Genomic DNA, 57223 nt, shown 5'->3' with positions numbered 1-57223 from the left:
CGCCCGGCGGGCGCGGCTGGTCGAGCTGCTCTCCGCGATGGCGGCCACCGGCCTCACCGGTGCGCACGTCATGGACGCCGGGGACGCGGAGCTCGTCGCGGCGGTGGCCCGGGAGACCGTCCTGCCGCTCCGGCTGCGCTTCGCGCCCTGGTGCATGCCGGGGGTCGACGAGGCCGGCCTCGCGCAGCTCGTCGCCCGGCAGGGGCGGGGCGGGCGGCACTGGGTGGTCGACGGGGTCAAGTTCTTCATGGACGGGACGGTGGAGGGCGGCACCGCCTGGCTGGAGCACGCGGACTGCCACGGACAGGGAACGGCGGCGTTCTGGCCGGACCCCGACGCCTACGCCGCCGCCGTACGGCACCTGCACACGGCCGGTGTGCGGACCGCCACCCACGCCATCGGGGACGCGGCCGTCCGGCATGTGCTCGACGTGGTGGCCGGGCTCGGGGAGGGCGGCCGGGGACGGCACCGGATCGAGCACGTCGAGACCGTGCCGGACGCCCAGTTGCCGAGGTTCGCCGAGCTGGGCGTGGCGGCGTCGATGCAGCCGCCGCACACCGCGTACACCCGGGCCGACGGCACCGACGAGTGGTCCCGGCGGCTGGGCGCGGGCCGGGCGGGGCGGGCCTGGCGGCTGCGGGACCTGCGGGACGCCGGGGCGACGGTCGCCCTGGGTTCGGACTGGCCCATCGCCGCGTACGACGTGCGGGGCGTGCTGGCCGACGCCCGCGCGCCCCGGGGCGCGGCCTCGGCGCGGGCCGGGCTCACCGGGATCGAGGCGTTGGAGGGCTGCACCACGCATGCGGCCCGGGCCGCGGGCGAGAGCGGGTCCGCGGGCCGGATCGCCGTGGGCCTGCGGGCCGACCTCACCGCATTCGGTCTCGACCCGGTCGCGGCTCCGGCGGACGAGCTGACCGGGGCCCCGGTGCGGCTCACGGTGACAGGGGGACACGTGGTGCACAGGGGAGAGCCCTGAGCGCCGGGCGATGGGGCCGCCGGGGTCCGGGTCGGTGATGCCGTGAGGCCGTCGAGGGCCGGTCTCCCCGATGACGGTCGCCGGAGATCAGAAACACGCACCCGAGAGCGCCCTCTTACGGTCGTGCCCGCGTCGGCAGGGTGAGGATTTCGGCTCCGTCGTCGGTGATGGCGATGGTGTGCTCGCTGTGCGCGGTCCGGCAGCCTGTCGCGCTGCGCAGGGTCCAGCCGTCGGCGTCGGTGACGAGTGCGGCGGTGTCGTCCATGACCCAGGGCTCCAGGGCGAGCAGCAGTCCGGGGCGCAGCGTGTATCCGCGGCCCGGCCGTCCGGTGTTCGCGATGTGGGGGTCCTGGTGCATGGTCGAGCCGATGCCGTGGCCGCCGAACTCGGTGTTGATCGGGTAGCCCGCCTCGCTGAGAACCGTGCCGATGGCGTGGGAGAGGTCGCCGATGCGCGCGCCGGGCCTGGCGGCGGCGATGCCGGCGGCGAGTGCGCGTTCGGTCGTCTCGATCATCGCGACGCTCTCCGCGGGCCTGGCTCCGCCCACCAGAAAGCTGATCGCGGCGTCCGCGGCCACCCCGCCCCTGGCGACGGCGAGGTCGAGGGTCAGCAGATCCCCGTCCGCCAGCGTGTAGTGGTGAGGCCGCCCGTGCAGCACCGCGTCGTTGACGGCGGTGCAGATGTAGTGCCCGAACGGGCCGCGCCCGAAGGACGGCGCGTAGTCGACGTAGCAGGACTGCGCTCCCGCCTCGGTGATCATCTCCTTGGCCCACTGGTCGATGTCCAGCAGGTTCGTCCCGACCGTGCTGCGCTGCCTCAGCGTGTGCAGGATGTCTCCGACCAGGGCGCCGGTGTCCCTCGCTCGTTCGAGCCGCGCGGAGTTCAGGATCTCGATCATGGGGGACCTCTCATGTGCTTCCAATAATCATCCCGGTCAAACTGTACCGGTATTAGAATGGGGTCATGGTCAGGTTGCCGCTCACCCCCGCCGAGGTAGAACGCGGACAGCGCCTCGGCGCTCTGCTCCGCCGAGCCCGGGGCCACCGCTCGATGCCGGACGTGGCGCTCGCTTCCCGCATCTCGCCGGAAACCCTGCGGAAGATCGAATCCGGCCGTGTGGCCACCCCCGCCTTCCCGACCATCGCGGCGATCGCCGACACCCTCGGCCTGTCCCTCGACGCCGTCTGTGCCGAGATCGAGACCGATCGGGCGGAGCGGACCGCCGAGGACCGGTCGGCCCTGCCGGTCGCCCGGCGTCCCTCGCTGGTCTCGTGACACCCGCTCCGCATCCGGTACGCACGAGCCGGCGGACTCGGCCGTCGGTGATGCCGGTGGTCAGGCCTTCGTGGGGAGCAGGGGACCGCGCTGCCCCTTCGGCGGCACGCGCCTCGGCAGGGCGTACGGCAGGGTCCCGTACCAGACACGGGCCACCGCGAAGCCGAAGGCCAGGCAGATGACGCCGCCCACGGCGTCCAGCCAGAAGTGGTTGGCCGTCGCGACGATCACCACCAGGGTCGCCGTCGGGTAGAGCAGGCCGAGGATGCGCACCCAGGGCAGCTTGGCCAGCGCGAACACCGTCAGGCCGCACCACAGGGACCAGCCGATGTGCATGGACGGCATCGCCGCGTACTGGTTCGACATGTGTTTGAGGTCGCCGGACGCCATCGACCCCCAGGTCTGGTGGACCATCACCGTGTCGACGAAGTCACCGCCCGGCATCAGCCGCGGTGGCGCCAGCGGATACAGGTAGTAGCCGACCAGGGCCACGGCCGTGGTGGCGAAGAGCACCAGGCGCGTCGCCGCGTAGCGCCCCGGGTGACTGCGGTAGAGCCACACCAGGACGGCCAGCGTGACGATGAAGTGCAGCGTCGCGTAGTAGTAGTTCATGCTCACGATGAGCCAGGTCACCGAGTTGACCCCGTGGTTGACCGACTCCTCCACGGCGAGGCCGAGGCTGTGCTCCAGGCGCCAGATCCAGTCGGCGTTGCGCAGCGCCTCGGCGCGCTGCTCGGGGACCGCGTTGCGCACCAGCGAGTACGTCCAGTAACTCACCGCGACGAGCAGGATCTCGAACCAGAGGCGGGGGCGACGGGGGCTGCGCAGCCGGTCGAGGCGGCGTCGGCGGGGCGCGGCCGTGACGGGGTCTGGAAGGGCCTGGTCACGGCCTTCCAGCGGCGTCACAGTCGGTTCACCCATGGACATGAAGTCTGCCAGAAAAGGCTTCTTGGCCCGATCATCCCTCGGGCGGGTTCGGCTCGCACTTCGTACGACGGCCGGACCGCGACGCCTACTGCCGTCGTACCGGGCGGAGCCCGGACGCCTCCGCCCTACGGACGATTCCGGTCCCCGGGAGCCGAAGCGGTCGAACCGCGCACCACCAGTTCCGGCATGAACACGAACTCGCTGTGCGGTGCCGGGGTCCCGCCGATCTCCTCCAGGAGGGTGCGGACGGCGGCCTGGCCCATCGCGGGGACCGGCTTGCGGACGGTGGTCAGGGGCGGGTCCGTGAAGGCGATCAGCGGGGAGTCGTCGAAACCGACCACCGAGATGTCCTGCGGCACCGCGAGACCGCGCTGCCTGGCCGCGCGTATCGCGCCCAGCGCCATCATGTCGCTGGCGCAGACGATCGCCGTACAGCCCCGGTCGATCAGGGCCGTGGTCGCCGCCTGGCCGCCCTCGAGGGTGTAGAGGGAGTGCTGGACCAGCTCGGTCTCGATCGTCTCGGGGTCGAGGCCCAGTTGCTCCTGGATCGTCCGGACGAAGCCCTCGATCTTGCGCTGGACCGGCACGAACCGCTTGGGGCCGAGCGCCAGCCCCACCCGGGTGTGGCCGAGCGACACGAGGTGGGTGACCGCCAGGTTCATCGCCGCCCGGTCGTCGGGCGAGATGAACGGTGCCTGGACCTTCGGGGAGAAGCCGTCCACCAGCACGAAGGGGACGCCCTGCGCCCGCAGCTGCTCGTAGCGCTGCATGTCGGCCGTGGTGTCCGCGTGCAGGCCCGAGACGTAGATGATGCCGGCGACCCCGCGGTCGACCAGCATCTCGGTCAGTTCGTCCTCCGTGGAGCCGCCCGGGGTCTGGGTGGCGAGGACGGGGGTGTACCCCTGGCGGGTCAGCGCCTGGCCGATGACCTGGGCCAGGGCCGGGAATATCGGGTTCTCCAGCTCCGGGGTGATGAGGCCGACCAGACCGGCGCTGCGCTGGCGCAGCCGGACAGGGCGCTCGTAGCCCAGGACGTCCAGAGCGGCGAGCACGGACTGACGGGTGGTGGCGGCGACACCGGGCTTGCCGTTGAGAACGCGGCTGACGGTCGCTTCGCTCACCCCCGCCTGCGCAGCGATGTCGGCAAGCCGTGTGGTCACAGGGGTGGACTGTACCGGTCGGGTGCTGACTTGCACACCGATCGGACGCCGTGGGCGACCTGGTGAACGGCCCGCGGGCTGCTGCGTCATCGCGCTCCCTCATGAAAGTGATGGCAAGAGCTTGCAGAGTCTTGCACAGCGGCGCCGTGCCTCGCTGCGAGGCCCCTCAACCGCGACAACTACGGTCTCACAGCGGTCGAGGGGAGGTCACGCAGGGATCACGCGCGGATAACTTCGGTGATGTCTTGCACTTTTTTTCTGCAAGGTCTTTCGTGCCGCTTACATCGCTGTTACGTTCACGTCGCCCGACGGCAGCAACGGCGCGGTCGGAGTCGGCAGGACAGCGGACGGGACCGCTTCCTGTAGCTAAACGGGCTCTCACCCTCAAGGAGAAACTCATGCGGCGTGGCATAGCGGCCACCGCGCTGGTGGCGTCCTTCGCCCTCGCGGCGACGGCCTGCGGCGGGGACGACAGCGGCAGCGACAACTCGTCCGGGCCGGTCACCATCACCTGGTGGGACACCTCCAACGCCACCAATGAGGCGCCGACGTACCAGGCCCTGGTCAAGCAGTTCGAGGCCGCCAACAAGGACGTCAAGGTCAAGTACGTCAACGTGCCCTTCGACCAGGCGCAGAACAAGTTCGACACGGCCGCCGGCGCCTCCGGTGCCCCGGACGTGCTGCGCTCCGAGGTCGGCTGGACCCCCGCCTTCGCCAAGAAGGGCTTCTTCCTGCCGCTGGACGGCACCGAGGCCCTCAAGGACCAGGCCAAGTTCAAGTCGAACCTGATCGAGCAGGCCAAGTACGAGGGCAAGACGTACGGCGTGCCGATCGTCACGGACACGCTCGCGCTGGTCTACAACAAGGCGCTCTTCACGAAGGCCGGCATCACCGAGGCCCCCAAGACCTGGGACGACCTCAAGACCGCCGCCGCCACGATCAAGGCCAAGACCGGCGTCGACGGCTACTGGGGCTCCACCCAGGCCTACTACGCCCAGTCCTTCCTGTACGGCGAGGGCACCGACACCGTCGACGCCGACGCCAAGAAGATCACCGTCAACTCCCCGGCCGCCCAGAAGGCGTACGGCGCCTGGCTGGGCCTCTTCGACGGCAAGGGCCTGCACAAGGCCGACACCACCGCCGACGCGTACGCCCACATCCAGGACGCCTTCGTCAACGGCAAGGTCGCCGCGATCGTCCAGGGCCCGTGGGAGATCACGAACTTCTACAAGGGCACCGCCTTCACGGACAAGAACAACCTCGGCATCGCCACCGTCCCGGCCGGTTCCACCGGCAAGGCGGGCGCCCCGACCGGCGGCCACAACCTGTCGGTCTACGCCGGTTCGGACAAGGCCCACCAGGCCGCCGCGCTGAAGTTCGTCAACTTCATGACCTCCGCGTCGAGCCAGGCGACCATCGCCCAGAAGAACTCCACGCTGCCGACGCGCGACGACGCCTACACCGCCGCCGTCAAGGCCGACCCGGGCATCGCCGGCTACCAGACGGTCCTGTCGGCCGCCCAGCCGCGCCCGGCGCTGCCGGAGTACAGCTCCCTGTGGGGCCCGCTCGACACCGAACTGCCCAAGATCGCGGGCGGCAAGGAGACCCTCGACAAGGGCCTGAGCACCGCTGAGACCGCCATCGCCAAGCTGGTGCCGGACTTCAGCAAGTGAGCCCGAGTGGCCGCCGGATCTCCCGTACACCTGGGGGGAGAGATCCGGCGGCCACCGGCCGGTGAGCCGTACCACCCCCCTCGACGATCCAGCGTGAAGATCCAGAAGGTGTCGAACCCATGACAGTCGCCATCGACCGCGCGACCGGCAAGCGCCGCGGTGACCGTGAGCCGAAGCCCGGGCCGGCCGGGCGCCTGAGGCGCGGCTACCAGAAGCACTGGTACGCGTACGCCATGATCGCCCCGGTGGCGGTCGTCCTCGGTGTGCTCGTGCTGTACCCCCTGGTGTACGGCCTGTACCTGACGCTGACCGACGCCAACAGCCTGAACACCGCGCGCACGATCGGCGTCAACCACATCGACGCCACCTACAAGTTCATCGGCCTCGACAACTACGCCGACATCCTCTGGGGACCGACGGCCTACGACCGCTTCTGGTCGCACTTCATCTGGACGATCGTCTGGACGGCGGCCTGTGTCGCCCTGCACTACGGCATCGGACTGGGCCTCGCGCTCCTGCTCAACCAGAAGCTGCGCGGGCGGACCCTGTACCGGCTGATCCTGGTGCTGCCGTGGGCCGTGCCCACCTTCGTCACCGTCTTCGGCTGGCGGTTCATGCTCGCCGACGGCGGCATCATCAACTCCGCGCTCGACGCCCTGCATCTGCCCTCGCCGCTGTGGCTCGAGGACACCTTCTGGCAGCGCTTCGCCGCGATCATGGTCAACACCTGGTGCGGCGTGCCGTTCATGATGATCTCGCTGCTCGGCGGTCTCCAGGCGATCGACGCCTCTCTCTACGAGGCCGCCGAGATGGACGGCGCCAGCGCCTGGCAGCGCTTCCGGTACGTCACCCTGCCGGGCCTGCGGTCCGTCAGCTCCACCGTGGTCCTGCTGGGCATCATCTGGACCTTCAACCAGTTCGCGGTGATCTTCCTGCTGTTCGGCAACACGGCGCCCGACGCGCAGATCCTCGTCACCTGGGCGTACTACCTCGGCTTCGGACAGCAGCCGCGTGACTTCGCCCAGTCCGCCGCCTACGGCATCCTGCTGCTGGCCATCCTGATCGTCTTCACCTCGTTCTACCGCCGCTGGCTGAACCGCAACGAGCAGCAGCTCGCGATCTGAGGCAGGAGTTCCCATGAGTAGCACCACCGCCGAGACCTCCGCCCCCGTGAGCGAGCAGCGTTCCAGGACCCCGCGCGTCCGGCGCCGGGGCGAGAACACCCTCGCCGGCTCCCTCGCCTCGCACGGCGTCCTGATCGTCGCGAGCGTCATCGCGCTCTTCCCGATCGCCTGGCTGGTCTATCTGTCCCTCGGCCCGGACACGGACGACTATCTGCACCCGGGCGGCATCTGGGACAAGATGACGTTCGACAACTACACGTTCGTCCTCCAGCACACCCAGTTCTTCGACTGGCTGAAGAGCTCCCTCGTCGTCACCCTGGGCACCACGGCCATCGGTGTGCTCATCGCGGCGACCACCGGCTACGCCGTCTCCCGGATGCGCTTCCCCGGCTACAAGAAGTTCATGTGGGTCCTGCTGGTCACCCAGATGTTCCCGGTCGCCGTGCTGATGGTGCCGATGTACCAGATCCTCTCGGACCTCCAGCTCATCGACAACTACTTCGGTCTGATCCTCGTCTACTGCACGACGGTCATCCCGTACAGCGCCTGGCTGCTCAAGGGGTACTTCGACACCATCCCCTTCGAGATCGACGAGGCGGGACGCGTGGACGGGCTCACCCCGTTCGGCACCTTCTTCCGGCTGATCCTGCCGCTCGCCAAGCCGGGTCTCGCGGTGGCCGCCTTCTACAACTTCCTCACCGCGTTCAGTGAGGTCGCCTTCGCGTCGACGTTCATGCTCAGCGACGACAAGTACACCCTCGCCGTAGGTCTCCAGTCCTTCGTCAGCGAGCACGACGCCCAGCGCAACCTCATGGCCGCCACGGCCGTGCTGATCGCGATACCCGCCGCCGTGTTCTTCTACCTCGTGCAGAAGAACCTGGTGACCGGTCTCACCGCGGGCGGCACGAAGGGCTGAGCCCGTACGAGACTCCCGCGCCCCGCAAGGAGCGCGGGTGGCGGCCGCGGTGTCCATCCGACCCCGCCGGCACCGCGGCCGCCTCATCCGACCGTCTCATCGACTCGCCTCGACCAGTCGCCCTCGAAACCGAAGCGAGCCCCAACACCCCATGTCAACAGCACCGTTACGTACCAAGGACGCCATGAGCCAGCAGCCCGCAGCCCCGGCCCCCACCCCCACCTCGGCTGTCGCCACCGTCGCCAAGCGTCGTGACTGGTGGCGGGACGCGGTGATCTACCAGGTGTACCCGCGCAGCTTCGCCGACAGCAACGGCGACGGCATGGGCGACCTGGAAGGCGTACGCTCCCGTCTCCCGTACCTGCGTGACCTCGGCGTGGACGCCGTGTGGCTCAGCCCCTTCTACGCCTCCCCGCAGGCCGACGCCGGGTATGACGTCGCCGACTACCGCGCGGTCGACCCGATGTTCGGCAACCTCCTGGACGCCGACGCGCTCATCCGGGACGCCCGTGAGGTGGGTCTGCGGATCATCGTCGACCTGGTCCCGAACCACTCCTCCGACCAGCACGAGTGGTTCAAGCGCGCGCTCAGGGAGGGCCCCGGCTCCTCCCTCCGGGACCGCTACCACTTCCGGCCCGGCAAGGGCGCGAACGGTGAACTCCCGCCCAACGACTGGGAGTCGATCTTCGGCGGCCCCGCCTGGACCCGGGTCACCGAGCCGGACGGCACCCCCGGCGAGTGGTACCTGCACCTCTTCGCCCCCGAGCAGCCCGACTTCAACTGGGAACACCCGGCGGTCGGGGACGAGTTCCGCTCCGTCCTGCGCTTCTGGCTGGACATGGGCGTCGACGGCTTCCGCATCGACGTGGCCCACGGCCTGGTCAAGGCCGCGGGTCTGCCGGACCTGGGCTCCCACGACCAACTCAAGCTGCTGGGCAACGATGTCATGCCGTTCTTCGACCAGGACGGCGTGCACGAGATCTACCGCCAGTGGCGGCTCATCCTCGACGAGTACTCGGGCGAGCGCATCTTCGTCGCCGAGGCGTGGACCCCGACCGTCGAGCGCACCGCGAACTACGTCCGCCCCGACGAACTCCACCAGGCCTTCAACTTCCAGTACCTGGCCACCGAGTGGGACGCGGAGCAGCTGCGCGAGGTCGTCGACCGCACCCTGGAGGCGATGCGCCCGGTCGGCGCCCCCGCCACCTGGGTGCTGTCCAACCACGACGTGACGCGGCACGCCACCCGCTTCGCCAACCCGCCCGGCCTCGGCACCCAGATCCGCACGGCCGGCGACCGCGAGGCCGGTCTGCGCCGGGCCCGGGCGGCCACGCTGCTGATGCTGGCGCTCCCCGGCTCGGCCTACGTCTACCAGGGCGAGGAGCTCGGGCTGCCGGACGTCGTCGACCTGCCCGACGAGGTGCGCCAGGACCCGGCGTACTTCCGCGGCGCCGGCCAGGACGGCTTCCGGGACGGCTGCCGCGTCCCGATCCCGTGGACGCGCGAGGGTTCGTCGTACGGCTTCGGCGACGGCGGCAGCTGGCTCCCGCAGCCGTCCGGCTGGGGCGAGCTGAGCGTGGAGGCACAGCAGGGGGTGCCCGGTTCGACGCTGGAGCTGTACCGCTCGGCACTCGGCATCCGCCGGGCGCGGCCCGACCTGGGCGCGGGCGACGCGGTGGAGTGGCTGAAGGCCCCGGCGGGCGTACTGGCCTTCCGCCGCGGGGAGTTCGTGTGCGTGGCGAACACCACGGGGGAGTCGGTGACGACCCCGGCCTACGGGCGGGTGCTGCTCGCGAGCGAAGAGGTGACCGAGACGGACGCCGGCGAGGCCAAGCTCCCGGCGGACACGACGGCGTGGTTCACGACCGCCTGACGGCGTCCTGGGAAGTTCTTGCATCAACTTCGCACGGCCCGCTGCCTTTTCAGGCAGCGGGCCTTTAACATCTCCGTCACCGCAAGATTGCTGACGTGTTTCAGCAAGAGCCTTCAACGGAGAAGGACTTCCCCACATGGCAACCAGCAGACCCCTCACGGGCGTCCTCGCCCTGGCCGCCGCGGCCGCCGTCATGACCCCCACCGCCGCGTCCGCCACCCCGCCCGGCACCAAGGACGTCACCGCCGTCCTCTTCGAGTGGAACTTCGCCTCGGTCGCGAAGGAGTGCACGAACACCCTCGGCCCGGCCGGTTACGGATACGTCCAGGTCTCCCCGCCCGCCGAGCACATACAGGGCTCGCAGTGGTGGACCTCGTACCAGCCGGTCAGTTACCGGATCGCGGGCCGGCTCGGCGACCGCGCCGCGTTCCAGAGCATGGTGAACACCTGCCACGCGGCCGGTGTGAAGGTCGTCGTCGACACGGTCGTCAACCACATGTCCGCGGGCAGCGGCACCGGCACCGGCGGCTCGTCGTACACGAAGTACGCCTATCCCGGCCTGTACTCCTCGTACGACTTCGACGACTGCACCGCGCAGGTGAGCAACTACAGCGACCGCTGGAACGTGCAGCACTGCGAGCTGGTCGGCCTGGCCGACCTGGACACCGGCGAGGAGTATGTCCGCAAGACCGTCGCCGGGTACATGAACGACCTGCTCACCCTCGGGGTCGACGGATTCCGCATCGACGCGGCCAAGCACATCGACACCGCGGACCTCGCCAACATCAAGTCGCGGCTGACGAACCCGGGCGTGTACTGGAAGCAGGAGGTCATCTACGGCAGCGGAGAGGCCGTCCAGCCGACCGAGTACACCGGTAACGGGGACGTCCAGGAGTTCCGTTACGCCTACGACCTCAAGCGGGTCTTCAACAACGAGAACCTCGCCTACCTGAAGAACTACGGCGAGGGCTGGGGCTACCTGAACAACTCCGTCGCGGGTGTCTTCGTCGACAACCACGACACCGAGCGCAACGGATCGACCCTCACCTACAAGGACGGGGCGAACTACACGCTCGCCAACGTCTTCATGCTCGCGTACCCCTACGGCGCCCCGGACATCAACTCCGGGTACGAGTGGTCGGACGCGGACGCCGGGCCGCCCTCCGGCGGCGCGGTGAGCGCCTGCTGGCAGAACGGATGGAAGTGCCAGCACGCCTGGCCGGAGATCCTGCGCATGGTCGGCTTCCGCAACGCCACGCGGGGTGCGGCGATGAGCGACTGGTGGGACAACGGGGGCGACGCGATCGCCTTCGGGCGGGGCAGCAAGGGCTATGTGGCCATCAACCACGAGTCGGGCTCGCTGACCCGGACGTACCAGACGTCCCTCGCCGCCGGCACCTACTGCAACGTGCAGAACAACACGACCGTGACCGTGAACGGCTCGGGCCAGCTCACGGCGACCCTCGCCGCCAACACGGCGCTGGCGGTCTACGCGGGCAAGTCGAGCTGCTGACCCTTCGCCCGTTCGCCGGTCGGGCCGTCCGCCGGTCCACGCGGCCGCGCACTGTCGTCTCCGACAGTGCGTGGTACGCGAGGGGGGCGGGGGGAGGTGGTCCTACTTCCAGGTGTCGCTCGTGGAGTACCCGGCCGAACTGCCGGTGGTGTAGGCGTGGTTCGTGCCGGACTCCCAGGTCACGTCCCACGACCCGGACGTTCGTACCGCTGGTCGTCGGCGCGTACGTGTTGAAGGTCGCGGTCACCGTGGACGTCGACCCGCCGTCGCCGGGCTCGCAGGGGGTGCACGGGGTGAACGCGCCGTCGTAGAAGGCGACCGCGCAAGGGGTGAGCGTGGGGTAGTTGAGAAGGGCACGTCAAGGTCCAGGTGAAAGTTCTTGCTGTGAGTTGCAAGCCTCTTGCTGCAACCCTTGCGGCAGCGATACGGTCACGCGGGCGCCCGGCGACGAAGCCGTCCCGCGGCGTCGGGGTCGGACCCAAGAGAGCCGTAATCGCAAGGAGTTCCCGCCTGTGATACCGAGATGGCCGGCGCCCCCGACGCGCCGCACCGCGCCACCTGTCCGACGGGTCGCGGCCGTCGCCGTGGCCGCGCTGGCCGCCGCCCTCGTGCAGCCCCTCGCGGCGCACGCGGACAGCCCGCCCGCACCGCCGTCCGACGCGAAGCTGGCCGCCGCGCCGGCCCGCCACGACGACACCCGTGAGCAGTTCTACTTCGTCCTGCCGGACCGCTTCGCCAACGGCAGCACCGCCAACGACGAGGGCGGACTGACCGGTTCACGCCTCACCACCGGCTACGACCCCACCGACAAGGGCTTCTACCAGGGCGGCGACCTCAAGGGCCTGACCCAGCGGCTCGACTACATCAAGGGCCTCGGCACCACCTCCATCTGGATGGCGCCGATCTTCAAGAACCGGCCCGTGCAGGGCACCGGCAGCAACGCCTCCGCGGGCTACCACGGCTACTGGATCACCGACTTCACGCAGGTCGACCCGCACTTCGGCACCAACAAGGACCTGGAGACCCTCATCTCCAAGGCGCACGCCAAGGGCATGAAGGTCTTCTTCGACGTCATCACCAACCACACGGCCGATGTCGTCGACTACGAGGAGAAGTCCTACGACTACCTCTCCAAGGGCGCCTTCCCGTACCTGACGAAGGACGGCGAGCCCTTCGACGACGCCGACTACGCGGACGGCGGCACGAGGTTCCCGGCCGTCGACGCCGACTCCTTCCCGCGCACCCCGACGGTCACCACCGCGCAGAAGAACGCGAAGGTCCCGTCCTGGCTCAACGACCCGACGATGTACCACAACCGCGGCGACTCGACCTACGCCGGTGAGTCGACCACGTACGGGGACTTCTCCGGGCTCGACGACCTGTGGACCGAGCGTCCCGAGGTCGTCAGCGGGATGGAGAAGATCTACCAGCGCTGGGTGCGGGACTTCCGGATCGACGGCTTCCGGATCGACACCGTGAAGCACGTCGACATGGAGTTCTGGACCCAGTGGGCGACGGCCCTCGACGCCTACGCGGCCAAGCAGGGCAGGGACGACTTCTTCATGTTCGGCGAGGTCTACTCCGCCGACACGTCGATCACGTCCCCGTACGTCACCCAGGGCCGCCTGGACGCCACGCTCGACTTCCCCTTCCAGGAGGCGGCCCGCCAGTACGCCTCCCAGGGCGGCAGCGCGCGCAAGCTCTCCTCGGTCTTCGCCGACGACTACAAGTACACGACCGACAAGGCCAACGCCTACGAGCAGGTCACCTTCCTCGGCAACCACGACATGGGCCGCATCGGGTACTTCCTGAACCAGGACAACCCCGGGGCCACCGACGCCGAACTGCTCGCCAAGGACGAACTCGCCAACGAGCTGATGTTCCTCAGCCGGGGCAACCCGGTCGTCTACTACGGCGACGAGCAGGGCTTCACCGGCTCCGGCGGCGACAAGGACGCCCGCCAGACGATGTTCGCGTCGAAGACCGCCGACTACCTCGACGACGACGAGATCGGCACCGGCCGCACCCACGCGAGCGACGCCTACGACACCGGCGCTCCCCTGTACCGGCAGATCGCCGCGCTGGCCGAGCTCCGCCGGGCGAACCCCGCCCTCACCGACGGCGTCCAGACGGAGCGCTACGCGGCCGACGGCGCCGGCGTCTACGCCTTCTCCCGCAACGGCACCGGCAAGGACACCACCGAGTACGTCGTCGCCTTCAACAACGCCGGCACGGCACAGGAGGCGACCTTCGCGACCGGTTCGGCGAACACCGCGTTCCACGGCATCTACGGCACCGGGAAGACGGTGACCGCCGGCGCCGACAAGAAGATCACCGTGACCGTTCCCGCGGGCTCGGCCGTCGTCCTCAAGGCCGCCCGCAAGCCGCCCGCCCCGGCGACCCGGCCGACCGTCGCCCTGCACGCCCCCGCCGCCGGCGCCACCGGCACCGTCGAACTGAGCGCCGACGTGGCCGGCGGACAGCTCAACCGGGTCGTCTTCGCCGCCCAGACCGGCAACGGCAGGTGGCAGACCCTCGGTTCCGCCGACCACGCCCCCTACCGGGTCACGCAGACCCTGGACACGGACCTCCCCGCGGGCACGGCCCTGCGCTACAAGGCGGTCGTCGTCGACTCGGCCGGGCGCACCGCGAGCGCCACCGCGGCCTCCGTCACCGGCACCCCGCCCGCCGAGGAGATCCCCACCGCCTCCTCCCGTGACTACGCGATCGTCCACTACCAGCGCCCCGACGGCGACTACGCCGACTGGGGCCTGTACGCCTGGGGCGACCTGGCCGACGGCGAGGCGACCACCTGGCCGGACAGCCACCCCTTCGTCGGGCGGGACGCGTACGGCGCCTTCGCCTACGTCAAGCTGAAGCCGGGGGCCTCGTCCGTCGGGTTCCTCGTCATCGACAAGGACGGCGACAAGGACGTCTCCGCCGACCGCACGATCGACGTGACGAAGACCGGTGAGGTCTGGATCGAGCAGGGCAAGGAGGGCCTCCTCACGGAGAAGCCCGAGTACCCGGCCGAGGACACCGGCAAGGCCGTCCTGCACTACCACCGCGCCGACGGCGACTACACCGGCTGGGGGCTGCACACCTGGACCGGCGCCGCGAACCCCACCGAGTGGTCGAACCCGCTGAAGCCGAGCAGGACCGACGCGTACGGTGCGGTCTACGAGGTGCCGCTCACCGCCGGCGCCACCAGCCTCAGCTACATCCTCCACAAGGGCGACGAGAAGGACCTCCCGACCGATCGGTCGCTGGACCTCACGAGCGACGGGCACGAGGTGTGGCTGCTGGCCGGGCAGGAGAAGTACCTGCTCCCGCAGCCGGCCGGCTCCGCTGCGGCCCTCGACCTGACCACGTCCAAGGCGGTCTGGATCGACCGGAACACCGTCGCCTGGAACGGCTCCGAGGCCACTGCCTCGACCCAGCTGCTGTACAGCCGCAAGGGCTCGATCGCGGCCGCGAACGGCACCCTCACCGGGGACGCCCGGTGGCTGCGGCTGACGAAGACCACCCTCACCGACGCCCAGAAGGCCGCGTACCCGCACCTCAAGGCGTACACCGCCTGGTCCGTGGACCCGCGCGACCGCGACCGGGTGCGCGAGGCGCTGAGCGGACAGGTCGTCGCCTCCCAACGGGCCGTGAATGGCGCGGTCCTGGCGGCGACGGGCGTACAGACCGCCGGCGTGCTGGACGACCTGTACAGCGGTGCGACCGAGGCCCGTCTCGGGCCGACGTTCCACCACGGCCGCCCCACGCTGGCCGTCTGGGCCCCGACGGCCCAGCAGGTCTCCCTGGAGATCGACGGCTCCACCGTGAGGATGCGGCGCGACGGCACCACCGGCGTCTGGTCCGTGACCGGGCCCGCGTCGTGGAAGAACAAGCCCTACCGGTACGCCGTGACGGTATGGGCGCCCAGCGTCGGCAAGGTCGTCACCAACAAGGTCACCGACCCCTACTCGGTGGCCCTGACCACCGACTCCGCGCGCAGTCTCGTCGTCGACCTCGACGACAAGGCCCTCGCCCCCGGCGGCTGGTCCACGCTCGCCAAGCCGAAGGCCGTCCCGCTGAAGGACGCCCAGATCCAGGAGCTGCACGTCCGGGACTTCTCCGTCGCGGACACGACGGTCCCCGCCCGGGACCGGGGCACCTACCTGGCCTTCACCGACCGGGACAGCGACGGCTCGAAGCATCTGCGGGAGCTGGCGGCGGCGGGCACCTCGTACGTCCATCTGCTGCCCGTCTTCGACATCGCCACCATCGCCGAGGACAAGGCCGCCCGGTCGGCCCCCGGCTGCGACCTGGCCTCCTACCCGGCCGACTCCGACAAGCAGCAGGAGTGCGTGGCCGCGACCGCGGCGAAGGACGCCTACAACTGGGGGTACGACCCGTACCACTACACGGTCCCCGAGGGGTCGTACGCCAGTGACCCGGACGGGACCGCCCGCACCGTCGAGTTCCGCCGGATGGTGAAGGCGCTGAACCAGGAGGGCCTGCGGGTCGTCATGGACGTCGTCTACAACCACACCGCGGCGAGCGGCCAGGCGGCGACCAGCGTTCTCGACCGGATCGTCCCCGGCTACTACCAGCGGCTGCTCGCCGACGGCTCGGTGGCGAACAGCACCTGCTGTGCGAACACCGCGACCGAGAACGCGATGATGGGCAAGCTGGTCGTCGACTCGATCGTCACCTGGGCCAAGGAGTACAAGGTCGACGGCTTCCGCTTCGACCTCATGGGACACCACCCCAAGGCCAACATCCTGGCGGTGCGCAAGGCGCTGGACGCGCTGACCCTCGCCGAGGACGGGGTCGACGGCAAGAAGATCATCCTCTACGGGGAGGGCTGGAACTTCGGCGAGGTCGCCGACGACGCCCGGTTCGTCCAGGCCACCCAGAAGAACATGGCGGGCACCGGCGTCGCGACCTTCTCGGACCGGGCACGTGACGCCGTGCGCGGCGGCGGCCCGTTCGACGAGGACCCGGGCGTCCAGGGCTTCGCGTCCGGGCTCTACACCGACCCCAACTCCTCGACCGGCAACGGCACTTCCGCCGAGCAGAAGGCCCGGCTGCTGCACTACCAGGACCTCATCAAGGTCGGGCTGTCCGGCAACCTCGCCGCGTACCGCTTCACCGCCACCGACGGCAAGGAGGTCACCGGCGCCGGGGTCGACTACAACGGCGCCCCGGCCGGCTACGCGGACGCGCCCGGCGACGCCCTCGCCTATGTCGACGCGCACGACAACGAGTCGCTGTTCGACGCGCTGGCCTACAAGCTGCCCAAGGACACCTCGGCGGCCGACCGTTCCCGGATGCAGGTCCTCGCCATGGCCACCGCCGCGCTCTCCCAGGGCCCGGCCCTGTCCCAGGCCGGCACCGACCTGCTGCGCTCCAAGTCCCTGGACCGCAACTCCTACGACAGCGGCGACTGGTTCAACGCCGTCCACTGGAACTGCGCCGCCGGCAACGGCTTCGGGCGGGGACTGCCGCCGGCCGCCGACAACGCCTCCAAGTGGCCCTACGCCAAGCCGCTGCTGACCGCTGTCGGGGTCGGCTGCCCGCAGATCACCGCGGCCTCCGCCGCCTACCGGGATCTGCTGAGCATCCGCACCACCGAGAAGGCGTTCTCGCTCGGGACCGCCGAACGCGTGCAGTCGGCGCTCTCCTTCCCGCTGTCCGGGAAGGACGAGACACCGGGGGTGATCACCATGGAACTCGGTGACCTGGTCGTCGTGTTCAACGCGACACCGAACGCGTCGAAGCAGACCGTCGACGCGCTCGCCGGGACGGGATACCGGCTGCACCCGGTGCAGGCGGCGGGGTCGGACCCCACCGTGAAGTCCGCCTCGTACGTGACGCGGTCCGGTACGTTCACCGTCCCGGGCCGGACCGTCGCGGTGTTCTCCCGGACGACCCCCTAGACAGGGGCATTACCTTGGTGGAGCAGACCTTCCAACCGGTCTGCTCCACCGGTGGTCCATGGGTCCGGGGTCGGGGGTCGAGAGATGAACGCCGACGTCAGTGGCAGGCACAGCGACACGACCGTGCTGGTCGTGGACCGTACGGCGGCCGGCCGGTTCGCCCTCGGTGTGGTGCTGCGCCGCGCCGGCCACCGGGTCGTCGCGGTCGGCACCGGACACGAGGCGCTCGTCGAACTGGACGTACGGCGGCGCGAGGGCGACCTGCCGGACGTCGCCCTGGTCGACGTGGAGCTGCCGGACATGAGCGGCTTCGAGCTGTGCCGCCGGCTCAAGGCCCGGCCGCACATGGCCGGCCTGCCCGTCGTGCACTTCTCGGCGGGTGACGTGGCCCCGGGCGACCGAGGGCAGGGGCTGGACGCGGGCGGCGAGGCCCACCTGGCGATGCCCGCCGAGCCCGAGGAGATCGACGCCGTGGTCCGGGCCGCCGTCCGGGCCGCCCGGCTGCGCGCCGACGACCGAGCGGCGGCCCGGCGGCTGTCGCTGCTGTCGGAGGCGATCGTCGGCATCCAGGCGGCGCGCTCCCCGCAGGAACTCGCCGACGCGGCCGCCGAGGGCACAGCGCGGCTCACCGGCTCGCCCGCGGCCGTCTTCGTCCTCGGCCCGGACGACGTGCTGCACCGCGGCACCTCCAGGAACCGGACCTCGCTCGCGCTGCCGGACCAGGACGCCCATCAGGCCGTCGTCGCACTGCTGCGGCGGCTCACCCACGGCCAGGCCGGGGTGCGGATCACCACGGTGCCCGCGCCGCTGTGGCCCGCCGGGTTCTTCCGCCCCGGCGTGCCCCACGACGCCCGGCTGGTGCTGATCCCGACCCAGGACGGCAGGTCCTCGGTGTGCCTGGCCGTCCCCACCCGGGAGGTCCGCCGGGTCGACCCCGAGACCGAGTCCCGGCTGGCCCGGCTCGCCCAGGCCACCGCGCTCGCCGCCGAGCCGCTGCTCATGTACCAGGTCGAGCGGCATGTTGCGCTCACCCTCCAGCACAGCTTCCTACCCCGGCCGCACGCGCTGCCCGAGCTGCCGGGCGTCGACGTCGCCGTCCGGTACGTGCCGGCGTCCCGGGAGGCGGAGATCGGCGGCGACTTCTACGCGGCCCTGCGCACCGGGGAAGGAATGCTGGCCGCGGTCGGTGACGTCGTCGGACACTCGCTCGAGGCGGCCACCGTCATGGTCGAGATCCGGCACGCGCTGCGCGCCTACTGCGTCGACGAGAGCGACCCTGCCGTGCTCGCCGAGCGCCTCGACCGGATGCTCCGGCTGTACCACCCCGAGGTCACGGCGACCGTCTGCCTGGTCCTGATCGATCCCGGTACCGGGCGCACCCGCATCGCCAACGCGGGCCACATCCCGCCACTGATCGTCCGGGACGCCGGTGGCGCCGACTACGCCAAGGCGGCCGGCCCGCTGCTCGGCCTGGGCGTGCCCCACCCGCCGCCCACCGAGCTGTTCCTCGAACCCACCGATCGCCTCCTCCTGGTCACCGACGGTCTGATCGAGACCCGGGGCATCGACCTCGCGGTCTCGATGGAGCACCTGCGCGCGGCGGCCATCGGCGCGATGCCGGGCCTGGACGCGTTGTGCGACACCCTCCTCACCAGCTTCGGCCACGACCGTGAGGACGACATCGCGATGCTGGCCCTGCGGCTGACGACCTAGGCTGATCCTTGTTTCCCCGGAACAGGAGTGCCCCATGCCGCAGATCACCGTCGACTACTCGACCACGATGGCGTCCGCCTTCGACCGGAACGGGTTCGCGCGGGCCCTGCACACCTCGGTCGTCGAGATCGCGGCCGCCAAGCCGGAAGCCTGCAAGACCCTGTTCCGGCCCGCCGAGTTCACCGCGTTCGGCTACGACGACCCCGAGGAGCGCGGGCACGCGGTCGTCCACGTCACGCTGGGCCTCCTGGCCGGACGTACCGACGAGACGAAGACGAAGCTGACCGAGGCCGTACTGGCGCTGCTGCGCGAGCACGTGACGCAGGACGGTTTCGTGCTGCACGCCTCCGCCGAGGTGCGCGACCTCGACCCGGCGTACCGCAAGTACGAGAGCTAGGCCGTCCTGTCGGCGTCCCGCCTCAGGAGGCCAGGGCGATGAGCCGGGTGACCAGGTCGCCGAACGGCCCGTCGGCCGGCTCGCCGCCGAGCACGGGGCGCAGCAGGGCACGCAGCTCGTCGTCGTGGGCCGCGCTGACGGCGGTCAGCGCGGCGAAGTCCTGCACGAGCTGGACCTCCAGCTCCTCGCGCGGGATGCGCCGCCCGTCCAGCCAGATCAGCGCGGTCGACTCGGCCAGCGAGATCCAGGAACGGACGATCAGCTCCAGGCGCGGGGGCGCGTCCGGGACACCGAGGTGCGCCAGGATGTGCTCGTAGGCGCTCTGGCGCACCGAGTCGATGAGGGCGTTCGTGGTCGAGGAGCCGACCGCGGGGCCGCCGCGCATCAGGGCGGAGAATCCCGGGCCGTGCGCGTCGACGAAGTCGAAGTAGCGGCGCATCACGCGCAGCAGGCGGGAGCCGAGCGGTCCGTCGTGCGGCTCGGCGAACCGGCTCGCCAGATCCTCCGAGGCCCGCTTCAACGCGGCCTCGTACAGGCTGAGTTTGCCGGGGAAGTAGTGGTAGACGAGGGGGCGCGAGATGCCCGCGGCCGCGGCTATCTCGTCGATGGAGACCTCGTCGGGCGAGCGCTGGGCGAACAGTTCGAGGGCGACGCCGATCAACTGCTGCCGACGCTCCTCGACTCCCATTCTGCGACGAACCCCGGTAGTCATGCGAACACCTTACCGATCGGTTCCGGCCCAGAACGGACCGGACCGGTGCGGACATTCACCTGATCCGTCGCTTATCCGGCCACTTGTCCGGTCAGATATCGGTCAACTCCGGGGTCGCGGGCCGGGTCACATGTCCAGCACCAGCCGCTCGCTGCGCGCCCGGGAGACACAGATCAGCATCGAGTCGTCGCGCTCCGCGTCGGTGAGCAGCTCGTCCCGGTGTTCCACCTCGCCCTCCAGCACCCGCTGTTGGCAGGTCCCGCAGAAGCCCTGCTCGCACGAGTAGAGGGTGTTCGGCAGTTCGGCGCGGACGGCGGCCAGGACCGTCGAGTCGGCCGCGACCGTGACCACCCGCCCGGTGCGCCGGAGTTCGACCTCGAAGGGTTCGCCGTCGCGGACCGTACGCGCCGCGAACCGCTCGAGCCGGACCTGCGGTACCCGCTCCGCCACCGCCACCATCAGCCCCTCCGGGCCGCAGCAGTAGACGGCCGTCCCCTCGGGCAGGTCCGTGAGCAGCGCGTCGAGATCGGGCCGTCCCTCCACCACCGTCACCCGGTCCTCGCCGCCCAGCCGCTCGACCTCCTTCAGGAACGGCATCGAGGCCCGTGTCCGGCCGGCGTGGAGCAGCCGCCACTCGCTGCCTTCGGCGAGGGCCCGCACCATGGGCAGGATCGGTGTGATGCCGATGCCCCCGGCGACGAAGACGTAGGCGGGTGCCTCGACGAGCGGGAAACGGTTCCGGGGTCCCCGCACCTCGACCTCCATCCCCTCCCGCACCTGCTCGTGCAGCTCGCGCGAGCCGCCCCGCCCGTCCGGGACGAGCCGCGCGGCGACGGTGTAGGAGGAGGTGTCCGCCGGGTCCCCGCACAGCGAGTACTGCCGTACCAGCCCCGACGGCAGCACCAGGTCGAGATGCGCCCCCGGCTCCCAGCGCGGCAACCCGTGCCCCTCGAGGCGCAGTCGGACGACCCCCTCGGCGATCTCCCGCCGTTCGGCGACCAGCAGCCGCAGCGCGCGCGACCGGGGCCGGCCGGAGACCGGTTCGGCCAGCGCGGGCATCGGCCACAGCGGCGAGACCTGGATCCGGCGGCGCAGCGCCCGCCGGACGAGCAGCGCCGCGCCCGCGACGGCGACGGCGGTCAGCGGTTTCGGCGTCACGAGGCCCCCTCCTCTTCGGCGGCGAGCGCGGCCAGCGCGGCGGGGGAGGAGGCGAGATAGGCGACCGCCTGCGCGGTGGAGCCCTCCTGCGAGGGGTGGTACGCGCGGCTCAGGTAACGCGGGACCGACCTCAGCAGATCGCCGGTCGCGGGCAGCGTGCCCCGTCTGCCGCGGACGTAGAAGTCCTTGAAGGAGGCGCGGCCGCCGACCAGGGTCGGGTCGTTCTCCATGAAGAAGCGGGTGCCGCGCTGCCACAGGAACACCAGCGCGGCGAACGCCGTCGCCCAGGTCCGCACCCGCCGCCGGTAGCCGCCGTCGACATGGGTGAACAGGTCGAAGGCGACGGACCGGTGCTCGACCTCCTCGGCCCCGTGCCAGCGCAGCAGGTCCAGCATGGTGGGGTCGGCGCCCCGCCGGTCGAGCTCCTCGGCGTTCAGCACCCAGTCGCCGAGGAACGCGGTGTAGTGCTCGATGGCGGCGATCAGCGCCACCCGCTCCATCAGCCACCAGCGCCGGGCCCGGCCCGGCGGCAGGGTCCGGTCACCGAGGAGTTTCTCGAAGAACCAGTCGACCTGCGCGGTGTACGGCGTCGGGTCGAGCCCCTGTTCGCGCAGATGCGGCAGTACCTCGTCGTGGGCCTGGGAGTGCATGGCCTCCTGCCCGATGAACCCGATGACGTCCTCGCGCAGCCGCTCGTCCCGGATGTACGGGAGCACCTGCCGGTACACGTGCACGAACCACCGCTCACCGGCCGGCAGCAGCAGATGGAGCACATTGATGGTGTGGGTGGCGAACGGGTCCCCCGGCACCCAGTGCAGCGGGGTGCCCTCCCAGGAGAAGGACACCTTGCGTGCCTTGAGCGTGACCCGCTCGTCCGGCCGCCCCTCGGGCTTGTTAGACATGATGTCAATGTACTGACGGGTAGGGCGCGGGTGAACCCCTGTGCGACAACTCGCCCGCCGACGTGCGAGCCGACGTGCGATCCGGCGTGAGATCCGCCGTGCGATCCGGCGTCAGAGGGTCAGCGCAGGCCGTTGACCGACCGTCCGTCCTCGAGCGTGCCCTCCAGGCCGGCCTGCGCGCCCTGCTTCGTCGGCACCGCCAGCAGGTTGCCCTGCCCGGACCCGGTGACCCCGCCCGTCGCCCTGATGGACGTCGTCGCCCTGTCGCCGGCGGCCAGCAGGTACCAGTCGCCGCCCTTCGCCTTCCACAGCACCCCGGCCAGCACATGCGGATCGCGCGGCCCGCACGCCGGTACGTCCCCGGCCTTCGCCACGGCCGCCCCGAACAGCCCGCCCGGTGTGTGGAACTGGGCCAGCACCCTGCTTCCGTCGCCCCGCCAGGTCTCGGCCCGGGTGCACACCCAGGTCGCCGACCCGCTCGCGTCGGGCAGTTGCTGGCGGGTGTAGCCCCAGGCGTTGACCGTCCGTACGCCCTGGCCGCGGGCATCGGCCAGCGAGCAGGCGAACGGCGCCCAGGTCCGCAGCGCCGCCGCGCCGCTCGCCTCCTTGGGCGCGGCCGGGCGCCCAGCGGTGAGGCGGGCGGGGACGAGCTCGCCGAGGTCGCTGAGCAGGTGGGTGCCCGAGGCGTCGGTCAGCTGGAGCACGTTCCAGGTCGTGCACGTGCCGGTGTGGGTGGCCGGGCTGGACAGCGGCGAGGTGATCCCGTCGGTCAGCGTCAGGTCCATCAGCCCGGCGCCCGGCTTCGAGAGGTCCCGCTCGCCGGCCTTCGTCACCCAGGGCGCCGTCAGATAGCGCACGTTGCCGTCCGCCCGGCCCAGCACCAGCGCGCCCGCCTCGGCGCCGGTCGCGCCGTCGACCCGCGCGAAGTCGAGGGCCGCCCCGGCGGTGCCGTCCTTCGGCTCGGCGTAGCGGGCGATGCGCAGACCGTCGTAGAGGATCACCACGCGCGCGTTGTCGACCTCGCCCGCGTAGAGGAGCTGCGGCGGTCCGGCGGGGCCGCCGAGCGGGGTGTCCGGGGTGGCGGAGACATGCACCGACTCCCCGGGACGGGCCCAGACGGCGAGGGCGCGGCGCAGCAGCGCGCCGTCGCGGGTGAGGGGGCCGCGCGCGGGCCAGACCGAGAAGTCGGTGCGCGCGGAGGTCTTCCAGGCGGCGGGGGACACCTTCACCAGCCGCCCGGGGTCGAGTGCGGCCTCGGCGGCCGGGTTCTGCGCGTACAGCGGGGCGGCCGCGCCGTCCGGTCCCCAGCCGCCGCCGGGCAGTGCGACCAGGGTGCCGCACACGGCGAGCGCGGCCGCGGCGGCCAGCGCGGCCCTGGTGTGCCGGCGGCGGCGCATCAGATCGGTGGGCCGGGCCTGGAGCGAGCAGGCGTCGAACTCGGGGGAGTCGAGCAGGGCGTGGTGGGCGGCGGGGATCCGGGCGGCGTCCCGCAGGGCCGCCGTCACCTCGGCGGCCGGGACGCCGGACCCGGTCAGCACCTCGCGGACGTCGTCGTCGGGGAGCCGCTCCAGGCCGCGCAGCACGTAGGCGGCCCGGGCCGGACCCGACAGCGCCGCCAGCCGCTGGTCCAGGGCCAGCTCGTCGGCGCCCCCGGAGCGGGGGAAGAGCCGCAGGCCCCACACCTGGGGGAGCAGCGGCGGGAGCTGCGCACGCCGGGGCAGCGACCACAACCTCAGCGGCAGCCCCGCCTCCAGCGCCGTACGCACCACCTGGCGGCGGATGTAGGCGTATCCGGGGTCGCCGTCACGGCCGTCCCCCGCGCCCCCGTTCTGGGCCGGGATCACGGGGGTCGAGGCGCTGCCGCGGGGCAGGGCGCGCTGGGCGAGGGCGTGGGCGGTCAGGACGCGCCGACCGCGGCCGAGGCCGGGCGGCAGCACCAGATAGGCGAGCCGGACGAGCCGCGGGTAGTGCTCGACGAGCGCGGCCTCGGCCTGCTCGACGTCGACGGTCCGGTCGGCGGAGGATCCGGGTGCGGGGCGCGGGGCGACATCCTGTGACTGCACGTCCAGCAGAACGAGCGAAACGGTGGATGGTCACCCCGGGCGGGTCAGCCCTGCCGGAGCGCCTTCGCGTAGGTGGCCATCGACCGCTGGTAGCGCGGCAGATGGGGGGCCAGGGCGCCGAGGACCAGCGACAGGCCTTCGCGGTCGCGGCCGAGGCTGGACAGGCACAGGGCCAGACAGGCGCGCACGGCGTCGTCCAACTCGTCCGACGGGGCGTCCAGTTCGGGGGTCAGCAGCTCCACGCCCGCTGCCGCCTGTCCGATGTTGCGCAGGGAGCTGGCGAGTTGGATCTTGGCGCGCCTGGTCTTGTAACCGCTCACCTCGCTCAGGCCGCGCGCGAGCGCGTCCCGGTACAGCGGTGCGGCTCTGTCCGAGTGGCCGGTCGAGTCCCAGGCGCAGGCCTGCTCGAAGGGGCCCAGCGGACTGCCTTCAGGAAGTTCGTCGACGAGCTCGTCGATCACGGCCCGGAACTGCGCCGCCCGCTCCTGCGGGTAGTCGTCGAACGCGGCCCAGGCGGCGGTCACGCGATCTTCCCAGTCTTGGTTCACCGGCACACTCTCGCACGGGTGTCCCCACCCGGCACGGGTATTTTGAGCGCACCGGGCACGGGAGCCGTATCCAGGGCGAGGCTCTCGCAGGGAGGAACGGATGATGATGACCCGACCGATGCTCGTGGTGGCCGCCGCCGCGGCGGCGCTGGTGCTGACGGGCTGCGGTTCCGACGGGGCCGAGGAGACCGTCCCGGTGACGGCGACCGGCAGCCTGGAGCACCTGGCCGCCGAGGTGAAGTGCACGCCCGACATGCAGACCGACGCCGACGAACTCCGCCAGGCCCTGTGCGAGAACGCCGACGGAAAGTTCATCCTGCTGACCTTCGCCACCGACCGCGGCCAGCGCGAGTGGATCAACGGTGCCAAGGACTACGGCGGTCACTACCTGGTCGGCCGCAAGTGGATCGCCGTGGGTGAGGAGACCACCACCGTGACGGCGCTGCGCGAGACCCTCGGCGGTGACATCGAGGAGGGCACGGACCACTCCGCGCACGTGTCGGGCGAGCCCTCCGAAGGCGCTTCGCACCCGGGCCACTGACCCCCCCGTACATTCCGCGCGTCCCACGCGCGCAGCGCACACCGGAAGGCCGGCGGTGAGGAATCCTCACCGCCGGCCTTGTCTGTCGGTCCTACCGGTCGTCCCGCTCAGCGGGTCACTTGCACTTCTTGCCGGTGTTGATGCAGTTGACCATCTTGTTCATCAGGTTCGTCGAGAAGAAGTTGATGAAGTCGTTGTGGTCGGTGATCGGCTTGTGCAGGTTCTCCGGGAAGCTGTCCACCGCGTACGGCTGCACGACGGTCCCGTTCTGGAGCTTCGGGGCCGGAACGTTGTAGACCAGCCGGACCTGGAGCTGGGGGATCGCCTTGAAACCGTTGGCGCAGGTGCCGTCCGCCTGGACGAAGGCCACGTGCGTGCGGTGGTTGGCGCTGTCGATGTTCTGACCGTCCCAGCAGCTCTGGAAGTTGGTCGTCCGCACCACCTGGCTGCCCTGCGGGCAGATCGGGTACTGCGTCTCCAGCTGCACCTTGTTCTCGAAGCCGGTGCAGCTCCAGTTCACGTTGGCGTTGGCGTTGCCGTTGACGAAGGCCTTCGCGTCACCGGTGATGATGCGCAGGGCCGTCGGCATCGCGACGACCTTGCCCCGCTTGTTGCCGACGAACTTGATCTGTGCCTGGGCGGGCTGGAGGATCTTGCCGACGTTGCCCTCCTTGCCGCCGCCGTCGTTGTTCTGGTCGAAGTCCTGTGAGCCGTCCTGGACCCGCAGCACCGGCCAGAAGTACGAGGACTTGTCGCCCTGGTTCTGGCAGCTGGTACCGGCGCCGGCCAGCTCCTGGTCGCTCGCGAAGGCGTCGTTGTTCTGGTTGCCGACGTAGTCGTGCAGGTGGTGCGCGCCGTTGGTGACACCCGGGGCGACGATCACGTTGTCGGTGTTGTGGTTGTCGTTGCCGTTGGTGCCGCAGCTCGAGGTGAAGGTGCCCCGGGAACCGCCGTTGCCGTTGGCCTTGAGGCCGTTCGCGCCGACGCCCAGCTGCGCGTTGGCCTGGACCTTCGTGATGTCGACGAAGTCCGCGGCGACCGGGCCGTTGCCGCCCTGGCCGTTCTGCGCCTGGCCGGCGTTGCCGTTGTTCTGGCCGCCGTTCTGCTGCTGGCCGCCGTTGTTCTGCTGGCCGCCGTTCTCGTTGTTCTGGCCGTCGTTCTGCTGCTGGCCGCCGTTGTTCTGCTGGCCGTTGCCCGCCTGTCCGGCGTTGGTGTTGGCCGCCTGCGTGGTGCAGGCCGCCAACTGGCTCAGCGCGTTGTTGAACTGGCCACCGGAGCGCTGGATGTTGATGCGGATCCGGTCGATCGTGGCGGCGCGCTTCTCCTTGAGCGGGCCGGTGATCGCGTTCTGCACGAAGCTCGCGTCGTTCGTCTGGGCCTGACGCGTGGAGGCGAGCCGGGTGTAGGCCTCGGTGATCTGCTTGTCGAGGTTGGCCAGCTCGGTCGCGACACCCTGCTTCGCGCCCCTGGGCACATTGGTCAGCTTCTGCCCCACATCCGGGCAGGAGATGGTGGCGACCTGCGCGGCCGCCGTGGCGGCCTTGGTCGCGTTCCGGCCCGAGTTCGACTCGTGCGCCGAAGCGTAGAAGTTCGCCCAGATCAGCCCGCCCCCGCCGAGCGCTAGGGCCGCCGATGCTGCCACGGCCTTCGTGGCCATCGACGAACGGCGTTTACGTATGTTGCGTCCCATGGAACTCCTCTGACTTCCTTGCGGGGCAGCATCGAGGCGCCCGACAGGAGTGAAGCTGAAGCTGCCCCCTCCTTTACGCGTGCAGCCCCGGGGGTGTTCAGCCCGCTCGGAAATTGATGAGAGCCCCGTACGACAAAACAACCCCAACACCCTCACACAACACACCAGTTGACGGGGTCATCGGTCTCGGTCCAGATAGGCCAGCACCGCCAGCACCCTGCGGTTGTCGTCGTCCGAGACCTCCAAACCCAGCTTCACGAAAATATTGGCGGTGTGCTTGGCGACCGCCCGCTCGGTGACGACCAGTTTGCCCGCGATCGCGGCGTTCGACCGGCCTTGTGCCATCAGCTCCATCACCTCCCGCTCACGCGGGGTGAGCCGGTCCACCGGTCCCTGTCCGTCGCCCGAGCGCCGGGCCAGCAGCTGCTGGATCACCTGCGGGTCCATCGCCGTACCGCCGGCCGCGACCCGCCGTACGGCGTCCACGAACTGTTCCGCGTCGAACACCCGGTCCTTCAGCAGATAGCCGATCCCGCCGGTGCCGTCGGCGAGCAGCTCGCGCGCGTACAGCTGCTCGACGTGCTGGGAGAGGACGAGCACCGGCAGCCCGGGCCTTCGGCGGCGGGCCCGGAGCGCGCACTGGAGGCCCTCGTCGGTGTGCGTGGGCGGGAGCCGGACGTCGACCACGGCGACGTCCGGCTCCAGTTCGGCGAGTGCCCGCTCCAGTTCGGGCCCGGTCTCGACGGCGGCGGCGATCTCGAAGTCGTGGGCCTCCAGCAGCCGGACGAGACCGTCCCGCAGCAGGAAGAGGTCCTCGGCTAGGACAACACGCAAGGGATCTCCATGGTCACCATGGTGGGACCGCCGGCAGGAGAGCTGACGGCCAGGACGCCGTCGAATGTACCCAGTCGCCGCTCGACGCCCGCGAGGCCCGAGCCGGCCCCGATCGCCGCGCCGCCCGTGCCGTCGTCGGTGACCGAGAGCCGCAGCCGGCCCGACTCGTGCCGGAGGTCGACCCAGATCCGGTCGGCGCCGGAGTGCTTGACCGCGTTGGTGAGCAGCTCGCTCACGGCGAAGTAGGCCGCCGACTCCACGGGGGCGTCCAGGCGGCCGCCCTCGATCTCGACGCTCACCTCGGTGGCGACCGGCAGTCGCAGCGCCAACGCCCTCACTGCGTCCCCGAGTCCACGTTCGGCCAGCACCGGCGGATGGATGCCGCGCACCAGGTCGCGCAGCTCGGAGAGCGCCTCGGCGGACGACCGGCGGGTCTGCGCGAGCAGCGCCTTGGCCTTCTCGGGGTCCTTGTCGACGAGCATCTCGACGGTGCCGAGGTCCATGCCCATCGCCACCAGCCGGGCCTGGGCGCCGTCGTGCAGATCCCGCTCGATGCGGCGCAGTTCGGCGGCCGAGGTGTCCACAGCGTCCCGCCTGCTCTCCGTCAACACCCGCACGCGCTCGGCGAGTTCGGCCTGGCTCGGGGTGAGCATGGCGGCGGTGAGGAGGAAGTGGACCCGGAACACGTTCAGGGTGTGGCGGTGGGCGACGAAGAGCAGGGCGGCGGCCAGAGCACCGGCGCCGAACGCGCTCGCCTGGTCGTCCACCGGTACGAAGCCGTACCAGTAGGCGCCGCCGTCACCGTCGCCCACGACCCGCCACAGCCCGGCCGCCAGCGCGAACCCCTCCAGCGGATAGAGGACCAGGACGGCCGGCAGCAGCGCGGTCACGAACCCGGCCGTCATGTCCACCAGGAGCCACCGCAGGTCCCGCCAGGTCGCCGGGTCGCGCAGCAGCGCGAGGGACAGCCGGAACGGGTCGCCGGTCCGGGGGACCGGCCGGTACGCCGACGGGACGCGTACCCCGCCCCACCGCTCGGCGAGCGCCCGCCGCCGCTCGGCGTAGGCGCGTACCCCCTTCACCACCCAGGGCGTGGTCAGGGCCCCGACCCCGATCGGTATCAGCGCCATGGACACGAGGGAGAGGCAGAAGCCCAGGATGCTCAGCGGCAGTGACCCGACGGCCAGCGCGAGCCCCCGCCCGGCGGCGAGCACCGTCCCGCGCGCCCTCGAACCGCCTTCGCCGCTCTTCGTGTTGGTGTTCATGCCGTCAGTCTGGCGGAGCCGCGGACGGCGGGTCACTGGGCCGACGCCCCCGGTCAGAGGGTGGTGCCAGGTACACCGTGGGGGTCCGGCCCGCCGGTGGCCGCCGCGAGCACCTTCGCCTCCATCTCCGGGTCCAGGCCCTTGCGGGAGCGGTCCGGACGCTGCGGTGCCGTGCCCCCGATCGACCGCAGCCAGCCCCAGGTGTCGGCGACGGTCTCCTCGACGGGGCGGCAGACCAGCCCCGCCGCCACCGCCCGGGAGACGTCGGCGGCGTGCAGGGCGTCGTGCAGGTCCGTGCCCGGCGGCACCCACACGGGCAGCTCGGTCCACGGCTCGATGCCCGCGTCGAGGACGATCTCCGGTGCCGTCCACCGCAGTTCGGCGTCCGAGCCGGTGGCCCGCACGCACGCCTCCAGCAGCCCGCCCATCGTCGTGTGCCCCTGCGGACTCATCAGGTTGTACGGCCCGCTCAGCTCCCGCTCGACCGCGCCGAGGATCCACTCGGCGAGATCGCGGACGTCGACGTACTGAAGGGGCAGATCACGCGGACCGGGCGCGAGCACCGGGCCGCCGCGGGCGATCCGGCCCAGCCACCAGGGCAGCCGTCCGACGTTCTCGTACGGGCCGATGATCAGCCCGGCCCGTACGAGGACGGAGGACTCCGCCCCGAACGCGTCGAGGACGGCCAGCTCGCCGCCGCGCTTGTCCCGGGCGTACTCGCTCTGTCCGGCGTCGGGCTCCGCGCCCTCGACGAGGGGCGCGTCCTCGGCGTACCCGGCGGGCGGGGCCCAGGCGTACACCGAGCAGCTCGACACGTACACATACCGCCGGACACGGCCCCGCAGCAGCCGCGCCGCCTCGTGCACCGCGCGGGGCGCCGCCGACCAGGTGTCGACGACGGCGTCCCAGTCGCCCTCGGCCAGCGCGTCGAGACCGCCGGCCGCGGTGCGGTCACCGGTCAGCGACCGGACACCGGGGGCGGACGCCTGCCGCCCCCGGTTGAACACCGTCACGTCCCAGCCACGCCCGAGGGCCGCCTCGACGACGGCCCGTCCCGCGAACTCCGTACCACCCAGCACCAGAAGTCTCATACCGGTGACTGTGCCCGGTCCGGACACGGCGGGGAACCCTGCTCTGCCGACGGCAGACGGCAGGAATCAATCGCCGGTCGGCGGGGTGTACTTGTAGCCGACGCGGCGCACCGTCTGGATCGACTGGCGGTAGCGCGCGCCCAGCTTGCGCCGCAGCCGGGCGATGTGGACGTCGACCGTGCGGCCGTCGCCCACGTGCCCGTAGCCCCACACCGTGGTGACCAGCTGGTCGCGGGTGTGCACCCGGTTCGGGTGCGCGACCAGATGGGCGAGCAGCTCGAACTCCAGGTAGGTGAGGTCGAGTTCCTGTCCGTCCACGGCGGCCGTGCGCTGTACGGGGTCGATCCGTACGAGCGGGTGGCCGGCGCCGTCGGCGTCCTCGGCGATGTCGGCCTCCTCGGCCGCCGGCCGCTCCGGAACCGCCACCGGCAGGAACGGCGGCTGCTGGTCGGCCGGGACGAGCACCAGGTAGCCGACCATCGGCGGCTGACCCGGCAGCGTGGGCAGGGTGTGCGGGGGTGCGGGCAGCCAGGTCGCGCCCGGCGGCAGGAAGTCGGCGACGTCCACCACCTCGTCCCGGTCGACGGCCCGCAGTCGATGACGGGCGGCGCCGTTCGGGGTGGTGGCGGTGAGGCTGGGAGCGGAGGAGAGGGAACGAGTGTTCGCCATGAGAGGTCAGCTCTTTCGCGCGAGAGGTCCGTCAGGGAGGACGACGGCCGGGACTCGTGGTCGGGCTCGTCGAGGACGTACGGCGTGCGCGCTGGCCGAAGGCCGGGGTGTACGGCGTTAGAGGGCCGGCGCGTTCATCGCGCGGCAACACACCCGGTCGAAGTCATGGTGCTGACGGGAAGGCCAGAAGGGCTCGAGGTCGTGTCGACCCGTCGCGGTGCACTTCTGGAAGCTGGCCATGGCCCCATTGAAGCAGACACCCGCCCGTAACAGGAGCCTCCTCTCACGGCTTGGACGTTTCCTGACGTGAAGTCGACGTCAGCCGATCACGCGCGCCGTCGCGAGCAACTCGCGGACGGCGGCCCGCAGCACGTCGTCGGGATGCGCGGCGTCGCCGTACATCAGGTCCTTCACGGCCCGACGAGGGGATCGGGCCCCGCGTCGCAGCGGCTCCACGGCGAAGCGGGGGAGGACCCCCATCTCCGTGAGCGTCACCACCGGGTGGGGCGGGCCCGGGTGGAACCTCTTCCACTCGAGCGCCTCCCGGGCCAGGGGTTCCGCGGTGTCCTCGGTCCGGCCGGTGATGCGCCAGACGGCCAGCGCGGCCGCGGCCCGGGTGCCGGACGGCGTACCGGGCGCGAGAAGCGGCTCGAGAGACGGCAGCAGCGGTGCGGCGACGGCACCGAGCCGGCCCGCGAGGTGCGTCGCCCAGGAGGAGACCGAGGCGGTCAGCTCCCTGCGCAGGAAGGCCAGCGCCGGCTCCGGGTCCGCGGCGACCGCCCAGAGCGCCACCGCCGCCTCCGCCGAGACCGAGGAGTGCACCCCGTCGCGCGCGCAGATCCGCAGCGCGCGCTCGCCCGCCGCACCCGCGGCGCGCCCCAGCCCGCCCAGCACCGCGACCGCGACGGACGGATAGCCGGTGCCGTGCCGGGTCAGCAGCCCGGCGAGCACCTCGACGACCTCCGCCGCCACCGCGGGGTACCGCGTCAGCACCTTGACCAGCTCCGCGTGACCGTCCCCCGGCCGCCGGGCGACCGCCCGCGCCACGGGCTCCGCCGCGGCGCCGAACTCGTCGGTCACCGCGTTGACGGCACGGACGGTGTCGTACGCGCCGGGCGCCTCGGCGAGCAGCCGCAGTGTCTCCTCGACCGCCACCCGCGCCGGTACGCGCGCGCGTGCCAGCGCGGTGACCGCCCCGGCGCGCACCGCCGGGCTGTCGTCGGCGAGATGCGGCAGGACCCGCTCCCGCACCCGCGCGCGCAGTTCCGGCGGCAGCGCGCAGGTCAGCTGCGCCAACCGGTACAGCTGCCAGGCCTCCCCCTGCGTCTCGCCCAGCGCCCACGGGAGCACGTCGGCCTCGCGGTCCCGCCAGCGCTCGGTGATCTCGAAAGCGAGCGGTATCCCCTGGCCGAGGGCCCGCAGCGCGGCCCCGGGGTCCTCCAACAGCCGTTCGGTGAACGGCCGGTAGTGCCCCGGCCAGAGCGAGATCTCCGGTTCCTCCGGCAGCTCGGCCACGGCCGTGTACGCCCGCGCGCAGGCGTCCACCAGCGGGTGCGGCAGGGGCAGTTCGGTGCTGCGCAGCAGGTCCTCGGCGGCGGCGAGCGCGACCCTGGGCTCGGTGTCGGCCAGCAGGCCGGGCCGCCAGGCGCCGTCGTCCGGCTCCAGCAGTCCGAGCGCCGTCACCAGCCGGGCGCGCACCAGCGGGTCGCGCTCCTCGGTGAGCCGGTCCCGCAGCAGCAGGGCCGGCGCCGGGCCGGACTCCCGGCCGCACGCGGCGATCAGCAGCACCGCCGCCTCGCGTACGTCCGGGCCGGCGTCGTACGCGAACGGCGTCAGGGACGGCATCGCCCGCGCCACGGCCCGCCGCACGCGCCGCCGCTCGTCCGGGTGTCCGGCCCAGTTCGAGAGGTTCGCCAGCAGCCTGAGCAGTTCGGCCCGGGGGCCCGCCGCGCGCAGGGCGAGCCGGATCAGATGCGGCACCACGGGCGCCGTGCGGACCTCCTCCCGGAAGCACAGGTGGGAGTGCAGCCGGTCCATCGCCCGGTCGCGCACGGCGTCGTCCGCGGACTCCAGCGCCCGCAGCAGTCCTGGTACGTCCACCGCGGAGCCGTACACGCGTCCGAGATCCGCCCGGTCCCTCTCCGTCCCCATGGGATCGCAGGATATGCGGAAGGGGCGCCCGCCGAGTCGGCGAGCGCCCCTTCACGAGAGCCTGGGGAGGATCAGACCTGGCCGGCCTTCTCCAGCGCCGAGCAGCAGGTGTCGACGATCAGACGCGTCACCAGGTACGGGTCGACGTTGGCGTTCGGACGGCGGTCCTCGATGTAGCCCTTGCCGTCCTTCTCGACCTGCCACGGGATACGGACCGAGGCGCCACGGTCGGAGACGCCGTAGGAGTACTCGTTCCACGGGGCGGTCTCGTGCAGACCCGTCAGACGGTCGTCGATGCCGGCACCGTAGTGCTTGACGTGGTCGAGCGGCTTGGAGCCCTCACCGAGCGACTCGCACGCGGTGATGATCGCCTCGTAGCCCTCGCGCATCGCCTTCGTGGAGAAGTTGGTGTGCGCGCCGGCGCCGTTCCAGTCGCCCTTGACCGGCTTCGGGTCGAGGGTGGCGGAGATGCCGAAGTCCTCGGCGGTGCGGTAGAGCAGCCAGCGGGCCACCCACAGGTGGTCGGAGACCTCCAGCGGGGAGACCGGGCCGACCTGGAACTCCCACTGGCCGGGCATGACCTCGGCGTTGATGCCGGAGATCGCGAGACCGGCGGCCAGGCAGTTCTCCAGGTGCGCCTCGACGACCTCACGGCCGAAGATCTCGTCCGCGCCGACGCCGCAGTAGTAGCCGCCCTGCGGGGCCGGGAAGCCGCCCTTGGGGAAGCCGAGCGGGTAACCGTCCTGGAAGAACGTGTACTCCTGCTCGATGCCGAAGATCGGCTCCTGCGCGGCGAACTTGTCCGCCACCTCGGTGAGCGCGGCCCGCGTGTTGGACTCGTGCGGCGTCATGTCGATGTTGAGGACCTCGCACAGGACGAGGATGTCGTCGCCGCCGCGGATCGGGTCGGGGCAGGTGAAGACCGGCTTGAGGACACGGTCCGAGGAGTGGCCCTCGGCCTGGTTCGTGGAGGACCCGTCGAAGCCCCAGATCCCGAGCGCGTCGAGACCGGCGGGCTCACCCGCGATGATCTTCGTCTTGGAACGGAGCTTCGCCGTCGGCTGGGTGCCGTCGATCCAGATGTACTCAGCCTTGAAGGTCACGGGCCACTTCCTTCGGGGGTGTGTCTGACGCACTTGCGGGTGCTGCGGCGCTGCGGCACTGGGGCGCCGCCTGTTTGCCCCGCAGCTTGTCAACAGGCGATTTCCCGGTCATTGCTCGAATGTGAACCCCGTGTTACCTGGGGGTTCTGTGGTGCGGCTCACGGTGTGAGGCGTGGCGCGGGGGTTCGTGTGCGACGGGGCACCCGCGGACCCCGAGGGCACGGGCCGCCCGAACGGGCGGGCCCGGAACGGGCCGGTCCCGCCGCTCGTGGCCGCGAGCAGCGGGACCGGTGGTTCCGTATTCCGTACACCCCCGTCGGGACGGTGCGGAGGGCGCCGCCGGTCCACCGAGGTGGCCGGCGGCCGGGGCTCACCCCACCTTCTCGATCACCGCCCGGCGGATCAGGAACTTGCCGGGCTCACGGACCAGCTCGAAAGCCGCGTTGTTGAGCAGGACGCAGCTGCCGGAGACCGAGGTCACCTCGACGGTCGTGGACTTGTTGTTGTCCAGGTTGGTGACCTTCAGCTTGGTCCCCGCCGGGAACTGGTTGCTCGACGCGGCCGGGGCACCGCCCTCGCCGGAGAGCGTCACCGTGGAACCGTTGCAGACCTGCTGGCCGGAGGCGGCACCGCCGCCGTTGCCCGCATTGCCCGCGTTTCCCGCGTTGCCCGTGTTTCCGGCCGGGGCGGAGGCCGCCGGAGCGGAAGCGGCCGGGGCGGAGGCCGCCTGCGAGGGCTGTGTCGCCTGGGAGTCCTGAGCCGACTCCCCAACGACGCAGCCGGACGCCTGCTGCTGGACCTTGATCTGCGCGATGACCGCCTCGCGGTTGGCGATCCGGGCCGCGGACTGCGCGTCCGGGTTCGTCTTCTGGCCCTCGATGAACTTCTGGTTGTTGCCGAGGGCCGTGGCCAGCCCCGCGCAGACGGTCGAGTCCCCGGCGGACAGTGTCCTGGCGCTCGACGAGTCCTGTGAGGCGTTCGAGGTGGACGCCATGACGAAGGCCCCGGCGCCCGCCACCGCCGCGGCGCTGACGAGCAGCGCGATCTTCTTCTGCGTGCCGAGAGTTCTCCTGCGCGACATGCGCGCCTCCTGAGGGGTAGGGGAGCGTACGCCGCTATGTACGAGATACCGAACGAGGTTACTCAGTGGTCACGGGAGTCAATCCAAGTGGCGTGCGTCACAGGCGAGTCGGGCTGTGGGCCGGCACGCGCCGCGGGGCGGGGTCACGTCCGCCCCTCCTCGTACGCGGCCACCGTGTCCTCCACGCGATGGAGCAACCCCTCGGTCCGGGCGCGGAGTTCGGTCTCCCGGGCCGGTCCGCCGTCGCCCCACCGTCCGTCCGCGAACACCACCGACCGGAGGGTCATCGCCTGCCGGAGGACCCGGGCCGAGCCCGGCGGGACCGTCGGCAGACCGGCCCGCGGGGGCGGGTCCAGCGCGATCGCCCGGTACGTCACCGGGTCCGCCGAGACCGTGGCGAACACGCGCGAGGCGTCCTCGACCCGCGTGAAACTCAGCACGGTGACCGTGACCTGCGAGCGCCGCTCGGTGTCCGTGAACAGGGCCGCCGTCGACCGGGAACACCCCTCGCCCCGGTCCACCAGCCGGGCGAGCCCGGGCGGCACGTCCCGCGCGCAGTCGACGGTGGTGGAGAGGTCGACGCGGGCGTACCGGGAGCCGTCCGCCAGCCGGACGCCCGTCGAGGGGAAGGCCTGCTCCGGCCGGATGACCGGGCGGGCGAGCAGGGAGGGCAGCGCGCCCGGGGCGCGGCTCGGGGCCGAGGAGGGGAACCCCGGGTCCACGGACGGTACGGCGGTGAGCGCCGAGGCGGTCGCGGCCCCCCTCGGGGTCGCGGGGGGAGCGGACCCGGGCCGGGTGCCGTCGTCCTCCTCCGCTATCAGCGCGGTGCCGACGGCGACGGCGACGCCGAGGGCCACGCAGGATCCTGCGGCCGCCGAGCGCCGGGCCCGCCGGCGCCGTCGTATGCGCTCCCGTTCGGGAGGGGACCCGAGTCCTTGATCACCGAAGGTCATGGCGGCGGAGGGTAGCAGTGTGCGGGGCGCCCGCTCCCGCCGCCGCGCGAATCGTTTCGCCGACCCTCGGGCCAGGCCGTCCCCTAACGGGACAACGCGTCCCGTACCGCCTCGTCGGTGCGGGCCACCAGCGCGGTGCCGTCCTCCGCCGTGATGATGGGGCGCTGGATGAGCCGGGGGTGCGTGGCGAGCGCGGTGATCCAGCGGTCGCGCGAACTCGCGTCCCGCGCCCAGTCCTTGAGGCCGAGTTCCTTGGCCTCGGCCTCCTGGGTGCGGGTGATGTCCCAGGGTTCCAGGCCGAGGCGGTCGAGCACGGCCGCGATCTCGTCCTCGCTCGGCACGTCCTCCAGATAGCGGCGGACGGTGTAGTCGGCGCCCTCGGCGTCGAGGAGGGTGAGGGCGCTGCGGCACTTGGAACAGGCGGGGTTGATCCAGATCTCCATGCGGCTCACGGTAGCCGGTCACAGGACCCGAAAGCCCTTGTGATCAGGGGCGTTTGTCAGTGGTGGGCAGTAGAATAGAAGCAGTGTTCGAGGGTTCGCCGGAGGTTCCGGACCGGGCCCTGACCGCGACAGGAGGATGCCTGTGCCCGCTGCCGCACTGAAGCCGAAGCCGCTGCCGACCCAGTCCACCGCGAAGCGATCCGTCCAGCTCGATCTGCCCTATGTACCCGTCGAGAAGCGGCCGTTGCCGCCCGGGCGACCGCGCGATTGGTACGTCACGCACAACCGTCGCCTCAAGGCGATGCGCCTCGCCATCGCCCTGCTCGACCTGGGCGTGTATATGCCGAACCAGGCCCGTAACGAGAAGATCCGCAGCACGGCGGAGCTGATCGGCGTGCACGCGCCGTCGGACACGACGTGCCACATGGTGCGGGCGCTGCTGCGGTACACGAGGTGAACCGCGCGCCGGGTGCCGTTCCTGGCGACGGCACCCGGCGTCGGCGTCCGGCCCGGTGACCCGACTCGGTGACCCGGCCCCGCGGTCCGCCTCTCAGAAGTCCCCCTCAGGACACTTCCGGCAGTCCGGCTCCCAGGAGTTCCGGCGGCCACAGGGCCGGGGGTCACCTCACCAGTTCCTTCTCCACCGGCGTGCGGAACCTCGGTGTCACCCGGGTCGCCCCCAGCCAGGACGCCAGCCGCGCCGCCTCCGCCTCGATCGCGGCCTGCGCCTCGCCGCCCCCGGCCTCGTCCCCGTCCCCGTCGGCCAGGATCCGCCATACGATCTCGCCGTCGGCCCGCTGGGCCCAACTCCCCACCACCCGACCGTTCCACCACACCGTCGGGCCCACGTTCCCGCTGTAGTCGAACAGGCCGGGGCGCAGCTCGGGGGCCAGATACCAGTCCCGGCCCTGCCAGCCCATGGCCGTCGGATCGAGGCCGGGCAGCAGGGCCGCCCAGGGTTCGCCGGGGGAGGGCACGGCGTCCACGTCGTCCTCGACGACGTACCCCGTCCCCTCGTCCAGCGTCACCGCGCGCGCCCCGATCGCGGTCAGCGCCCGGCGCACGTCCGTCACCTTCCAGCCCGTCCACCACTTCAGATCGGCCTCCGTGGCCGGCCCGCACGCCGCCAGCCAGTGCCGCAGCAGCTCCGACTGGGCGGCGACCACCGGCAGTTCGGCGTGCTCGGGAGCGAGGGCCCAGCGGAACTGGCTCGACGTCCACGAGCCCAGCGGGCGCCCCCTGACCACCTTGCCCTCCACCCCCAGCACCCTCAGCAGCCGGGTCACGACGGTGTGGACGCCCTCGTAGGGCTTCCCCGCCGCGTACACGAACTGCTCCCGCAGACGTGGCTCCTCGCGGGCCAGCTCGGCCGCGGTCGCCTGGCCGAGCCGGGCCAGCGCGGCCAGCGCCGACTCCTCGACCTCCTTCAGCCAGGCCGCGTCCGGCGCGCCGGCCTTCGCCATGTCCTTCACCAGCGTGGCCCGCTCCCGCGCGGCGACCGCCAGGCCGGTCGAGGCGTGCACGACCGCCGTCGACTCCGTCGGGAACACGAAGACGGTGTGCCGCATACCGTGCATCCGGACGAGGGACCGGTCCGCGTACAGCGCCCGGTCGGTCTCCGCCACCGTCGCCGCCGGGTCGACCAGGCGGGCGCCGATCGCCAGGTACACCGTCGCCGGGTCCGAGCCGTGCAGGGCGAGCAGCGCGTCGGCCACCGCCTCGGGTGTCGCGACCCGCGCCCGCGGGGCAAGCCGGTGCCGCAGGGCCAGCCGCGCCCGCCGCTCCGCCACGCCGATGTACCGCAGCCCGTCACCCATTACCGGCCTCCACCCGTCGTCGCCCCGCCGTCCGGCACTCGCCTGTGCCCGCATCCTCCCCGACGGCACTGACAATCGGGTCCCGGCGCCCGTGTCACCCGTTCGACTTACCCGGCATGCGGTCGGCCCCCGCCGGGCCTTCACTGCCAACAGGGGGCCGGGACGTTTCGGGCGACGGGAAGTGTCGGAGACCGGGAAGCGCCGTTGGACCGGGAGGCGGATGTGGTGCTGAGGCGACGCGGATGACCACCCCCGCCGAGCGTGGCCGGCGCGGCAAGGACGCCCGCAAACGCGTCTCCCGTTCCGCCCACGCCCTCTGGATCCCGTCCGTGGACCGGCCCGACCCGGTCGCGGTGCTGGAGCGGCAGGGCCGGGACCGGCTCCCCGAGCTGCTGCCGATCCGCTACGGGCGGATGACCGCCTCCCCGTTCGACTTCCTGCGCGGCGCGGCCGCCGTCATGGCCGCCGATCTGGCGTCGCAGCCGCACACCGGGCTGACGGTGCAGCTGTGCGGCGACGCGCACCTGCTCAACTTCGGTCTGTACGCCTCCCCGGAGCGGGGACTCCTCTTCGACCTCAACGACTTCGACGAGACGTTCCCCGGCCCCTTCGAATGGGACGTCAAACGGCTCGCCGCCTCCGTCGCCGTGGCCGCCCGTGAGAACGGCCACCCCGAGCCGAGGGTGCACCGCGCCGCCCTGGAGACCGTGGCCGCCTACCGCACCGCCGTACGCCGGCTGTCCCGGCTCGACGAACTCGCCGTCTGGTACCAGCGCATCGACGCCGAACGGCTGTTGCCCCTGCTGCGCTCCGCCCGGCATCGCGGACGCACCGAGGGCAGTCTCACCCGCGCCCGCCGTCGCACCAGCCTCCAGGCCCTCGGCAAACTCACGGAGGTCGTCGACGGCCGCCGCCGCATCATCCACGACCCACCGCTGATCGAACCCGCGGGCGCCTCCGACAGCGCCGCCCTGCGGAAGATCTTCAGCGACTACCGCTCCACCCTCACCGAGGAGCGCCGGCTGCTGTTGGACCGCTACCGCTTCGTCGACGCCGCCCGCAAGGTGGTCGGCGTCGGCAGCGTCGGCACCCGCTGCTTCATCGTGCTGCTCGCCGGGCGCGACACCGACGACCCGCTGTTCCTCCAGATCAAGGAGGCCCGCGCGTCCGTCCTGGAGGCGCATCTGCCCAGCAGCCCCTACATCCATCCCGGGCACCGGGTCGTCGCCGGGCAGCGGCTGCTCCAGGCCGCCGCGGACGTCTTCCTGGGCTGGACGACCGGGCCGCAGAGCCGCGCCTTCTACTGGCGTCAGCTGCGCGACCCCAAGGGCGCGGCCGGTGTCGCCGGGATGTCCCCGGCCGAGCTGACGGCGTACGGCCGGCTGTGCGGCACCGCCCTGGCCCGCGCCCACGCCCGGTCCGGCGACCGGATGGCCATCGCCGGCTACCTCGGCGGGGCCGACACCTTCGAACGCGCCGTCGCCGACTTCGCCCTGTCCTACGCCGACCGGACGGCCGCCGACCACGCGACCCTGGGCGCGGCGGTCGCGGCGGGCGTGGTGAGCGCGACGCCGGGCGTCTGAACACGACGGGCCGCAGAAGGGCCAGGTGAGGGGTGTGAGGCCGGGGTCCGGTGAGGAGTGTGATGTCGGGGTCCGGTGAGGAGTGTGATGTCGGGGTCCGGTGAGGAGTGTGAGGCCGGGGTCCGGTCAGGGGTGCGGGTCAGGGGTGTGAGGTCGGGGTCCGGTCAGGGGTGCGGGTCAGGGGTGTGAGGTCGGGGTCCGGTCAGGGGTGCGGGTCAGGAGAGGCCGGGGGCCGGTCAGGGGTGTGAGGCCGGGGGCCGGTGTTCGTCCGGGCCGGACAGCACGGCGGCCACGAACGCGCTCCGGTCCGCCGCGTGGTCGCGGAACCACAGGCCGAGCCGGTGTCCCGCGCCGGGCAGTTCGAACCTCGTGTACCGGGCACGGGCGGCGAGCGCGTCCTGGACCGCCTCGGTCACCTGCGGCGGGATCACCGTGTCGGTGCCCGGCACGGCGAGCACCGCCCGGCCCTCGTACGCGCGCAGCACGTCGAGCGCGGGCGCCTCCCGCCAGCTCCCGGGCCTGCGGATGATGGCGCTGAACTCCCCGTCCCCCGCGCCGAAGGGGACGTCCCACGCCCGGGCCGCGTACACCGCGGGCGCGCACAGGCCGAGGGCCGTCACCCGGTCCCGGTACAACGCGGCCAGGTCGGCCACCGTCTGTCCGCCCATGCTGAACCCGACGAGCACCAGCGTCCCGTCCGCCGGGACGTACGCGTCGATCACGGACACCGCCTGCTCGAAGCGGCGGCGCAGGCTCGACTCCCGCAGTGAGCCGGTGCTTCGGCCGTGCCCGGAGAAGTCGAGGGCGAGGGCACGGCAGCCGTGGACGGTGAACTCGCGGACGAGCGGCAGGAGTCGCTCCGTGCTGCCGTTGCCGGCGCCGTGCAGCACGACGGCGGTGACCGTTCCCGGACCACCGCCGTGCACCCCGCTGAGCCGTTCACCGTCGTGCTCGTGCGTGAAGGAGGACAGTTCGCTCATGGGCCCATTCACTCATGGGCCCCCTTCACCCCTGGGCGGGTTCCGTCCGGGCCGCCTTGATCGCCTCGCGGAGGTGCTCCTCCTCGACCTTGCTCAGCGAGGTCTGCACCAACTGGCCGCCGTACGGCGTGAGTTCCGGGATCACCTTGTCCTCGGCCGCGTGCTTGACGAGGACGAACAGGGCGGCCGCGCCGGGGCGCAGATTCTGGCCGAGGTCCTTCATGAAGTTGTCGTTGATGCCCGTGTCGGTGAACGAGCCCCCGGCCGCACCGGCGGCCGCGCCCACCGCCGCGCCGAGCAGCGGCGCCAGGAAGAGCAGCCCGATCACCCCGCCCCACACGGCACCGCCGGCCGCGCCCACCGCCGTGTGGTTCACCGCCTGGTGCAGCTTGATCCCGCCGTCGCCGCGCCGCTCGACGACGACCGCGTCCTCCAGTTCGACCAGATGCTGCTTCGACAGCTCGAACAGCTTCTCGCGCACCTGGTTGGCGGTGGCGAGGTCGTCGTAGGCGACGACGAAGAGATTGCTCATCCGGGCACCCCTTTCGGCAGGGATCGTCCTGGTAGGTCCATTCGGCCCGACTCTAGGCCCGCGGAAAAGGAGATGCACGTTGAGTGACGGACTCCGTACGCTGAAGGCACCACCCCACCCCTCTCGTCACGCACAGTCACCCGTCTCTGCCCAGGAAGGAGGTACACCATGGGCACCGTCGTTCTCTCCGGGGCCGTCGTCCTGGTGGTCCTGGGATTCGGAAACCCGCTGTACTGGCTGGCCGCGGCCGGCGTGCTGTTCCTGTACGTGCGGTACGGGCTCGACTCGTCCGGGCCGTCCGCGCCCGGCCCCGCGCCGAGCGCGGGAACCGCGCCGACGTCGTACAAGGCGTACCGCGACCGCCGGGACAAGCAGGCCAAGTGGGAGCGCCGCTACCGTCGTGAGCGCCCCCTGGAGTCCCGCCGTCAGGAGCGCGAGCGCAGCAAGTAGCACAGCGGACAAGCAGGTGAGCGGGGCATGCGGCCGTCAGGTCCGGCTAGAGGCCGGGGGCTCCCCACACCGGGAACCAACGGCCCAGGTCCTGCTCGATCCGCAGGTCGCCCGCGAGGGCGGCCCGCACCTGGAGTTCGAGTGCGCCGTCGCGCCGCTGCCCCGGACCGGGCAGCGGCGCGAACGGGTAGAACGAACCCCGTTTGTACAGATAGACGAGCGCCAGCCGACGGCCGCCCGACCCCTCCGCCCCGCCGGTCCCCTCCGCACGGCCCGGCCCACTGGTCCCCTCCGCACCGCCCGGCCCGTCGGTCCCGTCGGTCCCGTCCGTCCCGTCCATGCCGGCCGTGCCGTCCCGCCGGTCCTCGAAGCTCGCCAGCGAGCACAGCAGCTGTGGCCCGAAGCCGTTGACCTCCATCGCGCTGTTCACCGCGTGCAGGTCGTTGACCAGGAGCGGCAGCTGGTCGGAGGCGCGCTGCGAGACCAGCCAGGAGTAGCCGAACTCGTCGCGTACGAGCCGCACCGGGGGGCCGGTGCGCTCGGTGTCCGCGTCGAGCAGCGCCTGGACCTCGCGGTGCGTCTGCTCGAAGGCCGAGCCCTCGACGGTCGCGAAACACACCGCTCCCTGCCCGGTCGGCGTGAACCCGGCCGTCGCCTCCAGCGTCACGGCCGCCGAAGGCAGCGCGAACAGCCGGTCCAGGTCGGCCACGACCGGCTTGGTGCGGCCGAGCAGGATGTCCAGCAGCCCCATGATCAGCCCGCCTTCCCCGGAGCGGCCGCCTCGCCCAGCTCGGCGGAGATCCGCCCCAGCTGCTCGAGCCGCTGCTCCAGGCTCGGGTGGGTCGAGAACAGTCCCGCCACACCGGGCTCGGTGCCCAGGGCCGGCGTGAAGTAGAAGGCGTTGAAGGCCTGGACCGTCCGCAGGTCCTTCGTCGGGATACGGCCCAGGTCGCCGGAGACCTTCGTCAGCGCGGAGGCCAGCGCCGAGGGCCGGCCGGTCAGCTGCGCCGCCGCGCGGTCGGCCGCCAGCTCGCGGTACCGGGACAGGGCCCGGATGAGCAGGAAGCTGATCGCGTACACGGCCGCCGAGACACCCATCACGGCGGCGAAGACGACCGCGGCGTTCTGGTCCCGGCGCGCGCCGCCGAACACCTGCGAGTAGAACGCGAACCGCACGATCAGTCCCGCGATCACGCCCAGGAACGACGCGACCGTGATCACCGCCACGTCCTTGTGCGCGACATGCGACAGCTCGTGCGCGAGCACCCCCTCCAGCTCGGCGGGCTCCAGCCGGGCCAGCAGCCCGGTCGTCACGCACACCACCGCGTGGTCGGGGTTCCGTCCCGTCGCGAACGCGTTCGGCATGCCCATCTGCGAGACGGCGACCACCGGCTTCGGCATGTCCGCGATCGCGCACAGCCGGTCGATCACGGCGTGCAGCTCGGGATACTCCTCGCGCTCCACGACCCGGCCCCGCATCGCGAACAGCGCGACCCGGTCGGAGAACCAGTACTGCGCGCCCAGCATCGCCACCGCGACGACCGCGACCAGCACCCACGACTTCAGCAACACGATCAGCGCGGCGACGAACGCCACGTACAACAGCCCGAGCAGGAACAACGTGACCGTCATCCGCACGGTCAGCCGCCGGTCGCTCCGGAAACGGCTCTCCATCTGCCATCACCCCGCAGTCAGGCACTCGTCCCACTGCAAGTGTGCATCCGCCCATCCCCATGAACGGGCCCCGAACGGACCTGGGCGGAGCAAAGCCTTCCTGTGAACGCCCGGCGCGAGCACCGGCGGTGATCCGTCCCGGACTCAGCGCCGTACGGCCCGCGCCGCCCGCTGCCGCAGTGCGTCGTCGGGATCGTTCCGCAGCACGGTCAGGGCGCGCCGCCCGGCGGTCCCGCCCCGCTCGGTGAGCAGCCGGAACGCGGCGATCCGCACCGGCCGGGGCCGGCCCGCACCGAGCCGTTCGACGAGCCACTCCTCGGGCAGCAGCTCCGCCGAGGGCAGCACGGCCGCGGTCACCTCCCGCACCACTGCCGGTGCCGGATCGTCGAGCAACGGCAGCAACCGCCGCGCGTCGGCCGCGTCCAGCACCCGCAGCCCCGCGACGGCCCGCGCCCGCACGCGCCCGGCCGGATGCCGGACCAGCGACCACAGCAGCTCGGCGTCACCGCGCTCCCCGCACTCCGCGAGCCCGGCGACGGCACCCGGCGGCAGGGCGGGACCCCCGCGATCCGCGCACCGCTCCGGGTACCAGGACAGCGGATCGCCGCCGTGCTGCCGTACGACGTACCGCGCGCAGGCCCGCACCAGCCCCGCCCGGTCGCCCAGGAAACGCCACGGCCCGCTCCGCCCGCCCGGCCCGCCGCAACGCGGTCACCCCGGCGGAACGCACCCGCGAGGTGCGCGCGGTGAGCAGTGGTTCGAGCACGTCGTCGTGGAGCTCGTCCGTCGGGGCGGCCAGGACGGCGTCCGCACACAGGCTCTGGACGACGGCGTCGTCGTCCCGCGCGGCGACCCGGGCCGGCTCACCGGGGGAGAGCAGGCCCTCCTCGACGGCCCGCCGGTACGCGTACCGCCGTACGGAGCGATCGGAATCGGTGTACAGGGCCGTCAGGATCTCGCGAGGTGCCTCGCGCAGCAGCTTGTCGGCCAGGCCGACGGCGAACTCGCCCCGCTCCCGACGCCCGACGCGCAGGATCAGGGGCAGCAGGGCCACCGCCCGCCCGGCGTCGAGCATCTCGCCCAGCCGCAGGCGCGCCTGTTTCCGTACGGGTTCGGCCCAGTCGGCGCACCGTACGACCAGCAGCGGCAGCAGATCGGGGTGCCCGCCGATCCGCCACAGTGCCGCCGCCCGGATCCGGCCGTCCCGGTGGCACAGCGCCAGGGCGATGTGCGACTCGCTGAGCGGCCCGCCCGCGTGCAGGGCGGCGACCAGCCTGCGCCCGGCCTCGTCCCACTCCCCTTCCGGCAGGTAGTGCGCGCCCCGATGGAGCGGTCGGACGCCCGCGTCCAGGGCCGTCCAGGCGGCCGGGGCATCACGGTCCAGCGCCTCCCGCAGGGGCACTCCCCGGGCGAGCCGCACCGCCACCGCCGACCCGCCCGTGATGTCCTCCCGCATCCCTCGCACCTCAGTACTGCGCACGGAACCGCGTGTACCCCAGCAGGAGGATCACCGCGGCGACGCAGCCCAGGACGATCGTCGTCGACACCCACGACGAGCGGGGCGATGCCACCCGGTCCGGGCCGCTGCGGAAGGGGACCGGCTCGGGCGGGTTCTCCCTCCAGCGGGCGGCCAGCATCCGGGCCCGCGCCGAGGGTTCCGTGTGCGCCGCGGCGTCCGCCCACTTGAGGTCGAACTCCCGCTCCCCATCGTCCTGTTCGGACATGTCCGTCTCTCCCCCGTCACCTCTGCCGAGGTCTTCCCTTCGAACAGCAGTGCCAGAAACCATACGACGACGCCCCCGTCCCTGAGAAACAGGAAACGGGGGCGGACGAACTCAGGGACCGAACGGCCCGGGGCCGGTCACACGTCGTAGTACAGCTCGAACTCGTGCGGGTGCGGGCGGAGCTGGAGCGGGGCGATCTCGTTGGTGCGCTTGTAGTCGATCCACGTCTCGATCAGGTCGGACGTGAAGACGTCGCCGGCGAGCAGGAACTCGTGGTCCGCCTCGAGGCGGTCGAGGACGGCCGGGAGCGAGGTCGGGACCTGCGCGACGCCCGCGTGCTCCTCGGGGGCCAGCTCGTAGAGGTCCTTGTCGATCGGCTCGGCCGGCTCGATCTTGTTCTTGATGCCGTCCAGGCCCGCGAGCAGCAGGGCGGAGAACGCCAGGTACGGGTTGCCGGAGGAGTCGGGCGCGCGGAACTCGACGCGCTTGGCCTTCGGGTTGGAGCCCGTGATCGGGATACGCATGGCGGCGGAGCGGTTGCGCTGCGAGTACACCAGGTTGACCGGGGCCTCGAAGCCCGGGACCAGACGGTGGTAGGAGTTCACCGTCGGGTTGGTGAAGGCCAGCAGCGACGGGGCGTGCTTGAGGATGCCGCCGATGTAGTAGCGGGCCATGTCCGACAGGCCCGCGTAGCCGGCCTCGTCGTAGAACAGCGGGGAGCCGCCGGTCCACAGGGACTGGTGGACGTGCATGCCCGAGCCGTTGTCGCCGAAGATCGGCTTCGGCATGAAGGTCGCGGTCTTGCCGTTGCGCCAGGCGACGTTCTTCACGATGTACTTGAAGAGCTGGAGGTCGTCGGCCGCGGCGAGCAGCGTGTTGAACTTGTAGTTGATCTCGGCCTGGCCGGCGGTGCCCACCTCGTGGTGCTGACGCTCGACCTGGAGGCCGGACGCGGCCAGCTCCAGGGAGATCTCCGCACGCAGGTCGGCGAAGTGGTCGACCGGCGGGGTCGGGAAGTAGCCGCCCTTGTAGCGGACCTTGTAACCGCGGTTGTTCTCGAGCGCACCGGTGTTCCAGGCGCCGGCCTCGGAGTCGATGTGGTAGAACGACTCGTTCGCGGAGGTCTGGAAGCGCACGCTGTCGAAGACGTAGAACTCGGCCTCGGGGCCGAAGTACGCGGTGTCGGCGATACCGGTCGACGCCAGGTAGGCCTCCGCCTTCTTCGCCACGTTGCGCGGGTCACGGGAGTACTGCTCGCCCGTGATCGGGTCATGGATGAAGAAGTTGATGTTCAGCGTCTTGTCGCGGCGGAAGGGGTCCACGCGCGAGGTCGACAGGTCGGCGCGCAGCGCCATGTCGGACTCGTGGATGGCCTGGAAACCGCGGATCGACGAGCCGTCGAAGGCCAGCTCCTCGTCCGGGTCGAACGCCTCGACCGGCAGCGTGAAGTGCTGCATGACGCCCGGCAGGTCACAGAAGCGGACGTCGACGAACTTGACGTCCTCGTCCGCGATGAACTTCTTGGCCTCGTCGGCGTTCTGGAACATCCAGCTCCTCCTACTCCCGGCCGTCGAGCCGGGGTGGTAGTTCGTTCGTGCGGCCAGTGCGGTGGCACACGCTGACATCGACCCTAGGGACGGGTGATTTCTCGGGCGTGACCCATTTGTTTCGCACAAGTTAACCGGAGCCTGCCCGGTGTACCCCACCTGTCCGTATCGCGAAACGGGCGCAGTACCGTGGTCGGGTGGACAACAGGGATGCAATCGGCTCGTGGCTCTCGGGACCCCGCGCGGCCGCCGAGGAAGCCGGTGTCGACTTCGGATACAGGGGCGAGCAGCTCGGTCTGCCGGAGCACGGGCCCGGCTCCATCGCCCGTCCGGGCCGGCGGCTCGGTGCGCTGGCCGTGGACTGGGGCTTCGGCGTCCTGATCGCATACAGCTTGATCACGGACGGCTATCGCCCGGCGACGAGCAACTGGGCCCTGCTCGTCTTCTTCGTGCTGAGCGTCCTGACGGTCGGCACGGTCGGCTCCACCCCGGGCAAACGCCTGTTCGGCCTGCGGGTGGTGTCCGTCGAGACCGGCACCGTCAGCCCGCTGCGTGCCGTGGCGCGCACGGTGCTGCTCTGCCTGGCCGTCCCGGCCCTGGTCTGGGACCGCGACGGCCGCGGCCTGCACGACCGCCTGGCCCGCACGGTGGAAGTGCGGATCTAGGGTCCGGCCGACGTAGGACGAGGGGCGCACGTACGGCGAAGGCGGTCGTACGACGAAGGGGGCGCCCGGAGTGATCCGGGCGCCCCCTTCGTGACGTGGGGAAGGCGACTCAGCGGGCCTTGCCGCCGCCCTTCGGCAGGCGCATGCCCTTCGGCATCGGGCCCTTCGGCAGCGGCATGTTGCTCATCAGGTCGCCCATGGCGCGCAGCCGGTCGTTGGTGGCCGTCACCTGCGGGCCGGCCAGGACCCGCGGGTACTTCAGCAGGGTGGTGCGCAGCTTCTTCAGCGGCACCTGGCCCTCGCCCGTACCGACGATCACATCGTGTACCGGCACGTCCGCGACGATGCGGTTCATCTTCTTCTTCTCGGCGGCCAGCAGGCTCTTCACCCGGTTCGGGTTGCCCTCGGCGACCAGGACGATGCCGGCCTTGCCGACGGCCCGGTGCACCACGTCCTGGCTGCGGTTCATCGCCACCGCGGGGGTCGTCGTCCAGCCCCGGCCGATGTTGTCGAGGACGGCCGCGGCAGCGCCCGGCTGGCCCTCCATCTGGCCGAAGGCGGCCCGCTCGGCCCGGCGCCCGAACACGATCGCCGTCGCGAGGAAGGCGAGCAGGAAGCCCAGGATGCCCAGGTAGACCGGGTGGCCGATCAGGAAACCGATCGCGAGAAAGACGCCGAAGGTGATGAGGAAGACACCCGCGAGCACAAAACCGATCGTCTTGTCGGCCTTGCGGGTCATCTTGAACGTCAGGGCGATCTGCTTCAGTCGCCCGGGGTTAGCGGCGTCCGCCGCGCTGTCACTTCTCGCCATGCCACGAAGTCTACGTGGCCTCGGAAGTGCCTACGACGGCAGGAGGGGGAGGTGTGGGGAGTGCGGGGAGGGGGTGGGTCAGGGGCGGCCGGAGGTGACCGCTTCGAGGACGCGCTGCGCCTCGACCCGGTCCTTGGCGCGACGGCGGTCCTCGAGGACGGAGGTCCAGGCGTTGCGACGGGCGGTGCGCTGGCCGCTGCTCATGAGCAGCGACTCGACGGCGCGCAGTGCGGTGCTGAAGGTCGGGATCGCGGTGGCGCGAACGGGCGCGGCCTGCATGGTGGGTGTCCCCCTCGGACGGCTTCGGGTACGGGGCAGGGCTGGGCGGTGCGGGAAAGCGTGGTGCCGGAAGGCGTGCTGCACGTGACGTGATACCAGCGTCACTGTTTGGTGTTACCAGGGCGTGACCGACCGGTCAAACACGAATGAAGCCTTGATGCGCAGGGCCGAAACGCTGACGCGACCCCGGCGTACGCCCTCATCTGCGAGGACGGCCGGGGCCGCGTCATATCGGTCACTACTGGCGGGTAATACCTTGTGCGCGAGTTCACACAGTCGGCCTGCGGCCGTACGGCGCAAGGGGGCTGACGTCGCGTCAGACGGCCTGCGAGGCGATGAACGCGCCGCGCTTCTCGACGGCCATCTGGTACAGGCGCCCGGCACGGTAGGAGGACCGTACCAGCGGGCCCGACATCACGCCGGAGAAGCCGATCTGGTCGGCCTCCTCCTTCAGCTCCACGAACTCGTGCGGCTTGACCCAGCGCTCCACCGGGTGGTGCCGCACGGAGGGCCGCAGGTACTGCGTGATGGTGACCAGCTCGCAGCCGGCCTCGTGCAGCTGCCGAAGCGCCTCGCTGACCTCCTCGCGCGTCTCGCCCATGCCGAGGATCAGGTTCGACTTGGTGACGAGCCCGTAGTCGCGGGCCGCCGTGATGACGCCCAGCGAGCGCTCGTAACGGAAGCCGGGCCGGATCCGCTTGAAGATCCGCGGGACGGTCTCCACGTTGTGCGCGAAGACCTCGGGCCGGGAGGAGAAGACCTCCGCCAGCTGCTCCGGAACGGCGTTGAAGTCGGGGGCGAGCAGTTCGACCTTGGTGCGCCCGGCCTCCCGCTCGGCGGTCTGCGCGTGGATCTGCCGGACGGTCTCGGCGTAGAGCCACGCCCCACCGTCCGCCAGGTCGTCGCGGGCGACGCCGGTGATGGTGGCGTAGTTCAGGTCCATCGTGACGACGGACTCACCGACGCGCCGCGGCTCGTCCCGGTCCAGCGCCTCGGGCTTGCCGGTGTCGATCTGGCAGAAGTCGCAGCGCCGCGTGCACTGGTCGCCACCGATCAGGAAGGTGGCCTCGCGGTCTTCCCAGCACTCGTAGATGTTGGGGCAGCCGGCTTCCTGGCACACGGTGTGCAGGCCCTCGCTCTTCACGAGGTTCTGCATCTTGGTGTACTCGGGACCCATTTTCGCCCGGGTCTTGATCCAATCGGGCTTGCGCTCGATGGGGGTCTGGCTGTTGCGGACCTCCAGGCGCAGCATCTTGCGTCCGTCGGGTGCGACTGCGGACACGTCGGCTCCCTGCCTGTCTGCGTAGACTTTCGATTCTTCGGCGTACACCAGGGTACGCCCGTGTTTACCGGGTTCTGCTGTGAGGCCAACCTCAGGGGCTGGGGGCGCATTCCCGGTCAGGCGGTCGCCTTCTCGATCTCCCGCGGCTTCGGTTCCGCGTTCTCGAGGACGTCCTTCAGGTGCCGCTCCACGACCGGCAGCACCTCGTCGATCGTGATCTCCCGGCCCAGCTCGTCGGCCAGCGAGGCGACCCCCGCGTCCCGGATCCCGCACGGGATGATCCGGTCGAACCACTTGTTGTCCGGGTTCACGTTGAGCGCGAAGCCGTGCATCGTGACGCCCTTGGCGACCCGGATGCCGATCGCCGCGATCTTGCGGTCCTCGCGCCGCTGGCCCGCGTTCGAGGGGGCGTACTCCGGCCCGTTCAGCCGCGGATCGAACTCCTCGTCGGTGAGCCGGGGGTCGAAGTCCAGCGACAGGCCGCCGAGCGACGGACGCCGCTCCACCGGGTCGCCGAGCACCCACACCCCGCTGCGGCCCTCCACCCGGGAGGTCTCGAGCCCGAACTCCGCGCACGTGCGGATGAGGGCGTCCTCCAGGCGTCGCACATGGGCCACGACGTCCACCGGCCGCGGCAGCTTCAGGATCGGGTACCCCACGAGCTGGCCCGGCCCGTGCCAGGTGATCTTGCCGCCGCGGTCCACGTCCACGACGGGGGTGCCGTCCAGCGGGCGCTCGTCGTCGGTGGTGCGCCGGCCCGCGGTGTACACCGGCGGGTGCTCCAGGAGCAGCACGGTGTCCGGGACCTCGTCGGTGAACCGTGCCGCGTGCACGCGGCGTTGCTCGTCCCACGCCTCCCGGTACTCGACGGCGTCCCCGCCGAACCCCATCCGCACGAACCGCAGCTCGCTCACGGCAAGCGCCTCCCTGGAAAGTCGTCAGGCGCGTCGAGCGCCCAAGCCACTGTACGTCCGCGCGCTTCGCGTCAGCCCTGGGGTCAATCCTCACACGATCGGATGAATGAACGTCGATATGTGCGACCGGCTGCTTACGCTCCGCTACATTCGCGCCGTTCACGAGGCCAAAAGGGCTGCTCACAGCAGCAGGGCACTTCATCCGGGCACGTCAAAGGCCCGGGAGGCAGGAGACCGCACCGCAGATGACGGAACGACCCGCGCAGCGCACGCCCAACCGCCAGCTAGCCGCGCTCATCGCAGAAGCGGGCTTCTCCAACGCGGGACTGGCCCGTCGTGTCGATCAGCTCGGTCTCGAGCACGGGCTGGACCTCAGATACGACAAGACGTCCGTCACCCGGTGGCTGCGTGGGCAGCAGCCCCGGGGCACCACCCCCGCGCTCATCGCCGAGGTCTTCACCCGGCGCCTGGGCCGTCGCCTCACCGCCCAGGACCTCGGCCTGGACGCCTGCGCCCCCGTCTACGCGGGTCTGGAGTTCGCCGGCACCCCCGAGGAGGCCATCGACATCGTCGGCGGCCTGTGGCGCAAGGACTCCGGCAGCCACGCCGAGCTCCGCAAGATCGCCTTCACCCCGGCGGGACTGGTCGTACCCAGCCGTGACTGGCTGATCGGACGGGCCGACGAGAAGGTGGCCCGCAGCGAGCCCACCGCCCGGGTGCCCGTCCAGGGTCGCTCGGCGCCCCGGCCCGCCGCGCCCCAGCAGCCCGCCTCCGCGCCGCTCGTGGCAGCGCCGGCCCAGCTGCTGCCGGGGCCGGCGGCCGTCCCCCGGCAGCGCGGCCAGGGCGGGGACCGGGGAGGTGACCGGGGCCTCGGCCAGCGGGTCACCGGCGGTGACATCTCCGCGCTGCGCTCGGTGGGCGAACTCTTCCGCACCCTCGACGACCGGTACGGCGGCGGCCACGCCCGCCAGGCCCTCGTGCGCTACCTGGAGCACGAGTGCGAGCCGATGCTGCGGGGCGCCTACAGCGAGCAGACCGGCCGCCGGCTGTTCGGCGCGGCCGCCGACCTGACCCGCCTCGCGGGCTGGACCTCCTTCGACATCGCCGCGCACGGCCTGGCCCAGCGCTACTTCGTCCAGGCCCTGCGCCTCTCCCAGGCGGCCGGCGACCGGGCGTACGGCTCCTTCGTCCTCGTCACCATGAGCCGCCAGGCCGTCTATCTCGGCCACGGGCGCGAGGCCGTGCAGCTCGCGCGGGTGGCCCAGCAGGGGGTCGGCACGGGCGCCCCGGCCGTCGTGCAGGCGCTGCTGCACTCGGCGGAGGCGCGCGGGCACGGGGTGCTCGGCGAGGTGCGTGCCTCGACCGCCGCCCTGGTCCGGGCCGAACGCGCGCTGGAGGCGGCCAAGTCCGGCGACGAGGTGCCGCACTGGGCGCGCTTCTTCGACGAGGCGCAGCTCGCCGACGAGTTCGGGCACTGCCACCGCGACCTCCAGCAGTTCCGGGCGGCGGCCCAGCACGCCGAACGCTCCCTCCAGCTGCGGCCCGCCGCGCACGCCCGCAGCCGGGTGTTCTGTCGGGTCGTCCTCGCCTCAGCCCGGCTCGGCCTCGGGGAGCTCGACCAGGCCTGCCAGCTGGCGGCGGAGGCGGCCGGGCAGGCCGCGGAGATGCGGTCCGTACGGGCCCTGGAGTACGTCCGGGACTTCGAGCGCAGGCTGGAGCCGTACAAGGACGCGGCCCCGGCCCGCACCTACCGCGACAAGGTCTCGGCCCTGGGCTGAGACCTCCGCCCCGGCCGGGGCCGCCCCCCGGACCCGGCCTGTGCCCACCACCTGTCCCGGTCGGGCACTTCGGCCCGTCCGGCGATCGAGTACGAGGCCCGTTCAGGGCCGAAGGGGTCCGGGGGCGGAGGGCTCCGGTCGCGGAACCCCCGGGGGCGGGCGGTCAGGCCGCCGCCTGCTCCTGGCGGGCCCTCGGGGCCGGATCGGCGGCGTGCAGGGAACCGGCGGCGCCGAGATCGGAGACGATCGCCGCCGCGGCCCGGTGCGCCGAGTGCAGCGCGCCCTGCACGGTGCTGGTGTCCCGGTGGTCCCCGCACACGTACAGGCCGGCCAGCAACCGCACCGCCCGCCGCAGATCGTGCGGCGCCCGCATCGCCGGGACGGCCTCGGCGGTGTGATGCACGGCCAGCGTCTCCCAGCGCGCGGTCGAGGTGCCGTACAGCCGGGACAGATGCACGCGGACGGCGGTGTCGACGCCCGGCGGCGGAGTGCCGAGGACCGTGGTGGAGATCAGCGCGCGTCCCGCGGGCGCGCGGGCGGGGTCGACCCGGCTGACCACGGCCGTGTGCGCGACCGGCCCGCCCCGGTCGGCGTCGAGGAGCAGCGACGCACCGGTCTCGGGCGGGTCGTCCGTCGTGTGGTGGACGACCGTCACGGGATGGAAGTCGGGCACCCGCAGCCCGGGCAGCAGCTCCGCCGCGGTGCGCGCGTCGGTGGCGACCAGCACGGCACGGCAGCGGAACTCGCCGTGCTCGGCGGTGGTCACCGAGGTCGTGGAGACCGAGGTGACCCGCACTCCCGTGTGCACGGTGCCCGGCGGCAGCGTCCGCGCGAGCAGCTCGGGCAGCACCTCGGCCCCGCCCTCCGGCAGGGACAGTCGGCCGGCCGCGAAGGCGCGCAGCGCCAGGTCCGCGCACCGGCTGGAGGTGGTGAGGTCCGGGTCGCAGAGCAGCGCGGCGAGCAGCGGACGCAGGAAGCCGTCGATCGTGCGGGCGGGCAGCCCGCGGGCGGCGAGGGCCTGGGCGGCCGGCGCCTCCGGGCGGCGCATCAGCCGTTCGGCGGGGGTGACCGCGAGCCGGGTGAGCGCGGCGCCCAGCCGGGCCTGGTCCACGGCGGTGCCCAGCGGCGCGCCCGCCCGGACCCTGGGCGGCGGCGCCGGCCGCACCTGCGCGGCCGGGGAGCCGCCGGCGCGCGGCCTGGGCAGCGCGCCGGGCCGGGGAACGCTCGCCAGGGCGCGTACGGCGTGCAATGCGCCCCTTGCGCTCCCCGCGCCCGCCTGCGCGCCCGCGCGGTGATGGCGCCCGTCGCTGTGCAGCAGCACCCCCGGCGCGAACGGACGCAGGGTGAGCGCGTCCAGCCCCGGTGTCAGGGCCAGTTCCGGATAGGCCGTGGACAGCAGCTGTCCGATCCGGTCGAGCCGGAACCCGTCGACCTTCTCCGTCGACATGCGGCCGCCGACGCACTGGGCGGCCTCCAGGACTGCGGTCGTTACTCCTGCGCTGGCCAGTCGGTGCGCGGCGGAGAGTCCGGCGACTCCGGCTCCCACCACGACGACGTCTGCCTGGTACGCGGGCTCAAGCACGTGCCCCTCCTCGAGGTTGCGCGGCCGGTGGAGACGTCATGCCCCCAACAGCCGTCCCGGATACCCGAGTTCGGGTCGAGGTTAGGGCCGTGATCGGTCAGGAACAGTCGCGCATGGACCGTGCACGGTCGCACGACGGTCGCATGCGGTCACGTGAAGGATCACGCTGCCCGGATGGCGTCCTCGATCCCGGGGAACGCGAAGGTGAACCCGGACTCCAGCAGTCGCTTCGGCACCACCCGCGCGCTCCCCAGCACGTCCCCGGCCATCTCGCCCAGCACCGAGCGCAGTACCGGCGCCGGCACCGCGAACAGCGTCGGCCGGCGCAGCACGCGCCCCATCGCCTCGGTGATCTCACGGTTCGGCAGCGGCTCGGGCGCGGTCAGGTTGAACGGACCCGACAGGTCGTCCCGGGCGAGCAGATGCCGGATCGCCGCCACCTCGTCGTGCAGGGCGATGTACGACCAGTACTGCCGGCCGTCGCCCATCCGCCCGCCGAGCCCGGCCTTGAAGAGGGGGAACAGCTTGCCCCAGGCCCCGCCGCCGCGCGCCACGACCAGCCCGGTCCGGGTGAAGACCGTACGGACACCCGCTTCCCGGGCGGGGCCCGCGGCCGCCTCCCACTCCACGCACAGTTCCGGCAGGAAGCCGGTCCCGGCGGGCGAGTCCTCGTCCACGACCCGGTCGCCCGTCTCGCCGTACAGACCCATCGCGCTGCCGTTCACGAACACCCGCGGCCGTTCGTCGAGCGAGGCCACGGCCTTCGCCAGCGCCGTCGTCCCGTTGACCCGGCTGTCGTGGATCCGCTTCTTGTACTCCTCGCTCCAGCGCCGGTCGCCGACCCCCGCCCCGGCCAGATTGACCACGGCGTCGCACCCGGCGAGACCCGCCGTGTCCACCCGCCCGTGCTCGGGGTCCCAGCGCACCTCGTCCGCGCCCTGGGGCGCACGGCGCACCAGGCGCACCACCTCGTGCCCGTCCGCGGTCAGAGACCGCACCAGGGCGCTGCCGATCAGGCCGGACGCACCGGCCACCGCGATTCGCTCACGTTCCATGCCGCCATCCTGCCCCGTGGCCGGGGAAAACCCCGGTCCGGTCGCCGCCGCCCCGCCATAAGGTGACGGCCATGCCCGGACCTTCCGCACCCCGTATCCGCACCGCACGACCCGCCGACGCCGAGGCGCTGGCCCTCGTCGACCGGCTGACCTGGTCCACCCTGCACGCGGTCATGCCCGAGCCGGTGCCGCCGTACGGCCCCTTCTTCGACGACCGCCATGTCCCCGAGGACTACCTGGTCGCCGAGGTGGACGACCGGGTCATCGGCTACGTCCGCCTCGCCCCGCCCACCCCGCTCGCCTGCAACGCGCACGTCCGGCAGATACAGGGCCTGGCCGTCCTCGACGAGGGGCGCGGCCGGGGCGTCGGACGGGCGCTGATCCGCGCCGCCCTGGACGAGGCCCGCCGACAGGGCGCCCGCCGGATCACCCTGCGCGTCCTCGGCCACAACGCCCCCGCCCGGCGGCTCTACGAGTCCGAGGGGTTCGTGGTGGAGGGCGTGCTGCCGGAGGAGTTCCTGCTGGGCGGGGAGTACGTGGACGACGTGTTCATGGGGCGCCCGCTGTAACGCCCCGCGCCACGGCCTCCGCACCGGGCACCGGCCCCCGCCCCGCGCCATGGCCCCGCGCCGCGCCGCGCTACGTACGGCCTCCGCGCGGGCTCAGGAGGTCGCCAGACGGCCCGTGTCCACCTGTTCCGTCGCCTTCGCCGCCCGCCGGGCGTCGCCGGCCACCTCGTCCGCCGTGAGCACGTACCCCGTCTCGTCGTCGGAGGTGGAGCGGGCGAAGACGACGCCGTAGACCCGGCCCGCTGTGGTCAGCAGCGGGCCGCCCGAGTTGCCGGGCCGCACGGTGGAGCGGATCGAGTAGATCTCCCGGGTGACGATCTCGTCGTTGTAGATGTTCCGGCCGGTCGCCTTCACCCGGTTCGCGACCGTCGCCGCCTGGAGGTTCAGATCGCCGTCCTGCGGATAGCCGGCGACGACCGCCGAGTCACCGCGCGAGGCGTCGTCGTCGAAACCCAGGACGGGCGCCCTCAGGTCCGGCACGTACAGCACGGCCACGTCCTTGTCCGGGTCGAAGAGCACCACGCGCGCGTCGTACGACCGGCCCACACCGCCGATCCGTACGGTCGGGTCGTCGATGCCCGCCACCACGTGCGCGTTGGTCATCACATGCTCGCTCGCGTACACGAAGCCGCTGCCCTCACGGCCCTGGTCGCCCGCCACGCCCTCGATCTTCACCGTGCTCAGCTTGGCCGCCTCGGTCGCGCTCGCGGTGACGCTGTCGCCGGTGGGCTTGGCGACCTCGGCCGTCGACTCGTTCTCGAAGGGGTTGAAGACCTGCGGGAAACCCGCCTCGGTCAGCGCCGAGGTGGCGCGCGCGAACCAGGTGGGCGTGGTGTCCGGCATCGCGTCCTGCACGGCTCCCAGCAGCCGGGAGTCCCGTATGGACGAGGTGACCACCGGGGACGAGGACGCGCCCAGCACGCTCGCCGCCACCCACGCCACGATCAGCACCGCCACCGCGTTCGCCGCCGCTCCGCCGACCCCGTCGGCCACCCTGAGCGGCCCGCGGTCCAGCTCCCGCCGCAGCCGCAGCGCCAGCCGGCCCGCCAGCTCGTGCCCGGCCACCGCGGGCAGGAGGACCGTGACCACCGCCGTCACCGTCGCCGCCGTGGTCCCCGGTGTCACCAGGTCCATCACCCACGGCAGGACCCAGACGCCGATCACCGCGCCGCCCACGAAACCGGCGAGCGAGACACAGCCGGCCACCAGTCCGCGCCGGTAGCCGGAGCCGGCGTAGGCCAGGATGACCAGCACCAGCAGGATGTCGAGCAGGTCCACGCGGCCGCCTTTCTCTTGGAAC

51 protein-coding genes (1 of these 51 only partly in view) are annotated in these 57223 nt (G+C 72.0%); 17 read left to right on the top strand and 34 right to left on the bottom strand.

The features are described from left to right. A protein-coding gene (locus AOQ37_RS26760; RefSeq protein WP_062647682.1) for an amidohydrolase crosses the window boundary here: on the top strand, nucleotides 1–976 show its 3' portion. 599 nt of this gene lie to the left of the window's left edge; only the last 976 of its 1575 coding nucleotides appear in the window; its start codon lies off the left edge, out of view; it ends in the stop codon at nucleotides 974–976. A gap of 115 nt (nucleotides 977–1091) precedes the next feature. Here AOQ37_RS26760 and map read toward each other — a convergent pair whose 3' ends face one another. Then, nucleotides 1092–1874: a type I methionyl aminopeptidase gene (gene map / locus AOQ37_RS26755; RefSeq protein WP_062647680.1), complete on the bottom strand. Its 783-nt coding sequence runs from the start codon at nucleotides 1872–1874 to the stop codon at nucleotides 1092–1094. 65 nt (nucleotides 1875–1939) lie between these two features. Between map and AOQ37_RS26750 the strand changes: the two genes are divergently transcribed. Beyond that, nucleotides 1940–2251, top strand: a complete 312-nt coding sequence (locus tag AOQ37_RS26750) for a helix-turn-helix domain-containing protein (protein ID WP_062647678.1) — start codon at nucleotides 1940–1942, stop codon at nucleotides 2249–2251. A gap of 60 nt (nucleotides 2252–2311) precedes the next feature. Here AOQ37_RS26750 and AOQ37_RS26745 read toward each other — a convergent pair whose 3' ends face one another. After that, nucleotides 2312–3172, bottom strand: a complete 861-nt coding sequence (locus AOQ37_RS26745) for a phosphatase PAP2 family protein (protein ID WP_062647881.1) — start codon at nucleotides 3170–3172, stop codon at nucleotides 2312–2314. 131 nt (nucleotides 3173–3303) lie between these two features. After that, complete coding sequence (locus AOQ37_RS26740; protein WP_062647677.1) at nucleotides 3304–4338, bottom strand: LacI family DNA-binding transcriptional regulator; 1035 nt, start codon at nucleotides 4336–4338, stop codon at nucleotides 3304–3306. Nucleotides 4339–4736: 398 nt separating this feature from the next. Here AOQ37_RS26740 and AOQ37_RS26735 point away from each other — a divergent pair, with 398 nt between their 5' ends. The 8 genes from AOQ37_RS26735 (at nucleotide 4737) to AOQ37_RS26700 (ending at nucleotide 19477) form a co-directional block, all read left to right on the top strand. After that, complete coding sequence (locus AOQ37_RS26735; RefSeq protein ID WP_062647675.1) at nucleotides 4737–6011, top strand: extracellular solute-binding protein; 1275 nt, start codon at nucleotides 4737–4739, stop codon at nucleotides 6009–6011. A gap of 119 nt (nucleotides 6012–6130) precedes the next feature. Continuing rightward, entirely contained in the window at nucleotides 6131–7135 is a 1005-nt protein-coding gene (locus AOQ37_RS26730; RefSeq protein ID WP_062647673.1) for a carbohydrate ABC transporter permease, read from the top strand. A gap of 13 nt (nucleotides 7136–7148) precedes the next feature. Then, nucleotides 7149–8051: a sugar ABC transporter permease gene (locus AOQ37_RS26725; protein WP_062647671.1), complete on the top strand. Its 903-nt coding sequence runs from the start codon at nucleotides 7149–7151 to the stop codon at nucleotides 8049–8051. Between the two features lie 184 nt (nucleotides 8052–8235). Next, nucleotides 8236–9924, top strand: coding sequence for a glycoside hydrolase family 13 protein (locus AOQ37_RS26720; protein ID WP_062647669.1), 1689 nt, complete (start codon nucleotides 8236–8238; stop codon nucleotides 9922–9924). A 136-nt stretch (nucleotides 9925–10060) separates the two neighbouring features. Beyond that, nucleotides 10061–11437 (top strand): alpha-amylase, encoded by a 1377-nt coding sequence (locus AOQ37_RS26715; protein WP_062647667.1) that lies wholly within the window; start codon nucleotides 10061–10063, stop codon nucleotides 11435–11437. A 512-nt stretch (nucleotides 11438–11949) separates the two neighbouring features. After that, nucleotides 11950–17367, top strand: coding sequence for a pullulanase-type alpha-1,6-glucosidase (pulA, locus tag AOQ37_RS26710; protein WP_062647665.1), 5418 nt, complete (start codon nucleotides 11950–11952; stop codon nucleotides 17365–17367). Between the two features lie 84 nt (nucleotides 17368–17451). Continuing rightward, entirely contained in the window at nucleotides 17452–19080 is a 1629-nt protein-coding gene (locus AOQ37_RS26705) for a fused response regulator/phosphatase (RefSeq protein WP_062647663.1), read from the top strand. Between the two features lie 34 nt (nucleotides 19081–19114). Beyond that, complete coding sequence (locus AOQ37_RS26700; protein ID WP_062647661.1) at nucleotides 19115–19477, top strand: 5-carboxymethyl-2-hydroxymuconate Delta-isomerase; 363 nt, start codon at nucleotides 19115–19117, stop codon at nucleotides 19475–19477. Between the two features lie 22 nt (nucleotides 19478–19499). Here AOQ37_RS26700 and AOQ37_RS26695 read toward each other — a convergent pair whose 3' ends face one another. The 5 genes from AOQ37_RS26695 to AOQ37_RS26675 form a co-directional block, all read right to left on the bottom strand. Then, on the bottom strand, nucleotides 19500–20189 hold the full coding sequence (locus tag AOQ37_RS26695) for a TetR/AcrR family transcriptional regulator (RefSeq protein ID WP_107085302.1): 690 nt from the start codon (nucleotides 20187–20189) through the stop codon (nucleotides 19500–19502). Between the two features lie 126 nt (nucleotides 20190–20315). Next, nucleotides 20316–21347 (bottom strand): PDR/VanB family oxidoreductase, encoded by a 1032-nt coding sequence (locus AOQ37_RS26690; protein WP_062647656.1) that lies wholly within the window; start codon nucleotides 21345–21347, stop codon nucleotides 20316–20318. Next, nucleotides 21344–22249: a metal-dependent hydrolase gene (locus AOQ37_RS26685; RefSeq protein WP_062647655.1), complete on the bottom strand. Its 906-nt coding sequence runs from the start codon at nucleotides 22247–22249 to the stop codon at nucleotides 21344–21346. Before AOQ37_RS26685 ends, AOQ37_RS26690 begins: the two co-directional genes overlap by 4 nt. Before the next feature lie 119 nt (nucleotides 22250–22368). Next, entirely contained in the window at nucleotides 22369–24312 is a 1944-nt protein-coding gene (locus tag AOQ37_RS26680; RefSeq protein WP_062647653.1) for a hypothetical protein, read from the bottom strand. A gap of 44 nt (nucleotides 24313–24356) precedes the next feature. Next, a complete protein-coding gene (locus AOQ37_RS26675; protein WP_062647651.1) occupies nucleotides 24357–24860 on the bottom strand; it encodes a tetratricopeptide repeat protein in 504 nt (167 codons plus the stop codon). Nucleotides 24861–24960: 100 nt separating this feature from the next. Here AOQ37_RS26675 and AOQ37_RS26670 point away from each other — a divergent pair, with 100 nt between their 5' ends. After that, nucleotides 24961–25401 carry a hypothetical protein gene (locus AOQ37_RS26670; RefSeq protein WP_062647649.1) on the top strand — a complete coding sequence of 147 codons (441 nt, stop codon included), beginning with the start codon at nucleotides 24961–24963 and terminating at the stop codon, nucleotides 25399–25401. 115 nt (nucleotides 25402–25516) lie between these two features. Here the strand turns inward: AOQ37_RS26670 and AOQ37_RS26665 are convergent, their stop codons facing one another. The 10 genes from AOQ37_RS26665 to AOQ37_RS26620 form a co-directional block, all read right to left on the bottom strand. Continuing rightward, a complete protein-coding gene (locus AOQ37_RS26665; protein ID WP_062647647.1) occupies nucleotides 25517–27091 on the bottom strand; it encodes a DUF1996 domain-containing protein in 1575 nt (524 codons plus the stop codon). A gap of 177 nt (nucleotides 27092–27268) precedes the next feature. Beyond that, entirely contained in the window at nucleotides 27269–27925 is a 657-nt protein-coding gene (locus AOQ37_RS26660) for a LuxR C-terminal-related transcriptional regulator (protein WP_062647645.1), read from the bottom strand. Next, nucleotides 27910–29190, bottom strand: coding sequence for a sensor histidine kinase (locus AOQ37_RS26655; RefSeq protein ID WP_062647643.1), 1281 nt, complete (start codon nucleotides 29188–29190; stop codon nucleotides 27910–27912). The genes AOQ37_RS26660 and AOQ37_RS26655 overlap by 16 nt, the downstream gene beginning before the upstream one ends. A gap of 53 nt (nucleotides 29191–29243) precedes the next feature. Further along, nucleotides 29244–30281, bottom strand: a complete 1038-nt coding sequence (locus tag AOQ37_RS26650) for an SDR family oxidoreductase (protein WP_062647641.1) — start codon at nucleotides 30279–30281, stop codon at nucleotides 29244–29246. A 66-nt stretch (nucleotides 30282–30347) separates the two neighbouring features. Then, nucleotides 30348–30950 carry a winged helix-turn-helix domain-containing protein gene (locus tag AOQ37_RS26645; RefSeq protein WP_062647640.1) on the bottom strand — a complete coding sequence of 201 codons (603 nt, stop codon included), beginning with the start codon at nucleotides 30948–30950 and terminating at the stop codon, nucleotides 30348–30350. Nucleotides 30951–31268: 318 nt separating this feature from the next. Further along, complete coding sequence (locus tag AOQ37_RS26640; protein ID WP_159401371.1) at nucleotides 31269–33101, bottom strand: amino acid adenylation domain-containing protein; 1833 nt, start codon at nucleotides 33099–33101, stop codon at nucleotides 31269–31271. A 71-nt stretch (nucleotides 33102–33172) separates the two neighbouring features. Continuing rightward, nucleotides 33173–34204 (bottom strand): glutamine synthetase, encoded by a 1032-nt coding sequence (glnII, locus tag AOQ37_RS26635; RefSeq protein WP_062647637.1) that lies wholly within the window; start codon nucleotides 34202–34204, stop codon nucleotides 33173–33175. Nucleotides 34205–34574: 370 nt separating this feature from the next. Then, a complete protein-coding gene (locus AOQ37_RS26630; RefSeq protein ID WP_062647635.1) occupies nucleotides 34575–35285 on the bottom strand; it encodes an SCO2207 family protein in 711 nt (236 codons plus the stop codon). 143 nt (nucleotides 35286–35428) lie between these two features. Beyond that, nucleotides 35429–36142, bottom strand: a complete 714-nt coding sequence (locus AOQ37_RS26625; protein ID WP_062647633.1) for a hypothetical protein — start codon at nucleotides 36140–36142, stop codon at nucleotides 35429–35431. A 179-nt stretch (nucleotides 36143–36321) separates the two neighbouring features. Continuing rightward, nucleotides 36322–36681 (bottom strand): arsenate reductase family protein, encoded by a 360-nt coding sequence (locus AOQ37_RS26620; protein ID WP_062647631.1) that lies wholly within the window; start codon nucleotides 36679–36681, stop codon nucleotides 36322–36324. Between the two features lie 142 nt (nucleotides 36682–36823). On the opposite strand from AOQ37_RS26620, the gene AOQ37_RS26615 reads away from it, so the two are divergent. Next, nucleotides 36824–37138, top strand: a complete 315-nt coding sequence (locus AOQ37_RS26615) for a hypothetical protein (RefSeq protein WP_062647629.1) — start codon at nucleotides 36824–36826, stop codon at nucleotides 37136–37138. Nucleotides 37139–37301: 163 nt separating this feature from the next. Here AOQ37_RS26615 and AOQ37_RS26610 read toward each other — a convergent pair whose 3' ends face one another. Continuing rightward, nucleotides 37302–38498: a winged helix DNA-binding domain-containing protein gene (locus AOQ37_RS26610; RefSeq protein WP_062647627.1), complete on the bottom strand. Its 1197-nt coding sequence runs from the start codon at nucleotides 38496–38498 to the stop codon at nucleotides 37302–37304. 242 nt (nucleotides 38499–38740) lie between these two features. Here AOQ37_RS26610 and AOQ37_RS26605 point away from each other — a divergent pair, with 242 nt between their 5' ends. Next, nucleotides 38741–40081: a DUF2252 domain-containing protein gene (locus tag AOQ37_RS26605; protein ID WP_062647625.1), complete on the top strand. Its 1341-nt coding sequence runs from the start codon at nucleotides 38741–38743 to the stop codon at nucleotides 40079–40081. 236 nt (nucleotides 40082–40317) lie between these two features. On the opposite strand, the gene AOQ37_RS26600 is transcribed toward AOQ37_RS26605, so the two are convergent. Next, nucleotides 40318–41061: an alpha/beta hydrolase gene (locus AOQ37_RS26600; RefSeq protein ID WP_062647622.1), complete on the bottom strand. Its 744-nt coding sequence runs from the start codon at nucleotides 41059–41061 to the stop codon at nucleotides 40318–40320. A gap of 25 nt (nucleotides 41062–41086) precedes the next feature. Then, nucleotides 41087–41593 carry a DUF1269 domain-containing protein gene (locus AOQ37_RS26595; RefSeq protein ID WP_062647620.1) on the bottom strand — a complete coding sequence of 169 codons (507 nt, stop codon included), beginning with the start codon at nucleotides 41591–41593 and terminating at the stop codon, nucleotides 41087–41089. A gap of 168 nt (nucleotides 41594–41761) precedes the next feature. Between AOQ37_RS26595 and AOQ37_RS26590 the strand changes: the two genes are divergently transcribed. Beyond that, the gene (locus AOQ37_RS26590) at nucleotides 41762–42043 is read left to right on the top strand and encodes a hypothetical protein (RefSeq protein WP_062647617.1); all 282 of its coding nucleotides are present in this window, start codon (nucleotides 41762–41764) and stop codon (nucleotides 42041–42043) included. Nucleotides 42044–42089: 46 nt separating this feature from the next. On the opposite strand, the gene pspAB is transcribed toward AOQ37_RS26590, so the two are convergent. The 6 genes from pspAB to glnA form a co-directional block, all read right to left on the bottom strand. After that, nucleotides 42090–42794: a PspA-associated protein PspAB gene (gene pspAB, locus AOQ37_RS26585; protein WP_062647615.1), complete on the bottom strand. Its 705-nt coding sequence runs from the start codon at nucleotides 42792–42794 to the stop codon at nucleotides 42090–42092. 2 nt (nucleotides 42795–42796) lie between these two features. Further along, nucleotides 42797–43717: a zinc metalloprotease HtpX gene (gene htpX, locus AOQ37_RS26580; RefSeq protein WP_062647613.1), complete on the bottom strand. Its 921-nt coding sequence runs from the start codon at nucleotides 43715–43717 to the stop codon at nucleotides 42797–42799. 144 nt (nucleotides 43718–43861) lie between these two features. After that, nucleotides 43862–44176, bottom strand: coding sequence for a hypothetical protein (locus AOQ37_RS42020; RefSeq protein ID WP_306305219.1), 315 nt, complete (start codon nucleotides 44174–44176; stop codon nucleotides 43862–43864). Between the two features lie 43 nt (nucleotides 44177–44219). Next, nucleotides 44220–45173, bottom strand: coding sequence for a hypothetical protein (locus tag AOQ37_RS26575; protein WP_306305218.1), 954 nt, complete (start codon nucleotides 45171–45173; stop codon nucleotides 44220–44222). A 10-nt stretch (nucleotides 45174–45183) separates the two neighbouring features. After that, the gene (locus tag AOQ37_RS26570; protein ID WP_062647611.1) at nucleotides 45184–45441 is read right to left on the bottom strand and encodes an SCO2583/SCO2584 N-terminal domain-containing protein; all 258 of its coding nucleotides are present in this window, start codon (nucleotides 45439–45441) and stop codon (nucleotides 45184–45186) included. A gap of 137 nt (nucleotides 45442–45578) precedes the next feature. Continuing rightward, nucleotides 45579–46988: a type I glutamate--ammonia ligase gene (gene glnA / locus AOQ37_RS26565; RefSeq protein ID WP_020126711.1), complete on the bottom strand. Its 1410-nt coding sequence runs from the start codon at nucleotides 46986–46988 to the stop codon at nucleotides 45579–45581. 197 nt (nucleotides 46989–47185) lie between these two features. Here glnA and AOQ37_RS26560 point away from each other — a divergent pair, with 197 nt between their 5' ends. Further along, a complete protein-coding gene (locus AOQ37_RS26560) occupies nucleotides 47186–47653 on the top strand; it encodes an RDD family protein (protein ID WP_062647609.1) in 468 nt (155 codons plus the stop codon). Nucleotides 47654–47762: 109 nt separating this feature from the next. Here the strand turns inward: AOQ37_RS26560 and AOQ37_RS26555 are convergent, their stop codons facing one another. From AOQ37_RS26555 to lipB, 4 genes are all read right to left on the bottom strand, one after another. Continuing rightward, on the bottom strand, nucleotides 47763–48464 hold the full coding sequence (locus tag AOQ37_RS26555) for a DUF4191 domain-containing protein (RefSeq protein WP_062647607.1): 702 nt from the start codon (nucleotides 48462–48464) through the stop codon (nucleotides 47763–47765). Between the two features lie 78 nt (nucleotides 48465–48542). Next, nucleotides 48543–48743 carry an SCO2195 family GlnR-regulated protein gene (locus AOQ37_RS26550; protein WP_062647604.1) on the bottom strand — a complete coding sequence of 67 codons (201 nt, stop codon included), beginning with the start codon at nucleotides 48741–48743 and terminating at the stop codon, nucleotides 48543–48545. A 316-nt stretch (nucleotides 48744–49059) separates the two neighbouring features. Next, the gene (gene lipA / locus AOQ37_RS26545; RefSeq protein ID WP_062647602.1) at nucleotides 49060–50025 is read right to left on the bottom strand and encodes a lipoyl synthase; all 966 of its coding nucleotides are present in this window, start codon (nucleotides 50023–50025) and stop codon (nucleotides 49060–49062) included. 116 nt (nucleotides 50026–50141) lie between these two features. Next, nucleotides 50142–50939, bottom strand: coding sequence for a lipoyl(octanoyl) transferase LipB (lipB, locus tag AOQ37_RS26540; RefSeq protein ID WP_062647600.1), 798 nt, complete (start codon nucleotides 50937–50939; stop codon nucleotides 50142–50144). A gap of 245 nt (nucleotides 50940–51184) precedes the next feature. Here lipB and AOQ37_RS26535 point away from each other — a divergent pair, with 245 nt between their 5' ends. After that, nucleotides 51185–52717, top strand: a complete 1533-nt coding sequence (locus tag AOQ37_RS26535; protein WP_062647598.1) for an NsdA family TPR-like regulatory protein — start codon at nucleotides 51185–51187, stop codon at nucleotides 52715–52717. Nucleotides 52718–52880: 163 nt separating this feature from the next. On the opposite strand, the gene AOQ37_RS26530 is transcribed toward AOQ37_RS26535, so the two are convergent. Next, nucleotides 52881–54299, bottom strand: a complete 1419-nt coding sequence (locus tag AOQ37_RS26530; protein ID WP_062647596.1) for an NAD(P)/FAD-dependent oxidoreductase — start codon at nucleotides 54297–54299, stop codon at nucleotides 52881–52883. Nucleotides 54300–54460: 161 nt separating this feature from the next. Next, nucleotides 54461–55354, bottom strand: a complete 894-nt coding sequence (locus AOQ37_RS26525; protein WP_062647594.1) for a TIGR01777 family oxidoreductase — start codon at nucleotides 55352–55354, stop codon at nucleotides 54461–54463. Between the two features lie 71 nt (nucleotides 55355–55425). Between AOQ37_RS26525 and AOQ37_RS26520 the strand changes: the two genes are divergently transcribed. Continuing rightward, complete coding sequence (locus tag AOQ37_RS26520) at nucleotides 55426–55923, top strand: GNAT family N-acetyltransferase (RefSeq protein WP_062647592.1); 498 nt, start codon at nucleotides 55426–55428, stop codon at nucleotides 55921–55923. Between the two features lie 93 nt (nucleotides 55924–56016). Here AOQ37_RS26520 and AOQ37_RS26515 read toward each other — a convergent pair whose 3' ends face one another. Continuing rightward, on the bottom strand, nucleotides 56017–57201 hold the full coding sequence (locus AOQ37_RS26515) for a MarP family serine protease (RefSeq protein ID WP_062647589.1): 1185 nt from the start codon (nucleotides 57199–57201) through the stop codon (nucleotides 56017–56019). Between the last annotated feature and the right edge of the window lie 22 nt (nucleotides 57202–57223).

It is taken from the genome of Streptomyces maremycinicus (genome assembly GCF_001184025.1).
Classification (GTDB): Bacteria; Actinomycetota; Actinomycetes; order Streptomycetales; family Streptomycetaceae; genus Streptomyces; species Streptomyces maremycinicus.
This window is presented reverse-complemented; position numbering and strand designations above follow the sequence as displayed.

Bases quoted from the DNA above. Each gene is read 5' to 3' on its own strand.
- AOQ37_RS26550 (WP_062647604.1), bottom strand. From the start codon at position 48,743: ATGCAGGCCGCGCCCGTTCGCGCCACCGCGATCCCGACCTTCAGCACC.
- AOQ37_RS26730 (WP_062647673.1), top strand. From the start codon at position 6,131: ATGACAGTCGCCATCGACCGCGCGACCGGCAAGCGCCGCGGTGACCGT.
- AOQ37_RS26645 (WP_062647640.1), bottom strand. From the start codon at position 30,950: ATGGCGAACACTCGTTCCCTCTCCTCCGCTCCCAGCCTCACCGCCACC.
- AOQ37_RS26595 (WP_062647620.1), bottom strand. From the start codon at position 41,593: ATGAGCAATCTCTTCGTCGTCGCCTACGACGACCTCGCCACCGCCAAC.
- AOQ37_RS26695 (WP_107085302.1), bottom strand. From the start codon at position 20,189: ATGACTACCGGGGTTCGTCGCAGAATGGGAGTCGAGGAGCGTCGGCAG.
- AOQ37_RS26605 (WP_062647625.1), top strand. From the start codon at position 38,741: ATGACCACCCCCGCCGAGCGTGGCCGGCGCGGCAAGGACGCCCGCAAA.
- AOQ37_RS26570 (WP_062647611.1), bottom strand. From the start codon at position 45,441: ATGTCCGAACAGGACGATGGGGAGCGGGAGTTCGACCTCAAGTGGGCG.
- AOQ37_RS26650 (WP_062647641.1), bottom strand. From the start codon at position 30,281: ATGAGACTTCTGGTGCTGGGTGGTACGGAGTTCGCGGGACGGGCCGTC.
- pspAB (WP_062647615.1), bottom strand. From the start codon at position 42,794: ATGGGGCTGCTGGACATCCTGCTCGGCCGCACCAAGCCGGTCGTGGCC.
- AOQ37_RS26700 (WP_062647661.1), top strand. From the start codon at position 19,115: ATGCCGCAGATCACCGTCGACTACTCGACCACGATGGCGTCCGCCTTC.
- AOQ37_RS26655 (WP_062647643.1), bottom strand. From the start codon at position 29,190: ATGAACACCAACACGAAGAGCGGCGAAGGCGGTTCGAGGGCGCGCGGG.
- AOQ37_RS26725 (WP_062647671.1), top strand. From the start codon at position 7,149: ATGAGTAGCACCACCGCCGAGACCTCCGCCCCCGTGAGCGAGCAGCGT.
- AOQ37_RS26665 (WP_062647647.1), bottom strand. From the start codon at position 27,091: ATGGGACGCAACATACGTAAACGCCGTTCGTCGATGGCCACGAAGGCC.
- AOQ37_RS26620 (WP_062647631.1), bottom strand. From the start codon at position 36,681: ATGGAGATCTGGATCAACCCCGCCTGTTCCAAGTGCCGCAGCGCCCTC.
- AOQ37_RS26750 (WP_062647678.1), top strand. From the start codon at position 1,940: ATGGTCAGGTTGCCGCTCACCCCCGCCGAGGTAGAACGCGGACAGCGC.
- AOQ37_RS26705 (WP_062647663.1), top strand. From the start codon at position 17,452: ATGAACGCCGACGTCAGTGGCAGGCACAGCGACACGACCGTGCTGGTC.
- AOQ37_RS26610 (WP_062647627.1), bottom strand. From the start codon at position 38,498: ATGGGTGACGGGCTGCGGTACATCGGCGTGGCGGAGCGGCGGGCGCGG.
- htpX (WP_062647613.1), bottom strand. From the start codon at position 43,717: ATGGAGAGCCGTTTCCGGAGCGACCGGCGGCTGACCGTGCGGATGACG.
- map (WP_062647680.1), bottom strand. From the start codon at position 1,874: ATGATCGAGATCCTGAACTCCGCGCGGCTCGAACGAGCGAGGGACACC.
- AOQ37_RS26525 (WP_062647594.1), bottom strand. From the start codon at position 55,354: ATGGAACGTGAGCGAATCGCGGTGGCCGGTGCGTCCGGCCTGATCGGC.
- glnA (WP_020126711.1), bottom strand. From the start codon at position 46,988: ATGTTCCAGAACGCCGACGAGGCCAAGAAGTTCATCGCGGACGAGGAC.
- AOQ37_RS26630 (WP_062647635.1), bottom strand. From the start codon at position 35,285: ATGTCGCGCAGGAGAACTCTCGGCACGCAGAAGAAGATCGCGCTGCTC.
- AOQ37_RS26745 (WP_062647881.1), bottom strand. From the start codon at position 3,172: ATGGGTGAACCGACTGTGACGCCGCTGGAAGGCCGTGACCAGGCCCTT.
- AOQ37_RS26575 (WP_306305218.1), bottom strand. From the start codon at position 45,173: ATGCGGGAGGACATCACGGGCGGGTCGGCGGTGGCGGTGCGGCTCGCC.
- AOQ37_RS26735 (WP_062647675.1), top strand. From the start codon at position 4,737: ATGCGGCGTGGCATAGCGGCCACCGCGCTGGTGGCGTCCTTCGCCCTC.
- AOQ37_RS26535 (WP_062647598.1), top strand. From the start codon at position 51,185: ATGACGGAACGACCCGCGCAGCGCACGCCCAACCGCCAGCTAGCCGCG.
- AOQ37_RS26590 (WP_062647617.1), top strand. From the start codon at position 41,762: ATGGGCACCGTCGTTCTCTCCGGGGCCGTCGTCCTGGTGGTCCTGGGA.
- AOQ37_RS26670 (WP_062647649.1), top strand. From the start codon at position 24,961: ATGATGATGACCCGACCGATGCTCGTGGTGGCCGCCGCCGCGGCGGCG.
- AOQ37_RS26685 (WP_062647655.1), bottom strand. From the start codon at position 22,249: ATGTCTAACAAGCCCGAGGGGCGGCCGGACGAGCGGGTCACGCTCAAG.
- AOQ37_RS26555 (WP_062647607.1), bottom strand. From the start codon at position 48,464: ATGGCGAGAAGTGACAGCGCGGCGGACGCCGCTAACCCCGGGCGACTG.
- AOQ37_RS26520 (WP_062647592.1), top strand. From the start codon at position 55,426: ATGCCCGGACCTTCCGCACCCCGTATCCGCACCGCACGACCCGCCGAC.
- AOQ37_RS26600 (WP_062647622.1), bottom strand. From the start codon at position 41,061: ATGAGCGAACTGTCCTCCTTCACGCACGAGCACGACGGTGAACGGCTC.
- AOQ37_RS26720 (WP_062647669.1), top strand. From the start codon at position 8,236: ATGAGCCAGCAGCCCGCAGCCCCGGCCCCCACCCCCACCTCGGCTGTC.
- AOQ37_RS26640 (WP_159401371.1), bottom strand. From the start codon at position 33,101: ATGGGGACGGAGAGGGACCGGGCGGATCTCGGACGCGTGTACGGCTCC.
- AOQ37_RS26715 (WP_062647667.1), top strand. From the start codon at position 10,061: ATGGCAACCAGCAGACCCCTCACGGGCGTCCTCGCCCTGGCCGCCGCG.